Source organism: Cupriavidus yeoncheonensis (genome assembly GCF_905397275.1).
In the GTDB taxonomy this organism is placed as follows: Bacteria; Pseudomonadota; Gammaproteobacteria; order Burkholderiales; family Burkholderiaceae; genus Cupriavidus; species Cupriavidus yeoncheonensis.
Map to the genome: position 1 here is coordinate 339973 of NZ_CAJPUY010000002.1, position 55352 is coordinate 395324.

Annotated in this window: 56 protein-coding genes (1 of these 56 running past the window's edge); 29 read left to right on the plus strand and 27 right to left on the minus strand. The window is 65.5% G+C overall.

What is annotated here, in order from left to right:
* The 6 genes from KHO22_RS03820 to mpl form a co-directional block, all read right to left on the minus strand.
* A protein-coding gene (locus KHO22_RS03820) for an energy transducer TonB family protein (RefSeq protein WP_420839575.1) crosses the window boundary here: on the minus strand, positions 1 to 121 show its beginning. The gene continues 749 nt to the left of window position 1, outside the view; only the first 121 of its 870 coding nucleotides appear in the window; the start codon lies at positions 119 to 121; its stop codon lies off the left edge, out of view.
* A gap of 192 nt (positions 122 to 313) precedes the next feature.
* Positions 314 to 2437, minus strand: coding sequence for a ribonuclease catalytic domain-containing protein (locus KHO22_RS03825; protein ID WP_211945769.1), 2124 nt, complete (start codon positions 2435 to 2437; stop codon positions 314 to 316).
* A 225-nt stretch (positions 2438 to 2662) separates the two neighbouring features.
* The gene (gene fabG / locus KHO22_RS03830) at positions 2663 to 3403 is read right to left on the minus strand and encodes a 3-oxoacyl-ACP reductase FabG (protein WP_211945770.1); all 741 of its coding nucleotides are present in this window, start codon (positions 3401 to 3403) and stop codon (positions 2663 to 2665) included.
* A gap of 37 nt (positions 3404 to 3440) precedes the next feature.
* Positions 3441 to 4046, minus strand: a complete 606-nt coding sequence (locus tag KHO22_RS03835; protein ID WP_211945771.1) for a chorismate--pyruvate lyase family protein — start codon at positions 4044 to 4046, stop codon at positions 3441 to 3443.
* Entirely contained in the window at positions 4043 to 4651 is a 609-nt protein-coding gene (locus tag KHO22_RS03840) for a YqiA/YcfP family alpha/beta fold hydrolase (protein WP_211945772.1), read from the minus strand. The genes KHO22_RS03835 and KHO22_RS03840 overlap by 4 nt, the downstream gene beginning before the upstream one ends.
* Before the next feature lie 10 nt (positions 4652 to 4661).
* Positions 4662 to 6053, minus strand: a complete 1392-nt coding sequence (gene mpl / locus KHO22_RS03845; protein ID WP_211945773.1) for a UDP-N-acetylmuramate:L-alanyl-gamma-D-glutamyl-meso-diaminopimelate ligase — start codon at positions 6051 to 6053, stop codon at positions 4662 to 4664.
* A 173-nt stretch (positions 6054 to 6226) separates the two neighbouring features.
* Between mpl and KHO22_RS03850 the strand changes: the two genes are divergently transcribed.
* From KHO22_RS03850 to KHO22_RS03895, 10 genes are all read left to right on the plus strand, one after another.
* Positions 6227 to 6910: a UDP-N-acetylmuramate--alanine ligase gene (locus tag KHO22_RS03850; protein WP_211945774.1), complete on the plus strand. Its 684-nt coding sequence runs from the start codon at positions 6227 to 6229 to the stop codon at positions 6908 to 6910.
* A 72-nt stretch (positions 6911 to 6982) separates the two neighbouring features.
* Positions 6983 to 7531 carry a TlpA family protein disulfide reductase gene (locus KHO22_RS03855; RefSeq protein WP_211945775.1) on the plus strand — a complete coding sequence of 183 codons (549 nt, stop codon included), beginning with the start codon at positions 6983 to 6985 and terminating at the stop codon, positions 7529 to 7531.
* A 215-nt stretch (positions 7532 to 7746) separates the two neighbouring features.
* Positions 7747 to 8235 carry a type II 3-dehydroquinate dehydratase gene (gene aroQ / locus KHO22_RS03860; RefSeq protein ID WP_211945776.1) on the plus strand — a complete coding sequence of 163 codons (489 nt, stop codon included), beginning with the start codon at positions 7747 to 7749 and terminating at the stop codon, positions 8233 to 8235.
* A gap of 181 nt (positions 8236 to 8416) precedes the next feature.
* Positions 8417 to 8881, plus strand: a complete 465-nt coding sequence (accB, locus tag KHO22_RS03865; protein WP_211945777.1) for an acetyl-CoA carboxylase biotin carboxyl carrier protein — start codon at positions 8417 to 8419, stop codon at positions 8879 to 8881.
* Positions 8882 to 9054: 173 nt separating this feature from the next.
* Positions 9055 to 10407 (plus strand): acetyl-CoA carboxylase biotin carboxylase subunit, encoded by a 1353-nt coding sequence (gene accC, locus KHO22_RS03870; protein WP_211945778.1) that lies wholly within the window; start codon positions 9055 to 9057, stop codon positions 10405 to 10407.
* 37 nt (positions 10408 to 10444) lie between these two features.
* Complete coding sequence (gene prmA, locus KHO22_RS03875) at positions 10445 to 11338, plus strand: 50S ribosomal protein L11 methyltransferase (RefSeq protein WP_211945779.1); 894 nt, start codon at positions 10445 to 10447, stop codon at positions 11336 to 11338.
* Between the two features lie 9 nt (positions 11339 to 11347).
* Positions 11348 to 13021: a DUF3426 domain-containing protein gene (locus KHO22_RS03880; RefSeq protein WP_211945780.1), complete on the plus strand. Its 1674-nt coding sequence runs from the start codon at positions 11348 to 11350 to the stop codon at positions 13019 to 13021.
* A gap of 136 nt (positions 13022 to 13157) precedes the next feature.
* Positions 13158 to 13658, plus strand: coding sequence for a thiol peroxidase (gene tpx / locus KHO22_RS03885; protein ID WP_211945781.1), 501 nt, complete (start codon positions 13158 to 13160; stop codon positions 13656 to 13658).
* Positions 13659 to 13769: 111 nt separating this feature from the next.
* Positions 13770 to 14717: a carbohydrate kinase family protein gene (locus tag KHO22_RS03890; RefSeq protein WP_211945782.1), complete on the plus strand. Its 948-nt coding sequence runs from the start codon at positions 13770 to 13772 to the stop codon at positions 14715 to 14717.
* A gap of 37 nt (positions 14718 to 14754) precedes the next feature.
* Entirely contained in the window at positions 14755 to 15222 is a 468-nt protein-coding gene (locus tag KHO22_RS03895; protein WP_211945783.1) for an outer membrane lipoprotein, read from the plus strand.
* 273 nt (positions 15223 to 15495) lie between these two features.
* Here KHO22_RS03895 and KHO22_RS03900 read toward each other — a convergent pair whose 3' ends face one another.
* The gene (locus KHO22_RS03900; RefSeq protein WP_211945784.1) at positions 15496 to 16095 is read right to left on the minus strand and encodes a histone H1-like DNA-binding protein; all 600 of its coding nucleotides are present in this window, start codon (positions 16093 to 16095) and stop codon (positions 15496 to 15498) included.
* A 517-nt stretch (positions 16096 to 16612) separates the two neighbouring features.
* On the opposite strand from KHO22_RS03900, the gene KHO22_RS03905 reads away from it, so the two are divergent.
* The 5 genes from KHO22_RS03905 to KHO22_RS03925 all read left to right on the plus strand — a co-directional run bounded on the left by KHO22_RS03905 (position 16613) and on the right by KHO22_RS03925 (position 22612).
* Positions 16613 to 17113 carry a hypothetical protein gene (locus tag KHO22_RS03905; protein ID WP_211945785.1) on the plus strand — a complete coding sequence of 167 codons (501 nt, stop codon included), beginning with the start codon at positions 16613 to 16615 and terminating at the stop codon, positions 17111 to 17113.
* 480 nt (positions 17114 to 17593) lie between these two features.
* A complete protein-coding gene (locus KHO22_RS03910; protein ID WP_211945786.1) occupies positions 17594 to 18067 on the plus strand; it encodes a DUF2147 domain-containing protein in 474 nt (157 codons plus the stop codon).
* 232 nt (positions 18068 to 18299) lie between these two features.
* Positions 18300 to 19298, plus strand: a complete 999-nt coding sequence (locus KHO22_RS03915; RefSeq protein ID WP_211945787.1) for a Bug family tripartite tricarboxylate transporter substrate binding protein — start codon at positions 18300 to 18302, stop codon at positions 19296 to 19298.
* Positions 19299 to 19650: 352 nt separating this feature from the next.
* On the plus strand, positions 19651 to 21906 hold the full coding sequence (locus KHO22_RS03920) for a TonB-dependent receptor (RefSeq protein ID WP_211945788.1): 2256 nt from the start codon (positions 19651 to 19653) through the stop codon (positions 21904 to 21906).
* 19 nt (positions 21907 to 21925) lie between these two features.
* Positions 21926 to 22612, plus strand: coding sequence for a Fe2+-dependent dioxygenase (locus KHO22_RS03925; RefSeq protein WP_211945789.1), 687 nt, complete (start codon positions 21926 to 21928; stop codon positions 22610 to 22612).
* A gap of 88 nt (positions 22613 to 22700) precedes the next feature.
* Here KHO22_RS03925 and KHO22_RS03930 read toward each other — a convergent pair whose 3' ends face one another.
* The gene (locus KHO22_RS03930) at positions 22701 to 24842 is read right to left on the minus strand and encodes a TonB-dependent receptor (RefSeq protein WP_211945790.1); all 2142 of its coding nucleotides are present in this window, start codon (positions 24840 to 24842) and stop codon (positions 22701 to 22703) included.
* 150 nt (positions 24843 to 24992) lie between these two features.
* Positions 24993 to 25871 (minus strand): LysR family transcriptional regulator, encoded by an 879-nt coding sequence (locus KHO22_RS03935; protein WP_211945791.1) that lies wholly within the window; start codon positions 25869 to 25871, stop codon positions 24993 to 24995.
* 128 nt (positions 25872 to 25999) lie between these two features.
* Here KHO22_RS03935 and KHO22_RS03940 point away from each other — a divergent pair, with 128 nt between their 5' ends.
* Together KHO22_RS03940 and KHO22_RS03945 are read left to right on the plus strand one after the other, a co-directional pair.
* Complete coding sequence (locus KHO22_RS03940; RefSeq protein WP_211945792.1) at positions 26000 to 26392, plus strand: tautomerase family protein; 393 nt, start codon at positions 26000 to 26002, stop codon at positions 26390 to 26392.
* A gap of 205 nt (positions 26393 to 26597) precedes the next feature.
* The gene (locus KHO22_RS03945) at positions 26598 to 27431 is read left to right on the plus strand and encodes an aldo/keto reductase (RefSeq protein ID WP_211945793.1); all 834 of its coding nucleotides are present in this window, start codon (positions 26598 to 26600) and stop codon (positions 27429 to 27431) included.
* Positions 27432 to 27464: 33 nt separating this feature from the next.
* Here the strand turns inward: KHO22_RS03945 and KHO22_RS03950 are convergent, their stop codons facing one another.
* Complete coding sequence (locus tag KHO22_RS03950; RefSeq protein ID WP_211945794.1) at positions 27465 to 27911, minus strand: hypothetical protein; 447 nt, start codon at positions 27909 to 27911, stop codon at positions 27465 to 27467.
* Positions 27912 to 28080: 169 nt separating this feature from the next.
* Between KHO22_RS03950 and KHO22_RS03955 the strand changes: the two genes are divergently transcribed.
* Together KHO22_RS03955 and KHO22_RS03960 are read left to right on the plus strand one after the other, a co-directional pair.
* Entirely contained in the window at positions 28081 to 28659 is a 579-nt protein-coding gene (locus tag KHO22_RS03955) for a BPSL1445 family SYLF domain-containing lipoprotein (RefSeq protein ID WP_211945795.1), read from the plus strand.
* An 83-nt stretch (positions 28660 to 28742) separates the two neighbouring features.
* Positions 28743 to 29642 (plus strand): recombination-associated protein RdgC, encoded by a 900-nt coding sequence (locus tag KHO22_RS03960; RefSeq protein WP_211945796.1) that lies wholly within the window; start codon positions 28743 to 28745, stop codon positions 29640 to 29642.
* 76 nt (positions 29643 to 29718) lie between these two features.
* Here the strand turns inward: KHO22_RS03960 and KHO22_RS03965 are convergent, their stop codons facing one another.
* Entirely contained in the window at positions 29719 to 30162 is a 444-nt protein-coding gene (locus KHO22_RS03965) for a thioesterase family protein (RefSeq protein ID WP_211945897.1), read from the minus strand.
* A gap of 349 nt (positions 30163 to 30511) precedes the next feature.
* On the opposite strand from KHO22_RS03965, the gene KHO22_RS03970 reads away from it, so the two are divergent.
* On the plus strand, positions 30512 to 30901 hold the full coding sequence (locus tag KHO22_RS03970) for a nuclear transport factor 2 family protein (protein WP_211945797.1): 390 nt from the start codon (positions 30512 to 30514) through the stop codon (positions 30899 to 30901).
* Here KHO22_RS03970 and KHO22_RS03975 read toward each other — a convergent pair.
* Entirely contained in the window at positions 30879 to 31220 is a 342-nt protein-coding gene (locus KHO22_RS03975; protein WP_230426735.1) for a hypothetical protein, read from the minus strand. The two genes, KHO22_RS03970 and KHO22_RS03975, sit on opposite strands and share 23 nt — an antisense overlap.
* A gap of 217 nt (positions 31221 to 31437) precedes the next feature.
* On the opposite strand from KHO22_RS03975, the gene KHO22_RS03980 reads away from it, so the two are divergent.
* Positions 31438 to 31713, plus strand: a complete 276-nt coding sequence (locus KHO22_RS03980; protein ID WP_211945798.1) for a hypothetical protein — start codon at positions 31438 to 31440, stop codon at positions 31711 to 31713.
* A gap of 153 nt (positions 31714 to 31866) precedes the next feature.
* A complete protein-coding gene (locus tag KHO22_RS03985; RefSeq protein WP_211945799.1) occupies positions 31867 to 33006 on the plus strand; it encodes an AI-2E family transporter in 1140 nt (379 codons plus the stop codon).
* A gap of 25 nt (positions 33007 to 33031) precedes the next feature.
* Here KHO22_RS03985 and KHO22_RS03990 read toward each other — a convergent pair whose 3' ends face one another.
* The 3 genes from KHO22_RS03990 to KHO22_RS04000 form a co-directional block, all read right to left on the minus strand.
* On the minus strand, positions 33032 to 33577 hold the full coding sequence (locus KHO22_RS03990; RefSeq protein WP_211945800.1) for a ferritin-like domain-containing protein: 546 nt from the start codon (positions 33575 to 33577) through the stop codon (positions 33032 to 33034).
* Positions 33578 to 33839: 262 nt separating this feature from the next.
* Positions 33840 to 34376 carry a DUF1697 domain-containing protein gene (locus KHO22_RS03995; protein ID WP_211945801.1) on the minus strand — a complete coding sequence of 179 codons (537 nt, stop codon included), beginning with the start codon at positions 34374 to 34376 and terminating at the stop codon, positions 33840 to 33842.
* A gap of 24 nt (positions 34377 to 34400) precedes the next feature.
* Entirely contained in the window at positions 34401 to 34832 is a 432-nt protein-coding gene (locus tag KHO22_RS04000; protein ID WP_211945802.1) for a helix-turn-helix domain-containing protein, read from the minus strand.
* A gap of 80 nt (positions 34833 to 34912) precedes the next feature.
* On the opposite strand from KHO22_RS04000, the gene KHO22_RS04005 reads away from it, so the two are divergent.
* From KHO22_RS04005 to KHO22_RS04015, 3 genes are read left to right on the plus strand one after another with little or no spacing between them, the layout of a single operon-like run.
* Entirely contained in the window at positions 34913 to 35407 is a 495-nt protein-coding gene (locus KHO22_RS04005; RefSeq protein ID WP_211945803.1) for a DUF2938 domain-containing protein, read from the plus strand.
* A gap of 46 nt (positions 35408 to 35453) precedes the next feature.
* Positions 35454 to 36014: a flavodoxin family protein gene (locus KHO22_RS04010; protein ID WP_211945804.1), complete on the plus strand. Its 561-nt coding sequence runs from the start codon at positions 35454 to 35456 to the stop codon at positions 36012 to 36014.
* Positions 36015 to 36050: 36 nt separating this feature from the next.
* Positions 36051 to 36278, plus strand: a complete 228-nt coding sequence (locus KHO22_RS04015) for a DUF2798 domain-containing protein (protein ID WP_211945805.1) — start codon at positions 36051 to 36053, stop codon at positions 36276 to 36278.
* Positions 36279 to 36309: 31 nt separating this feature from the next.
* Here KHO22_RS04015 and KHO22_RS04020 read toward each other — a convergent pair whose 3' ends face one another.
* From KHO22_RS04020 to KHO22_RS04050, 7 genes are all read right to left on the minus strand, one after another.
* Positions 36310 to 37113: an enoyl-CoA hydratase/isomerase family protein gene (locus KHO22_RS04020; protein ID WP_211945806.1), complete on the minus strand. Its 804-nt coding sequence runs from the start codon at positions 37111 to 37113 to the stop codon at positions 36310 to 36312.
* Positions 37110 to 38345, minus strand: coding sequence for a CaiB/BaiF CoA transferase family protein (locus tag KHO22_RS04025; RefSeq protein ID WP_211945807.1), 1236 nt, complete (start codon positions 38343 to 38345; stop codon positions 37110 to 37112). The genes KHO22_RS04020 and KHO22_RS04025 overlap by 4 nt, the downstream gene beginning before the upstream one ends.
* A 59-nt stretch (positions 38346 to 38404) precedes the next feature.
* Positions 38405 to 39373, minus strand: coding sequence for a Bug family tripartite tricarboxylate transporter substrate binding protein (locus KHO22_RS04030; RefSeq protein ID WP_211945808.1), 969 nt, complete (start codon positions 39371 to 39373; stop codon positions 38405 to 38407).
* A gap of 70 nt (positions 39374 to 39443) precedes the next feature.
* Positions 39444 to 40382 carry a LysR family transcriptional regulator gene (locus KHO22_RS04035; RefSeq protein WP_211945809.1) on the minus strand — a complete coding sequence of 313 codons (939 nt, stop codon included), beginning with the start codon at positions 40380 to 40382 and terminating at the stop codon, positions 39444 to 39446.
* 177 nt (positions 40383 to 40559) lie between these two features.
* Entirely contained in the window at positions 40560 to 41339 is a 780-nt protein-coding gene (locus tag KHO22_RS04040) for an N-acetylmuramoyl-L-alanine amidase (RefSeq protein ID WP_211945810.1), read from the minus strand.
* Positions 41340 to 41343: 4 nt separating this feature from the next.
* Positions 41344 to 41727 (minus strand): lysozyme inhibitor LprI family protein, encoded by a 384-nt coding sequence (locus tag KHO22_RS04045; protein ID WP_230426736.1) that lies wholly within the window; start codon positions 41725 to 41727, stop codon positions 41344 to 41346.
* A gap of 303 nt (positions 41728 to 42030) precedes the next feature.
* Entirely contained in the window at positions 42031 to 43578 is a 1548-nt protein-coding gene (locus KHO22_RS04050) for a methyl-accepting chemotaxis protein (RefSeq protein ID WP_211945898.1), read from the minus strand.
* A 440-nt stretch (positions 43579 to 44018) separates the two neighbouring features.
* Between KHO22_RS04050 and KHO22_RS04055 the strand changes: the two genes are divergently transcribed.
* Both KHO22_RS04055 and KHO22_RS04060 read left to right on the plus strand, forming a co-directional pair.
* Positions 44019 to 44339 (plus strand): hydroxyquinol 1,2-dioxygenase, encoded by a 321-nt coding sequence (locus KHO22_RS04055; protein WP_211945811.1) that lies wholly within the window; start codon positions 44019 to 44021, stop codon positions 44337 to 44339.
* Positions 44340 to 44872: 533 nt separating this feature from the next.
* Entirely contained in the window at positions 44873 to 45835 is a 963-nt protein-coding gene (locus KHO22_RS04060; protein ID WP_230426739.1) for a tripartite tricarboxylate transporter substrate-binding protein, read from the plus strand.
* Positions 45836 to 45956: 121 nt separating this feature from the next.
* Here the strand turns inward: KHO22_RS04060 and KHO22_RS04065 are convergent, their stop codons facing one another.
* Positions 45957 to 46922 (minus strand): LysR substrate-binding domain-containing protein, encoded by a 966-nt coding sequence (locus KHO22_RS04065; RefSeq protein ID WP_211945899.1) that lies wholly within the window; start codon positions 46920 to 46922, stop codon positions 45957 to 45959.
* 99 nt (positions 46923 to 47021) lie between these two features.
* Here KHO22_RS04065 and KHO22_RS04070 point away from each other — a divergent pair, with 99 nt between their 5' ends.
* Entirely contained in the window at positions 47022 to 48362 is a 1341-nt protein-coding gene (locus tag KHO22_RS04070) for a D-serine ammonia-lyase (protein WP_211945813.1), read from the plus strand.
* A gap of 8 nt (positions 48363 to 48370) precedes the next feature.
* On the opposite strand, the gene KHO22_RS04075 is transcribed toward KHO22_RS04070, so the two are convergent.
* Positions 48371 to 48892: a helix-turn-helix transcriptional regulator gene (locus KHO22_RS04075; RefSeq protein WP_211945814.1), complete on the minus strand. Its 522-nt coding sequence runs from the start codon at positions 48890 to 48892 to the stop codon at positions 48371 to 48373.
* A gap of 34 nt (positions 48893 to 48926) precedes the next feature.
* Positions 48927 to 49178, minus strand: coding sequence for a hypothetical protein (locus KHO22_RS04080; RefSeq protein WP_211945815.1), 252 nt, complete (start codon positions 49176 to 49178; stop codon positions 48927 to 48929).
* 237 nt (positions 49179 to 49415) lie between these two features.
* Here KHO22_RS04080 and KHO22_RS04085 point away from each other — a divergent pair, with 237 nt between their 5' ends.
* Positions 49416 to 50213: an NYN domain-containing protein gene (locus KHO22_RS04085; RefSeq protein WP_211945816.1), complete on the plus strand. Its 798-nt coding sequence runs from the start codon at positions 49416 to 49418 to the stop codon at positions 50211 to 50213.
* A 502-nt stretch (positions 50214 to 50715) separates the two neighbouring features.
* Here KHO22_RS04085 and KHO22_RS04090 read toward each other — a convergent pair.
* Positions 50716 to 51903 carry a ribonucleotide-diphosphate reductase subunit beta gene (locus KHO22_RS04090; protein WP_211945817.1) on the minus strand — a complete coding sequence of 396 codons (1188 nt, stop codon included), beginning with the start codon at positions 51901 to 51903 and terminating at the stop codon, positions 50716 to 50718.
* 140 nt (positions 51904 to 52043) lie between these two features.
* Positions 52044 to 54983: a ribonucleoside-diphosphate reductase subunit alpha gene (locus KHO22_RS04095; RefSeq protein ID WP_211945818.1), complete on the minus strand. Its 2940-nt coding sequence runs from the start codon at positions 54981 to 54983 to the stop codon at positions 52044 to 52046.
* Positions 54984 to 55352: the final 369 nt, after the last annotated feature.

Consider the following 55352-nt stretch of genomic DNA (forward strand, 5'->3'; position numbering starts at 1 on the left):
TGACCAGCACCACGTCCAGCGCCGCGTCCTTGCGCTTGATCTCGAACACCTCGGGTGCCGCGATCCGCACCATCAGCAGCACCAGGTGCACGGCTACCGAGATGGCCAGCGCCTTGACCAGCGTGTTGCTGGCATGCCACCAGTGGCGGGGATCGACGAGAGCGGCGTTCACGATGGAGAGCTGGCTGGACAATGGCTTGGGGGAATCGCTTGGGAGATCCGCCAGGGCAGCATGGCGTCATGCGCCCTCCGCCCGGTAGCGGCACCGGGTCAGATGGGCATTGTATGTGAGCCGCCGGCTTTTCCGAAGGAATCAGCCCTGGCCGGGAACAATGGTGTCGCGCGCGGCAGACGCCCCGTCGCCACCGCCGCCTTCGGCCGGCTCGCCAGCTCCGCCTGCGGCGGGTTCAGCGGCTTCGGCGCCTTCCGCGGACTGCTCGGCAGCGTGCTCGGCCGCGATCTCCGCCGCGGCTTCCGCCGAGACTTCAGCGGCTTCCTCGTCGCTTTCGAGTTCTTCTTCGGGCAACGCGCCCTCACCGGCAAACACTTCAAGCACCCGGCACGACACATCGAGCGCGATCTCGTCGATGGCGCCGATCTCCAGCAGCACCTGGGTGCCACGCTGGGCTTGCGCCAGTTCCGGCACGCGCGTGACCAGCGGGATCTCCATGAAGCGCACCGCGCCCTCCTTGAGCGTGGTAACCATCATGCGCTCGCGGCTTTCCTGCTGCAGCCAGCGCAGGCACCAGTAGCGCTCCATGGTGGACTGGTGGTCGGCATAGGCCGCGTAGGTGCCTTCGAAATCCGCCACCGCTGCCAGCAGGTCGGCGTCCTTCGGCTTGAACGGCGCCACCAGCTTGGCCGTGATGCCATGCTGCGCCACCGCCAGGATCTGCCACTGGTTGACCAGGTCGACATAGCGGCGCAGCGGCGAGGTACTCCACGCGTACTGCGCCACGCCCAGGCCTTCGTGCGGGGCCGGGTAGGTCTGCATGCGGGTGCGGTGCATGCCCCAGGCCTTCTGCGTACGGTAGATGCCCGGCACGCCATTGTCGGCCAGCAGCTTGCCCCACGTGCTGTTGGCCAGGATCATCAGCTCGGCCACGATCTTGTCCAGCGGCGAGCCGCGCTTGCGCTGTTCGATCCGCACGCGCTGGCTGCCATCATCCTGGTCGTCCAGATAGAAGTTGAAGTCCGCGCGATTGTGCGATTCGGGCCGCAGGCCGCTGGCCAGGCGGGCCTTCTGGCGTTCGTCATGCAGTGCGCCGGCGAAGTGCCACAGGCGCGTGAGTTCGGCGCGGAACGGATAGTCGCCGGTGCCGTCGGCGAGCGACGCCTCGGTGATGACATCGTCGAGCAGGTTGTGGCGCAGGTTGGCCGCGATCATCACCATCTCGGCGCGCGTCTCGCTGCCCAGCACCTGCCAGAACCGTGGCTCGACCGTCACGTAGAGCGACAGCGCGGGGCACTGGCGGCCTTCCTGCAGCGTGTAGCGCTCGACCACGGCGTCGGGCAGCATGGTGATCTTGTCGCCCGGGAAGTAGACCGTGGACAGGCGATGGCGCGCGATCGCGTCGAGCGGCTCGCCACGGCGGATGCCAAGCGCGGGCGCGGCAATATGGATGCCGACGCGCAGGTTGCCGTCCGGCAGCTCGGTGACGGACAGCGCGTCGTCGATCTCGGTGGTGGTGACGTCGTCGATCGAGAACGCCTGCACGTCGGCCACGGGCAGGTCGGCAAGCGGCTCGGGTACGTCGATCTCCGGGAAGCCCGTGCCCTTCGGGAAGCACTCGGCGAGGAACTTGGCCTCGTGCAGCGCGCGCGCGCTGGCCACACCGCCGACGGCCACCATCAGGCGCATCGGCGTCATGCCGAGCGCCGTGCAGGCGGCGTCCATCGCCTTGTATTCCAGGCTGTTCTTGTCCGGCTTGAACAGCAGTTGCAGCACCTTGTTGCGGAACGGTTCCGGCAGGGTCAGCGCCTTGAGCTGGTCTTCGTATTCGGTCTGCAGGAGCGCCTGCTGCTTCTTGCGCTCGAGCGCGGCCAATGCGGCCTTGAGCTGGTCTTCCGGCGCGCGCTGGTAGCGCCCGCGGCCCTTGCGGCGGAAGTACACCGGGTTGCCATGCAGGGCCATGGCCAGCGCCGCCTGCTGCACGGGACCGGCATCCGCGCCGTAGTATTCGGCGGCCAGCTCGGCAAAGCCGAACTCGGCCTCCGGCGCGCATTCCCACAGGAAGTCGAGGTCGATCTCGGCGGTCATTTCGCCGGTCTGGCGCACCAGTTCGATCGCCGACGGCTGCGCAAACTGCAGCAGCACGTCGCGAGACTTGACCTTGGTGCGCTTGCCGGCCGGCAATTCGACCTGGTAGGCCTCGCCCTGCTGGGTCAGCACGGTGCCGGCGCGAATCTCGCCGCCTTCTTCGAACAGCAACTGCATCGATCGGTACTTTCAGAAATGCCGGGAACCCTGCCGCTCAGGCGGCAAAGACGCGGGTTCCGGGGAGATAGAGTGAGGGCCCCTGACGGGCGGGCTGGCCGCAAGTGCCAAAGTCAGAATGATACCGCACTGGTTCCGGCCTCCCGCCGGCCGGCCGGCGAACGGTACGGCGGGTACGGCGGGTACGGCGGGTTCGGCGGGTTCGGCGGCCGGATGGGGGTGGCGTCAGAGCGACATGCCGCCGCTGGTCTCGATGGCTACGCCGTTGATGTAGCTGGCGTCGTCGCTGGCCAGGAAGGCGTACACGCTGGCGATTTCCGACGGCTCGGCCAGGCGGCGCATCCAGCATGATTCCTTCATGCCGTCGAGCACCTTCTCCGGCACGGTCCGCAGGATCTCGGTGTTGACAAAGCCCGGGCACACGGCGTTCACGCGCACGCCTTTGGGGCCGAGTTCGCGCGCCCAGGTTTTGGTGAAGCCGATCACGCCGAACTTGCTGGCCGAGTAGTTGGTCTGGCCGAAGTTGCCGTACAGGCCGACCACGCTCGACGCGTTGAGGATCACGCCCTTGCCCTGCTCGGTCATCACGGCGGCCACGGACTGCGCGCAGTTGAACACGCCCTTCAGGTTGACGTCGATGACCGCGTCGAACTGCGCCTCGGTCATCTTGGCCAGGCGCGCATCCTTGGTGATGCCGGCATTGTTGACGAGCACGTCGATGCGGCCATGCGCGGCCAGCACTGCGGCGACCATGGCGTCGACCTCGTCACGGCGCGTCACGTCGACGCGGAAGGCCTTGACGGTGGCACCATTGGCGGCCAGCTTCGCGGCGGCCTCGCGCACACGCGCTTCCTGGACGTCGCACAGGATGACAATGGCGCCTTCCGCGGCAAAGCGCTCGGCCGTGGCAAACCCGATACCGGCAGCTGCACCGGTGATGATGGCAACGCGACCCTGCAATTTCATGATGTCTTCTCTTATATAACTCTGGGTAGTGTGTCAGTCAGTCGGGGCTCCGGTCTGATGGACTGCGTTGCCGGGGTCCCCGAGAAGGCCGTGCCAGCAGGTCAGGCAAGAAGACCTCTGTCACGAGCATGATGCCGGCGCCGCGCCGGAATACGGAACGGCGCGCCGGCAGCATCGGTACCGGCGCCATGGCCGGCAGGATCCGCTGCAGCGCACGGCGCAGCGGGTGGTGCGGCAGCAGCCGCGCGAACTCGAACGGATCACGCCGCACGGCCGGGTCCACGAACAGGCGGCCGCCCAACGGGCGTTCGCCGAGCCCGCGCAGGAAAGGCCAGTCACGGCGCGCGTGGCGCTCGCGCACGACGGTGTGCGCGTAGATGGCCGGCTGCTCGTCGCAGATCAGCAGCACTTCACGGGTCAGCGCCGGTTCACGGCAACACTGACCGAGCGCCTGCCATTCGTCCGGATAGGGCCGCGCCGAATCCTGCAGCAGGCGGCGCACGCGAAAGCGTTCGGAGGCGGCCACCAGCCGCGCGGTCAGCGAACCTTCGCCCGTGACCCAATGCCGCAGGTTCGGCGGGATCGCCGGATCGAAGGGCAGGTGGCAGGTCCAGCCGCAGCGGCGCGCGAACTGCGCGCTCATGCCGCGCGGCCCGGCACTACGCCGCCGGGCCCATAGCCGCAGAAGGCCAGCACGTCGTCGACGTAGTCCGCGAACTCGCTGATGCCGTGGTCGCTGCCCGAGATGATGCGGATATGTGCGCCCGTGCAGGCGGCAACCATCTCGCGGTAGTCGAGGACTTCGTCGCCCGTGGCGGCGAGCAGGTAATAGCGTTCCGGCCGGGTGATGGTGTCCACGCGCAGGTCGATCAGTTCCTGCATGTGGCGTGGCTCGACCGTGACCGAGCCGCCGCCATGCCACAGCGGCTGTTCGCCGATGTATTGCTGCAGGTCGGTCCACGGGTGGATGGCCGGGTTCAGCAGCACCGTGCGGCAACCATGACGCTCCCCGAGCCACCGTGCATAGAAGCCGCCCAGCGAGGAACCCATGATCGCGATGTCCTGGTCGCCCCCCGCGCGCGCCGCGCTGATGGCGGCTTCGGCCTGGGCGATCGCCTGGGCGGGCGAGACATTGAGCAAGGGGCAGGCGTAGTAGCGCCCCACGCCCCACTCGCGCATGCGCTCCTGCACCAGCCGCGCCTTGAACGACTGCGGCGAGGAGCGGAATCCGTGCAGGTACAGCAGCATGTCCTTGTCCTCAGCCGGCGGCGCCCTGGCCGAGCGCATCCAGCAACTTCTGGTGCACGCCGCCGAAACCGCCGTTGCTCATGACCAGCACCTGGTCGCCCGGGCGCGCCGCGGCGCGCACGGCCTCGACCAGTGCGCCGAGATCGTGGAAAGCCGCGGCCTTCTTGCCAAGCGGGGCCAGCGCGCCGGCGAGGTCCCAGCCGAGCGCGTCCTTGCCGCTCGGGGCGCCATAACCGAACACCAGGTCGGCCTGCTCGAGGCTGGCCGGCAGCTGCGCCTTCATCACGCCGAGCTTCATGGTGTTGGAGCGCGGCTCCAGCACGGCCAGGATGCGCGCGCCATCGACCCGGCGGCGCAGGCCTTCCAGCGTGGTCTGGATCGCGGTGGGATGATGGGCGAAGTCGTCATAGACGGTCACGCCGCCCGCCACGCCGCGCACCTCCATGCGGCGTTTCACATTGGCGAAGCGGCCGAGCGATTCGATGGCCTGCGCCGGGGGCACGCCGACATGGCGCGCGGCGGCAATGGCGGCCAGCGCGTTCATGCGGTTGTGAGTGCCCTGCAGGTCCCAGGTCACGCGGCCCTGCACGGTCTCGCCGAACCATACGTCGAAGGCATCCTTGCCGCCGCCTGCGTTGCCTGCGTTGCCCGCGTCGCTTTCGCGCCAGTCACCGACGCCGAACTGCTCCGCCTCGCTCCAGCAGCCGCGCTCGAGCACGCGGGCCAGGCTCGCTTCAAGGCCGTTGACGATCAGCCGGCCCTGCCCCGGCACCGTGCGCACCAGGTGGTGGAACTGCGTTTCGATCGCGTCGAGATCCGGGAAGATGTCGGCGTGATCGTATTCGAGGTTGTTCAGGATGGCCGTGCGCGGACGGTAGTGGACGAACTTGCTGCGCTTGTCGAAGAAGGCGGTGTCGTACTCATCGGCCTCGATCACGAAGAAATCCGATTCCGTCACGCGTGCCGAGATGCCGAAGTTCTGCGGCACGCCGCCCACGAGGAAACCGGGGTTGTAGCCGGCATCTTCCAGGATCCACGCGAGCATCGACGTGGTGGTGGTCTTGCCGTGGGTACCGGCGACCGCCAGCACCCACTTGCCGGCCAGCACGTGCTCGCCCAGCCATTGCGGGCCCGACACGTAAGGCAGGTTGCGGTTGAGGATGGCTTCCATCAGCGGATTGCCGCGCGACACCACGTTGCCGATCACGAACAAGTCAGGCTCCAGCGCGAGCTGGGCGGGATCGAAGCCTTCGATCAGCTCGATACCCTGGGCCTCGAGCTGGGTGCTCATCGGCGGATAGACATTGGCATCGCAGCCGGTGACACGATGACCCGCCTGCTTGGCGAGGACCGCCAGGCCGCCCATGAAAGTGCCGCAGATGCCAAGGATATGAATATGCATGGGGTTCCCGGAAAGACTTGAGACCGGCCGGGCCGGTCGGCATGCCGGCTTGTGGTCCAGCGGGACCATGCCGGGCAGGAAGCCACTGATTGTACCCGAGCGCCTGCGCGCTTCGCTGCACTGCGGCAGCGCTGCGCCACCGGATGCGCGCCCCGCTCCGGTATCATCGGGACATGTCCCGCCACGCCCTTTCCGACCCCGTCCGCCTGCGCGAGGAGATCGCACAGGCCGCGGCACGCATGATTGCCGAAGACGGCGCCGACTACGCCACCGCGAAGCGCAAGGCCGCGCGCCAGTTGCTCGGCGACCAGCGCGTGGCCGGCGAATGGCTGCCCGATAACGAGATGATCGAGGCTGAAGTTCGCGCTTATCAGGCACTTTTCCACAGCGACACGCAGCCGCGCATCCTGGCGCTGCTGCGCCGGTTGGCCATCCTGGCCATGGAGGACCTGGCCGGCTTCCGGCCGTACCTGGTGGGTGCCGTGCTCAATGGCACCGCAACCGAGCATTCGGATATCTATCTGCAGTGCTTCTGCGACAGCGCCAAGGACGCCACGTTGCACCTGCTCAACGCGGGCGTCGGCTTCGAGACCAGTGAATCCCGCCATTTCGCCGGCCGCGGCGAGGTGGAGACCCTGAGCTTCCTGTGGAAAGGCCAGTGGCCCGACCGGCGCGAAGCGCGCCTGCTGGCCGGCGAGGTACGCGCCGCGCTGGGCACGCCGGTCGGTATTCATATTGCTCTGTATGATGCCGACGACGAACGCGGCGCCGCGCGCACCGATGCGAGCGGCCGTGCGGCCCGGGCCGACCTGCAAGCCGTGCGGGCGCTGCTTGGCGACGCCGACGCTGCGAACTGAAGCACACCTGACCTGTCAGATTCACCATTTGCCGGCATCTGCGCCGAACCGCCGCCCGCTTACCGAGACACCATGAGCACTCCCACCCAGAATCCTGTCCGCCGTTCCCGCCTGTGGCTGTGGATTGCCGTGGCCGTGGTGGCCTGCGCCGCCGGCGCGCTGGCCGGTCACTTCGTGTTCTCGCCGAAGCCTGCATCGGACCACGCGGTGGAAACCTTCTTCCAGACCCGCCTGCCCGACCCGGGCGGCACCGATATCGATCTCGGCAAGCTGCGGGGCAAGACCGTAGTGGTCAACTTCTGGGCGCCGTGGTGCGGACCCTGCGTGGAAGAAATGCCCGAGCTGACCGCCCTGCATGCCGAGTATGCGGCCCGCAAGGTCGAGTTCGTCGGCATCGGCATCGATTCCGCCGCCAATATCCAGCAGTTCATCAAGAAGGTGCCGGTGGCTTACCCGCTCGCGGTAGCTAGCTTCGCAGGCACCGAGCTGTCGCGCAATTTCGGAAACGATGCCGGGGGCCTTCCCTATACGGTCGTGATCAACCCGGATGGCTCGGTCAAGTACCGCAAGATGGGCCGCATCACGTCGGATGAATTGCGCTCCGTTCTGCCCCGTTCGTAGGTGCAGTCGGCGGCATAAGGGCCTTCTTCAGCCAAGTTCGCCGAACCGTGTCGAAACTGCACTGAAACCGGGCGCATATTGGTGGAACGGGTCCAATGTGGCCTAATCAACGCACCATGACCGTGCCGGCATGTGAAGGCTTGTATCGCCCGCTAGACAAATCCCTCTAAGCTACGGTAATCTCCGCGCAATTTCGTTGAACTGGTCGAGCCGCCGTGACTGCAACCCGCTCTATCCGTCGCTCTGCCCGCTACCGCAAGGTGCTGGTCCTGCATGGGCCGAACCTCAACCTGCTGGGCACGCGCGAACCGGAGACGTATGGGCACACCACGCTGGCCGATATCGACGCCGCACTGGCCCGGCATGCCGCCGATGCCGGTATCGCGTTGTCATCGTTCCAGTCCAACCATGAAGGGGCGCTCGTCGACCGCATCCATGCCGCACGCACGGAAGGGGTGGAATTCATCATCATCAACCCCGCCGCCTACACGCATACCAGCGTGGCGATACGCGATGCGCTGGCCGGCGTGGCCATTCCGTTTGTCGAAGTACACCTGTCGAACGTGCATCGCCGCGAGAGCTTCCGCCACCATTCCTACTTCTCCGACCTCGCGGTCGGCGTGATCTGCGGGCTGGGCTGGCAAGGCTACCTGATGGCGCTGGACTATGCCCTCGGGCTGGAACAGCCGCCGCCAGGGGGCTGAGGCCCGCCGGCATACAAGGCTTTACCCGAATACATGAATGATGCGCGCCGCCTGTCGGCCGCGCCCGCAGCGTGTGCGGCAAGGCACCGCGGGCGTGGACAGCCGGTGGCCGTACCGACGATTTCTTCCGCCGCTGCCCCGCCAGGGCACGCCCGGACAACCTGATTCAGGAGGATAGAAGATGGACCTGCGCAAGCTGAAGACGCTGATCGACCTGGTGGCCGAATCCGGCATCTCGGAGCTGGAAGTCACTGAAGGCGACGGCAAGGTACGCATCGTCAAGCAACCGCCCCAAGTCATCGCCGCGCCGATGGCCATGCCGCAGATGCAGGCGCTGCCGCCCATGCCCGGCGTCGCCCCCGCAGCCAGCGCACCGGTTGCTGCCGAGCCTGCCGCTGCGCAGCTCCCGGCTGGCCACGTGGTGACCTCGCCCATGGTCGGTACCTTCTACCGTGCCCCGTCGCCGGGCGCCGCGCCGTTCGTCAACGTTGGCGACACCGTCAAGGAAGGCCAGACCGTCTGCATCATCGAAGCCATGAAGCTGCTCAATGAGATCGAGTGCGACAAGGCCGGCGTGATCAAGGAAATCCTGGTCGAGAACGGCCAGGCAGTGGAATACGGCCAGCCGCTGTTCGTCATCGGCTGATGCTGTCCGGAGTGCCGCGCAGGACTGCGCGGCACTCCGGATCTCGTGGATGTTCGCACGTTGCGGCCCGCATCCCATGAAGCGGCCCCTGGCATCGCCAGTGTCCTGGCCGCACGCCCGGTGTGCCGCTGCGGCACCTGACGGGACCGCTCCCGTTCTCGCAGAGAGAGACCATGTTTGAAAAAATTCTGATCGCGAACCGCGGTGAAATTGCCCTTCGCATCCAGCGCGCCTGTCGCGAGCTGGGCATCAAGACTGTGGTGGTGTACTCGGAAGCCGACAAGGAAGCCAAGTACGTCAAGCTGGCCGACGAAGCCGTCTGTATTGGACCGCCCCCGTCGCCGCTGTCCTACCTGAACATGCCTGCCATCATCTCGGCCGCTGAAGTGACCGATGCGCAGGCCATCCACCCGGGCTACGGCTTCCTGTCGGAAAACGCCGACTTTGCCGAGCGCGTAGAGCAGTCCGGCTTCGTCTTCATCGGCCCGACCGCCGAGAGCATCCGCCTGATGGGCGACAAAGTCTCGGCCAAGCAGGCCATGATCAAGGCCGGCGTGCCGTGCGTGCCGGGCTCGGAAGGCGCGCTGCCCGAAGACCCGAAGGAAATCCTGGCCACCGCGCGCCAGGTCGGCTACCCGGTCATCATTAAGGCCGCCGGCGGCGGTGGCGGCCGCGGCATGCGCGTGGTGCACACCGAGGCCGCGCTGATCAATGCCGTCATCACCACGCGCGAAGAAGCCGGCCGCGCCTTCGGCAACCCCGAGGTCTACATGGAGAAGTTCCTGGAGAATCCGCGCCACGTGGAGATCCAGATCCTGGCCGACCAGCACAGGCAGGCCATCTGGCTGGGCGAGCGCGACTGCTCCATGCAGCGACGCCACCAGAAGGTGATCGAGGAAGCGCCCGCGCCGCACATCCCGCGGCGCCTGATCGAGCGCATCGGCGACCGCTGCGCCGAGGCCTGCCGCAAGATGGGCTACCGTGGTGCCGGCACGTTCGAGTTCCTGTACGAGAACAACGAGTTCTACTTCATCGAGATGAACACGCGCGTGCAGGTGGAGCACCCGGTCACCGAGATGATCACCGGCATCGACATCGTGCAGGAGCAGATCCGCATCGCGTTTGGCGAAAAGCTGCGCTTCCGCCAGAAGGATGTGCAGTTCCGTGGCCATGCGATCGAGTGCCGCGTGAACGCCGAAGACCCCTTCAAGTTCACCCCGTCGCCGGGCCGCATCACCGCCTGGCACATGCCCGGCGGCCCCGGTGTACGCGTCGACTCGCACGCGTATGATGGCTACTTCGTCCCGCCGAATTATGATTCGATGATCGGCAAGATCATCACCTACGGCGCCACCCGCGAGCAGGCCATTGCCCGCATGCGGATCGCGCTGTCGGAAATGGTGGTGGACGGTATCCAGACCAACGTCCCGCTGCACCGCGAGCTGATGATGGACGCCAACTTCATCGAAGGCGGCACCAGCATCCACTATCTCGAGCATCGGCTGGCGCAGCGCGAGAAAGCCTGACGCGGCAACTGCCGCACTGCTGTACAAAGGGAAGCCCGTGGCCTTTCAGGAATGTGTGATCGAAGTGGCGCAGGACCAGGCCGAAGCCTGGTCTGACGCCCTGTTCGACCTTGGCGCGCTGTCGGTGTCGGTGGAAGATGCCGACGCCGACACGCCGGACGAGCAGCCGCTGTTCGGCGAGCCGGGGATGGAGCCTACACGGCTCGCCTGGAACCGCTCGCGCGTGGTGGCGCTGTTCGGTGACGATACCGACCCGGCGCTCGTCGTCGCGGCCGCGTCGAATACGCTTCGCATCGATCCGGTACCGGCCTATATCCTGCGCGATGTCGAGGACCAGGACTGGGTGCGCCTCACGCAATCCCAGTTCGAGCCGATCCGCGTCGGCGAACGCCTCTGGGTCGTGCCGTCGTGGCATGACGCACCGGAGCCCGATGCCGTGGTGCTGGAACTCGACCCGGGCCTGGCTTTCGGCACCGGCAGCCACCCGACCACGCGGCTGTGCATGCAGTGGCTGGAGCTGAACCTGAAGGCGGGCGAAACCGTGCTCGACTATGGCTGCGGCTCCGGCATCCTCGCCATCGTGGCAAAGAAGCTCGGCGCCGGCGACACGCTCGGCATCGACATCGACCCGAATGCCGTGGAGGCATCGCGCTACAACGCCGAGCGCAACCGCGTCCAGGCGGAGTTCGCGCTGCCGGAATCGGTTTCGGAAGCGACCTACGACCTCGTCGTCGCCAATATCCTCTCCAACCCGCTCAAGCTGATGGCCGCGATGCTGAGCGCCCGCGTGCGCTCCGGCGGACGCCTGGTGCTGTCCGGCGTGCTCGAGCGCCAGGCCGAGGAAGTGGCCGCCGCCTATGCCACCTGGCTGCCGCTGACGGTCTGGCGCAGCGAGGAAGGCTGGGTCTGCCTGCACGGCACGCGCCCCTGAGGTGAGCCGATGGCCGCCGCCAAGCTTGTCACGCGCTGCCCGGCCTGCCGCACCGCCTTTCGGCTGGTGGCCGACCAGTTGCGCCTGCGCCAGGGACTGGTGCGTTGCGGACACTGTGAAACGGTCTTCGATGCACGCGAGCATCTGATCCAGGTGCCAGCGCCGGCAGCCTCGGCTGCCGCGCGCTCGCCGCAGCCCTCGCCCGAACCCGCGGCGGCTGCGCCCGCCGCGCCCCCCGAAGCGGAAACCGAAGCCAGGCCGGCTTCGTCCGCCACGCACTTCGACCCCGGCTACGACCCCGGGTACGACGTGCCCGCGCTCGATTCGCCCACCATGATGATGGCGCCCACCGAGGAGGAAGAGGCTTCCGCGGAGGAGGAGGCGCCGCTCGGACAGGACGCGCACGCCGCATCCGTCGAACCGGCCCCCGCTGCCGAAGACCTCGCGCAACCGGCACTGCAGGAAGCCATGACGGCCGTGCCCGGCGAGACCGATCGCGATGGCGCGCACACGGCAGAAACGCCGGCCGGGTCGACCGAACACGAAGACGCGCGATACGAAGACGCGCGCCCCACGCAAGCCGAACCCTCCGAAGCCGAGCTCGCAGACGCGCAGCCAGCGGCGGCAGGACACCCGGACGACAGTCCGGTCTCGACCGCCAACGGCAAGCATCATGCCGACGAGGCACACGAGGCATCAGCCGCCATCGTCACCGCTCATGAGCCGTGGCCGACGCTCGATCGCTCCGCGCTCGGAGACGAAGAGGCATCCGCGCACACGCCGGCCTCCCAGGCAGCCGAGGCGCCAGACGAACTGGCCGATGCGCCGGCGGGCGAATCTGCCGCCGAACCCGTCCTGCGCAGCGCCAGCGAATTCCTGCGCGCGCAGACCAGCGACAGCACCGAAGCACCAGCGGCCGAGGCTGACACGCCGGCAGAAGCCCCCGCCTCCGAAACGCCGCACGAGTCTGGCCACGAGCCTGGCCACGATTACGGCCTTAACTACGGGCCCACCTACGGACCGAGCGGAGCGGGCACCAGCGATGCCTTCAGCGCCACCGCCGGCGCGATTGCACGCGAGAACGTCGCGCGGCGCTGGGCACGCCAGGAACCGCAGATGGGTCCGGTATTCGCGCCCGATTTCCTGCGCCAGGCCCGCGAACGCGAACGCTCGCGCGAGGCCGCTGCGACGCCGGCACCGCCGCGCCTGCGCTTCGGCTGGCATATCGCCGCCGGCGTGCTGGCCGTTGGTGTCGTCCTGCAAGGGCTGTACCTGATGCGCGGACAGCTCGCCGGGCAGTTCCCGGTGCTGCGCCCCGTGCTGGAAGCCGCATGCGGGCCGCTGGGCTGCACGGTGCCGCCGTGGCGCGACATCGACGCGCTGCGCATCGATACCTCGCAGCTGCAGAAGCAGGACGAAGGCAGCGATGCCTACGTGCTGGCGGTCACGCTGCGCAACCAGGGGCGCGCCACCACCGCGCTCCCGGCGATCGAACTTGTCATGACCGACTTGCAGGACCAGCTGCTGCTGCGGCGCGTCCTGGAGCCATCCGAGTACCTGGAACCGGCGCAGAAGGCCTTTGCCACGCATGGCCTTCGTGCGGGCACGGAGCTGCCGGTTCGGGTACGATTCCGGACTCAGCAGGCGGCGGCCAACTACCGCGTGCTGATTTTCTATCCATAGGGCCTGTTCCCGTACAAGGCGCGCGCGCCTTACCCGGTGAACGGTCCCTGGATTCCGCAGGCTTGCTGCCAAGGGCCGAATCGAGTCCGGCCGCAAGCTGCGCCCCCCCGAAGATCCTGAACAGGAAGGAGCAGTGATGAGCAACGTGACTCTCGGCGGCAACGCCATTGAAGTGGCAGGCAAGTTCCCGCAACCCGGCGACAAGGCCGCCGACTTCAAGCTGGTCGGCAAGGACCTGAAGGACGTGACGCTGGCCGACTTCGCCGGCAAGCGCAAAGTGCTGAATATCGTACCGAGCCTGGACACCCCGGTGTGCCAGGCCTCCACGCGCAAGTTCAACGAAGCCGCCAGCGGCCTGGCCAATACCGTGGTGCTGACCGTCTCGGCCGACCTGCCGTTCGCCATGGGCCGTTTCTGCACCGCTGAAGGCCTGGCCAACGTGGTGCCGCTGTCGACCATGCGCGGCGCGGAATTCAAGGGCAACTACGGCGTGGACATCAAGACCGGCCCGCTGGCCGGCGTGACCGCGCGCGCCGTGGTGGTGCTGGACGAGAACAATGTCGTCAAGTACAGCCAGCTGGTGCCCGAGATCAAGAACGAGCCCGACTACGACGCCGCGCTCGCCGCACTGAAGTAAGCTGCACCCGTATCTCGCACCGGCCGCCCGCATTCCCGGGGCGGCCGCTTCTGTTTTACGAAACCCCACGGGCTGCAAGCGGCCCGAACATCCCAAGTACCTGGAGAGAGCATGGCCAGCCTGATCTGCGGCTCCGTCGCCTACGACACCATCATGACGTTCGACGGACGCTTCCGCGAACACATCCTGCCGGACCAGATCCACATGCTGAACGTCTCGTTCCTGGTGCCCGGCATGCGGCGCGAGTACGGCGGCTGCGCCGGCAATATCGCCTATACGCTCAAGATGCTCGGCGGCGAGCCCGTGGTAATGGCCACGGTGGGCACGGACGCCGAACCCTACCTGCAGTACCTGCGCGGCCTGAACATCGACACCACGCATATCCGCGTGCTGCCCGATACCTTCACGGCGCAGGCCATGATCACCACCGACCTGGACAACAACCAGATCACCGCCTTCCACCCCGGCGCGATGAGCCAGTCTCAGCTCTCCAACGTCAAGGATGCGCTGGGTGGCAACCCCGCGCCGGCACTCGGCATCGTCGCCCCGGACAGCCGCGAGGGCATGCTGCACCACGCGCGCCAGTTCGCCGAGTCCGGTATTCCTTTCATTTTTGACCTCGGTCAGGCTATGCCGCTGTTCAACGGCGAAGACCTGCGGGAGTTCGTTGAACTCGCCAGCTACGTGACAGTCAATGACTACGAAGCGCAGGTCCTGCTGTCCCGCACCGCCTGGACCAGCGCCGAGGTTGCCGCCAAGGTTCGTGCCTTCATCGTCACGCACGGCGAGCGCGGCGCCAGCATCTATGCCGATGGTCAGCAGTACGCGATCCCGGCCGTTCCGGCCGAGCGCATCGTGGACCCGACCGGCTGTGGCGACGCCTTCCGCGGTGGCCTGCTGTTCGGCATTGAAAACGGGTTAGACTGGGAAACCACTGGCCGCCTGGCATCGCTGATGGGATCGATCAAGATCGCACAGCAGGGTCCGCAGAACCACGGGCTGCCGCTCGACGAAATCGGCAACCGCTTCCAGTCTGCATTCGGCTACCGCTACGCCTGATCTGCGGCACGGGCGTGGCACCTTTACGGGAATGGAAATGAACAGCAAGATCCGAACCGGTGTCGTCGCCGTTTTTGCCGTGGCGGCGCTGGTCAGCGGCTGTGCCACGGACTCCAGCTCCAACAGCGTCTACTCGACCGGACAGGCACAGCGCGAACAGACCGTGCGCTACGGCGTGGTCGAAGGCGTGCGCGACGTGATGATCCAGGGCGGCCAGACCGGCGCCGGCACCCTTGCCGGTGGCGCGATTGGCGGCGTGGCCGCGGGCAGCCTAATCGGCAGCGGCAACGGCTCCGTGGCGGCCGGCATCCTGGGCGCGGTGCTCGGCGGCATTGCCGGCAGCGCGGCCGAAAACAAGGTCAACCAGCGGCGCGCGCTCGAGATCACGGTCCGGCTGGAAAACGGCGAGATGCGCGCGATCACGCAGGAAGCCGACGAACTGTTCCGGCCCGGCGATCAGGTGCGGTTGCTGACCGCCGGCGGCGTGACGCGCGTCACGCACTGATCCGCCAGCGTCCCGGTTGCTGAAGGCGCCGCGTCCGAGAGGATGCGGCGTTTTTCTTTTGCGAGGCCGGGTCAGGCTGCCCGGGACAGCGAAGCCATGGCCTCTCCGCGGCGGGAAGCCCAAAAGAAAAACCCGCCGGGCATGCGCCGTCGGCGGGTTGGGCAAGACTGGTGTCTTGCAGGCCGGATACGGTGTATCCGGCCACTATGGCACGCTGTACGTGCCCGGGCGACTCCTTGCGGTAGTCGTGGCCCCCACTCGACCGAGTGAGGCTTACGGACGGTTGCCCGTCGGGAACGGCCAGGCCGCAGCCGGGTTCAGCGCGGTCTTGGCAGCGGCAGCAGGAGCAACGGCGGGCGCAGCGGCAGGGGCAGCCGCTGGGGCAGCCTTGGCCTTCTTCGCAGCCGGCTTCTTGGCAGCGGCCTTCTTGGCAGCCGGCTTCTTGGCGGCGGTCTTCTTGGCAGCAGCCTTCTTGGCCGGTGCAGCCTTCTTGGCAGCGGCCTTCTTGGCCGGTGCTGCCTTCTTGGCGGCGACCTTCTTGACTGCAGCCTTCTTGGCCGGTGCTGCCTTCTTGGCGGCGACCTTCTTCACTGCAGCCTTCTTGGCCGGCGCTGTCTTCTTGGCGGCGACCTTCTTCACTGCAGCCTTCTTGGCCGGCGCTGCCTTCTTGGCGGCGACCTTCTTCACTGCAGCCTTCTTGGCCGGCGCTGCCTTCTTGGCGGCGACCTTCTTCACGGCGGCCTTCTTGGCGGCCGGCGCTGCCTTCTTGGCGGCTACCTTCTTCACAGCGGCTTTCTTGGCCGGTGCAGCCTTCTTGGCTGCCGGCTTGGCGGCCTTCTTGGCCGCCGGCTTCTTCTTCGCAGTCGTTGCCATGGATAACTCCTTCACTAGTGAGTGAATATCGAATGACCTAGGTTGGCGACCCGACCGACCCGAGGCGCAGCACTCTGCCACTGCCTCAGTCGAGCGAGCGATTCATCGGCGCACGGCACTTCCTCCACCGCACGCTAATGAATTCGGTAGCAGGGCCGTCGCCCACGGCGACGCCCCCGAATATTCGATCAGCCCGCGCCGCCCGTCGAGTCGGCGCGCAGCCAGCAATGAGGAGATATCGGACGGCTTGCCTGCGGTGCGGGCCTGGCCTCGCGCACGGCAGACGGCATTCATCTTGAGGTAGCCGGCCCATCCCGTCAGTGGGCCAAAGGAGACTGCACGCGTTTTAAGAAGCCGGTTCGGCCTGGTCTGCGTCAAAGTTCTCGTGCTCCTCAGCTACCCGCATCACTGTGTCACTGCATCGAAGCGCGCATCGCGCTCGTCGTTCAATCTTGCTTCTTGCTTTCGGCTTCGCTGCAATGAAGTGAGACTCTTGTCAAGGCGAATCATAATTCGTTTGCACGATGATGTTAAGAAAAAAGTGCAAAAAAACTTGCGTGCGCGCGCGAGTCGATCTAGCCGGCGCGCACCGCTTCGCGAAGACATCGCCAACACCATCGCGCAACGACGCCTGCATGCCTCGACGCATGTCCTCATCGGCGACGCGAACACGCGCCTCGACCCACGCGAATGCACGCACTCCAACACGAGCGTCACGCCGCTCGCGTCATGCGTGGTCGCACGCATGGAGGCGGTGTATCACGGCATTAAAAGGCACGCGCAACGCTCATCGCACAGACTGGAAACCCGCATGAACAAAGGCTTTACGGCAGACGAAGCAAAACCGGAAGAGGCGCGCTCCAATGCACGCGCAGCGAGTGTGTCGCCGAGCGCGCTGCCATCTGCGGTCACGGCGGAGGCACCGGATGCGACGCGCCTCGCGTGCGATGTTTCACTCGCGACGACGACGCGCACGCTGGTCTCTCGCATCGATGCCTCCGACTGCGCGCGACAGTGATGCGCCAACGCAACGGTTTGTATCGGAGCAACAGCTCGACGTCCTCAGAAGCGTTGCGATCCGGCAAAGCTTTCGCAACGAACTCGCATCGCGATGCCCGAAGGCAACGATCGACACGCGCATCGACACCCGTCACGCGATGCCGCTGTCCTCAGGACAGTCTTCGCGAGACACGTTCGTGCCGCGTGCGTGGACGCCAGTGAAACCGCGCGAGGCGCAAGGCTTAGAGGATTGCTTCGGGCACACGCGCGGCGCCTTTTGCTGCGACACAAAATTCCCGCAAACGGCTTGTGCATGCGGCTTTCGGAAAAGCGTGCAAGAGCGGCGCGGACCTTGGCCGCACCAGTCCGCCGATTGCGGAGCGCCAGCCGCGCCAGTAGATTGGCGGACACGCTTGACGCTGCCAGGCTGTGCGACTGGCTGCGCGGCATGGCTGCCGGCATCGGTGCCGGCAGCCGCCACCACCCGAGAGGAGACTTCATGCGCATTCACCCCCAAGCCATCGCCGCGCGCACGCTGCTGCGCGCCGGCATGTTCGCCGCCGTCATGCTCACCAGCGCCGCGGCGCTCGCCCAGGCCACGCCGAGCGGAAACTGGAAGACCATTGACGACGCCACCGGCAAGCCGCGCGGCCTGGTGGAGATCACCGAGAAGAACGGCGTCTTCAGCGGCCGCCTGGTGAAGACCTTCGTCGACGGCGACGGCAAGCCGAAGGTGTGCGACAAATGCACCGACGCGCGCAAGGACCAGCCCATCATCGGCATGACCATCCTCTCCGGCTTGCGCAAGACCGGCGACAACGAATGGAGCGGCGGCGAGATCCTCGACCCCGAGAACGGCAAGGTCTACAAGAGCAAGATGTCGCTGTCCGACGATGGCAACAAGCTCAACGTGCGCGGCTTCATCGGCATCAGCCTGCTGGGCCGCACGCAGACCTGGGAGCGCGAGCACTGATGCTTAGTGGTCGGCGCGATGGCAGTGTGTGGACAGGACATTGCAGCGCGTCAGGGTTTCTCCGCATCATCGATGCGGGCACGACGCCCGCTATCGCGCCTTGCGAGAAAGCACCGCAAGGCGCACGTCAAGCGAACTGACGGCCAGTCCCGGTAACATGGTCCGGCATCCGCGGCAGAGGCGAGCGCTGTTGCGCCGCGGATCGATCCAACAGATCCAGCCGGAGACGACCATGCGACAGATCCCCGCCAGCCGCGCGCTGGCCCTTGCCTTGCCATCTCTTGCCGCGGCTGCGGCCCTCACCGTTGCCACCGTTCCTCTGCAAGCGCACGCGGCCGATGCATGGCCCGGCCACGTCATCAAGTTCGTGGTGCCGTTCACCGCAGGCGGTGCCAACGACCTGGTGGCGCGTGCCGCGGCCGACGCCGTCAGCAAGCGCCTGGGCCAGCCTGTCGTGATCGAGAACCATCCCGGCGCGGGCGGCGTGGTCGGCGCCGACTTTGTGGCCAAGAGCAAACCCGATGGCTACACCTTTCTCGTCGGCGCGGTCGGCACCGTGACCAACAGCCTGATCCGCACGAAGATGCCTTACGCAGCGGACGACCTGGTGCCCGTGTCGCTGATCGCGGTGAGCCCGTCGGTGATCGTGGCTTCGCCGTCTCTGCCGGCGAACAATCTCAAGGAGCTGATCGACTACTCGAAGAAGCAAAGCGGCGGCGTCAACTTCGCCACGGCGGGCAGCGGCAGCACGCCACACTTCGTCGAGGAGATGCTCAAGGAGAAAGGTGCGTCGCTGACGCCGGTGCCATACAAGAGCGGTTCGGAGAGCATCACCGCGGTGATGGGCGGCCAGGTCGCCGCGACGTCCGAAGCGAGCGTGGTAGTGCTGCCGCATATCAAGGCGGGCAAGCTCAAGGCGCTCGGCGCAACATGGGACAAGCGCATGAGCGCCGCGCCGAACATTCCCACCACGGCTGAACAGGGCATGCCTGAAGTCCGCATCGGACACTGGGCCGGCATCTTTGCACCCAAGGGCACCGACCCCGCCATCCTGAAGAAGCTCAATGCGGAAATGACGGCGGCCATGCAGACGCAGGAGACACGCGAACGCCTGCTGCCAAATGGCATCGAGCCGGCCGGTGGTTCGCGGGAGAGCTTTGTCGCCTTCATCAAGTCCGAACGCGAGCGGCTGGGCCGGATTGCAAAGAAAGCCAATATGAGCGCCGACTGAGAAATATTTTCAAACTGACCAGCCGGTTATTTTCGCCAATGTATTGAGGCGGCCCTTCTTGCGAAGGGCCGTTTTCTTTTCCGCACCCAGTCCTTGGGGCCAGAGCAGTCTTGCGCAGCGCTAGTTATGGCGTTTTACGCACTTACTTCGCTCTTATTGTTTTCTATTAGAGACATGCGTATGTGGCAAACAATGTCTGTGTCTTGTTCGCAACGTCAATTGCAACGCAAATCATTCGCATTTATATTCGCCGAGCCAAAATCATCGCCCCCATGACCGCATCGTCGATTCCCGTGCATTCGCGCTGGCGGCGGCGCCGGCCGGGTCCGGGGCGAACAAGAGACACACGCTAATGAACCGCCGCTCCCAACGTACCCCCATCGCAACCGCGCTGATCGCGCTGTTTGCCGCGCCCGCTGCATCGCTTGCCCAGCAGGCACCCGCCACACCCGTGCAGCAGTCCGCGGCACCCGCCACGACGCTGCAGGAGGTGGTCGTCAATGGCGCGGCCTCGCGCGACGATTTCAACGCGGGCAAGAGCTCCATCAGCAAGCTGCCTGAAGACCTGCACGACGTGCCGCAATCGGTCACGATCGTGAACAAGGCCCTGATGGAATCGCAGGGGGTAAGTTCGCTGGCCGATGCGCTGCGCAATGTGCCGGGCATCACCATCGGCGGCGCCGAAGGCGGGCAGATCGGCAACAACATCAACCTGAACGGCTTCTCGGCCCGCACCGATATCTACCTGGACGGCTTCCGCGATCGCGGCCAGTACTACCGCGATACCTTTGCGCTCGATTCCGTCGAAGTGCTGATGGGCCCGTCGTCGATGCTGTTCGGCCGCGGCTCCACCGGCGGCGTGATCAACCAGGCCACCAAGAAGCCGCAGATGAAGGCGGCCACCGAAGTGACGGGCTCGGTCACCACCAATGGTCTGGTGCGCGCCACGGCCGACTACAACACGCCCACGGGCGATACCTCGGCCTTCCGCATCTCGGCCATGGCGCAGGACGGGCGGCCCAGCACGCGTGACGAGATGACGGTGCAGGATTTCGGCATTGCGCCGTCGTGGCGGTTCGGCATCGGCACGCCCACGGAAATCACCCTGTCGGCGCTGCTGCAGCACAACCACGACATGCCGGACTATGGCTTCTCGAACCTGAACGGCCATCCGACCAATGTCGACCGCAACACCTTCTACGGCTTCACCGACGACCGCACCAACCAGGACGTCGCCTCGCTGAGCGCCGGCATCACGCACAAGTTCTCGCCCAACCTGCGCCTGCGCAACCAGACGCAGTTCAACTACGTGGAAACCGACGCGCGGGAAACGGCGCCGAACTCGGTCGGCTCGGTCAGTGCACGCGGCTTCACGCCGCTGACCACCAGTACCCTGCCGCTGGACCAGCTGTTCGTGCGCCTGCAGAGCCACGACCGCAAGATCCGCGACTATTCGATCTTCAACCAGACCGAGCTGACGGCCAACTTCGACACCGGCTCCGTCAAGCACACGCTGCTCATGGGCGCGGAGATTGGCCATGACGGCTACAACAACCAGAACTACTACCGCAACGGCAGCTGCAACGGCGTCGCGCTGAACCCGGCCGCGACCTCGACCGCGGCCGCCGGCACGTCGGGCTTCGTCGCCTGCGAGCCGCTGGTCAACCCGACCTACACGGCATCGCCGGCCAACGTGCCGACCAGCACCGGCAACCTGCAAGGCGGCTCGGCCAACACCCTCGCCGCCTACCTGAACGATTCGATCGAGTTCACCAAGCAATGGAAGGCCGTCGCAGGCTTGCGCTACGACCGCTACATCGCCAGCATCAGCAATTCGATCAACTCGACGAACACGCTGGGCAATACCGCGCTGGCCAGCGCCGACCAGACCGTCAACTACACCAGCGTGCGCCTGGGTGGCATCTGGCAGCCGACCGAAGCCCAGTCCTACTATGTGTCGTATGGCACGTCGTTCAACCCGTCGCTGGAGCAGCTGGTCGGCACCGTCGGCCAGCAGAGCCTGGACCCGGAGAAGAACAAGTCGTATGAAGTGGGCGGCAAGTGGGACCTGATGGGCGGCGACCTGTCGCTGACCTCGGCGGTGTTCCAGATCACCAAGGACAATGCCCGCAGCCAGATCGACGCCACCACCTACGCGCTGTCCGGCAAGATCCGCGTGAAGGGTTTCCGCGCCGGCGCCACGGGACATATCACCAACAAGTGGCAGGTGTTCGCAGGCTATACCTACCTGGACGGCGAGATCATCAACGGCATCGCCACCGGCACGACCGGCAAGGTGCCCACCAACACCCCCAAGCACACCGCCACGGCCTGGACCAGCTACACCTTCCTGCCCAACTGGGAGGTCGGCGGCGGCGCCTTCTATATGTCGGAGCGCTTTGCCAACAACACCAATACGGTCCAGGTGGGCAGCTTCGTGCGCTGGGATGGCATGCTGGCCTACCACCAGCCGAAGTACGATGTGCGCCTGAACCTGTTCAACATCTTCGACAAGAAGTATTACGATGCGCTGATCCAGTCCGACGGCGGACGCTCGGTGCCGGGCACCGGCCGCACCGCCATGCTGTCGTTCACCTATCGCATGTAAGCCCGCAAGGAAAGCCGCCATGCTGGTCGTCATCCCCCAGGTCCTCAACGCCGAACAGGTCGGCGCCGTGCGCGAACGGCTGGAACAGGCGGGCGATGCCTGGGTCGACGGCCGCGTCACGGCCGGCTACTCGGGCGCGCCGGTCAAGTTCAACCAGCAGATCGACGAACGCTCGGACGTGGCGCTGGAGTGCCAGCGCCTGATCCTTGGCATGCTCGAGCGCAACCCGCGCTTCATCAGCGCCGCGCTGCCCAATATCGTCTATCCGCCGATGTTCAACCGCTACAGCGAGGGCATGACGTTCGGCGCCCATGTGGACGGCAGCGTACGCATCCATCCGCACGACGGGCGCAAGCTGCGCACCGACATCTCGGCCACGCTGTTCCTGTCGCCGCGCGACAGCTATGACGGCGGCGAGCTGCAGGTGCAGGACACCTACGGCATGCACGCGGTCAAGCTCGAGGCTGGCGACATGGTGGTCTACCCGGCCACCAGCCTGCACCAGGTCACGCCGATCACGCGCGGCACGCGCGTAGCCAGCTTCTTCTGGATCCAGAGCCTGGTGCGCGACGACACCCAGCGCGCGCTGCTGTTCGACATGGATAACGCCATCCAGCGCCTGAACCAGACCGGCGCCGATGAAGACGCGCGTCGGACCCTGGTGGGCTGCTACCACAACCTGCTGAGGCAGTGGAGCGAGACCTGAGCCGGTTCAATGCCGTGACAGAAGGAAAAAAGGCCGGGCGGTTACACACCGCCCGGCCTTTTTGCTGGCTGCCGGTTTCCGTACTGCCTTACATCCGGTAGCGGATCGTCGCCATGACGCTGCGCGGTGCGCCCGGCATATTCAGGTTGGGATTGGTACCGTGCGCCGAGACGATGTAGCTCTTGTCGAACAGGTTGTACAGGTTCAACTGGGCCTCGAAGGCGCCGCGGCGATACCAGGCCATCATGTCGGCCGTGACATAGCCGGGCAGCGTCACGGTATTGGCCGGATCGGCGTAGCGCGCGCCCACCATGTTCAGGCCGGCGCCCACGCCAAAGCCATAGCCCAGGCTCTTGGTCAGCCAGACGTTGCCCGAATGCTTGGGCGTGATCGTGGCGCGCTTGCCCTGGAACGCCGCCGACGACTTGGTCACTTCGGTGTCCAGGTAGGCGTAGCCGGCGAGGAAGCGCCAGCCGCCACCGAGCTCGGCCGCGCCCGAGAGCTCCACGCCGTCGGTGCGCTGCTCGCCGATCGGGATCAGCGCCGTGGCGGTGGCGTTGGCCACTTTCATATTGGTGCGCTCCAGGCGGAAGACCGAGACCGTGGCGCTGGCCTTGCCGTCCAGGAAATCGTACTTGGCCCCGACTTCGGTGTTGTTGGTGGTCTCGGGCGCCAGTTGCGTGTTGTTGGCCGCGAGCGCGAACGCCTCGCCTGACGGCTGGAACGACTTGCTCCACGACACGTAGTAGGACTGTGCCTTCGTCGGCTGCCAGACCAGGCCGGCGCGCGGACTCCACGCGTTGTCGGTGCGCGACAGGTTCGGCTGGCCGGCGATGTTCTGGCGGGTCTCCTGCTCGAAGCGGTCGTAGCGCAGGCCCACCAGTGCCTTCCATTGCTCGCTGAGGGTCAGCATGTCCTGCGTGTAGAACGCCAGGGTATTGAAGACGCCCAGGTTGTTGGTAGCCGGCGTGCCCGGCGCCAGGCGCGCCAGCGTGGGCAGCACCGGATTGAACAGGTCGAAGTTCGCTACCTGCCCGTTGGCACCTAGCACGGGCCTGGTGTTGTTGACCTGGTTCTTGTTCTGCTGGCCGATCTCCACGCCGTACAGCAGCTCGTGCTGCATGCTGAGGATGCTGGCCTTCTGCGTCAGGTCGGTCTGGTTGAACCAGCCATGCTCCTCGCGGCCGACATTGCCGTGGTTCATGGTGAAGGTCTGGGCCGCCTCGTTGACCGTACTGGTCAGCGTGTTGTTGCGGTCCAGCGAATAGTGGTAATAGCGCGTGGCATTGCGGATCGACCAGTTGTCGTTGAAGCGGTGGTTGATCGTCGCCGTGCCCGAGTACACGCGCGACTGCGAGTAGTCGGCATCGCGCGCGTTGGCCGCGCCGTAGTAGCGCGAGGCCGGCACGTCGACCGGACGGCCCTTGTAGGCCGGGATGCCGAAGTCCGTCACGCGGCGGTCCTCGAGATAGTCGGCCTGCAGCAGCACGGTGGTCTCGGGCGCGATTCGCAGTTCGAGCGACGGCGCAATGGCCTTGCGATCGAGGAACTGCTGCGAGCGGTAGCTGTTGGCCTTCTCCACGGCCCCGGTCACGCGGAATGCGGCGGCACCATCGGCGAACACGCGGCCGACGTCAGCCTCGGCGCGGCGGTCGGCCCACATGCCGTAGCTGAGCGCGAAGTCGGTTACGTCGATGCCCGGCTTCTTGGTCACGCGGTTGATCAGGCCGCCCGAGGAGCCGCGGCCGTAGAGCACCGCCGCCGGCCCCTTGATGACTTCGACCCGGTCTACGTTGGACAGGTCGCGGAAATACAGCGCATCGTCGCGGATGCCGTCGACGAACTGGTCGGCAATCGCGGTAAAGCCGCGGATCGACACCTGGTCACGCTGGCCGTCGCCGGTGGAGAACGACACCCCCGGCACGTTCTTCAGGGCATCCTGCATCGAGGTGGCGTGCTGGTCGCGCATGACATCGGCCGTGACCACGTTGACCGTTTGCGGGACGTCGCGCAGCGGCGCCTCGGTCTTGGTGGCGCTGACCGTCTTGGACGGGTTATAGCCGCTCCCCAGGTCCTGGCTGGCGTCGGCCCTGACCGTGACCTCGGGAAGGCTCTGCTGAGGCGCCGCAGCAGCACCGGCCTCCTGGGCATGGACGATGCCGGCCAGCATGGGCTGGCAGGCGAATACCGTCAGAACGGCGCGGTGTACCGGATGCAGTTTAAGGCTCATTTCCCTGTAATTTTTTGTAATGCTATCGACAAAATGCGACGCATTATCATTTACAGGGAGGAATAGGTCAAATTTGCGGACAAATATCCGCATTTGCCTTGCGGACAAGGAACGTGTTACGTCACATTCGGATCAGGCGCCCGCGACTTCTCACCCGAACTGTTCTGCCAGCGCGTGGCGCGCCGCGGCGATGAAATCCGGTTCGCCGCGCCTGGCCGGCAACAGGAAAAATTCCGCTTCCGGCAGGGCTGGCAGGCCGAGCCTGCGCTGGCCGGCGGCATCCAGCGGCGCCACTCCCGGGCCAATCGCCGACGCATTGAGGCAGGAAAGGCCAAGCCCCGCGGCCAGTGCCAGGTGCAATCCGGCCACGCCCGACGCCGAGTGCGCGATCTCGAAGTGACGATGCTTGCGCACCAGCAGCTTCACCACGAACTGGTGCAGCGAGCAGGAGTCGGGCAACAGCACGAGCGGCAGCACCGGCGGCAGGTTGCCGGCCTCCCCTTGCGCAGTCACCCATGACAGCGACTCGCGCCGCAGCAGTGTCCCGCGCCGTGCCGCCGCCTGGCCGCGCGTGCCGACGATACGCATGCTCAGGCCGATATCGAAGGCGTCCATGTCCGCCGTGGCGTCGATCACGGCGCTCTTCATCACCGTGACGTGCAGGCGCAGCAGCGGGTGGCGCTCGCGCAGGCGGCGCAGCATGCCGGCGATCTCCGCCGGCCGGAAGTAATCGGTCACCGCGAGCCGCAACTCCCCTTCCAGCACGCGGCCGCGCAGCTCCTGCAGCGCCATGTCGTTAAGGGCCAGGATGCGCCGCGCATGCTCCAGCAGCCGCGTCCCCGCCGGCGTCGGCGCCGCGCCTTTCCGGCCGCGCGTGAGCAGCGGCACGCCGGCGCGCTCCTCCAGTTTGCGCAACTGCTCGCTGACGGAAGACTGCGACAGGAACAGCCGGGGCGCGGCCGCGGACAGGCTGCCGCTGTCGGCTACCGTGACGAAGGTGCGCAACTGGTCGGTGTCGAATCCGCGCATGGCAATCCCCCGATTCCTGATGATCCTGTTGATTCGGAGAATCCGATGGTTCATATCGGAACTTCCCGCTTTTCCGATATTACACCGTCACCTACCATGACATCACCGACGCAAACAGGAGCCCAGCCATGCCCCACATCAACCTGCAGATCTCCGGCCAGCCCGACGCCGCCCTCACCCGCCGCAGCGCCGCCGCGGTGGCCGAACTCACGCAGCTCGTGCTCGGCAAGAAACCCGACGTCATCGCCATCGCGGTCCAGTACGTGCCGCGCGAGCAGTGGATCATCGGCGGCGAGCCGCTGTCCGAAACCGGGCGCAATGCCTTCCATCTCGATATCAGCGTGACCGATGAAACCAATACCAAGGCGGAGAAGGCCGCGTACCTGAAAGCCGTGTTCGAAGCCCTGTCCGAGCTGATCGGCAATGTGCATCCGGTCTCGTATATCCACGTGATCGATGCGCGTGCCGCGGCCTATGGGTATGGCGGGCTGACGCAGGAGTACCGGCATCAGCATGGCTGAGTGAACACAGCGGCGAGCCGGGCCCGCTCTCCCATGCATGGGAGAGCGGAGAAACCAATGCGGAAGCATGCCCCACGAGCCACGTACAGGCTGACGGGACAATTCCCCCCTTAATCCCGCTCCCTGCTTCTTGTAGATTGATGGCTTGTCAACCAGTGTGAGCGTGTGCCGTCAGCCGCACCACCCGCCACAAGGAATAGCCACCATGAAACATGTCACCCTGCCCGATGGCGAGCGCGTGCCCGCGCTTGGCATGGGAACGTGGAATATGGGCGAACACCCCGCCGCGCGTGCCGAGGAGATCGCCACGCTGCGGCTGGGCCTGGACCTGGGGCTGAGCCTGATCGATACCGCCGAAATGTATGGCGAGGGCCAGTCCGAAGAGATGATCGGCGAGGCCATCGCCGGCCGGCGCGACGAGGTCTTCCTGGTCAGCAAGGTCTACCCGCACAACGCCAGCCGGCGCGGCACCGTGGCCGCGTGCGAACGCAGCCTGCGCCGCCTTGGCACCGACCGCATCGACCTCTACCTGCTGCACTGGCGCGGCGGCATCGCGCTGGAGGAAACCGTGCAGGCGCTGCAAGGCCTGCAGCGCGACGGCAAGATCCGCCACTATGGCGTGAGCAACCTTGACCTGTCCGATATGGAGGAGTTGTGGGCCGTTCCCGGCGGCGACCAGGTTGCGGTCAACCAGCTGCTCTACAACCTGACCCGCCGTGGCATCGAATGGGACCTGCTGCCCTGGATGCACGCGCGTGGCGTGCCGGCGATGGCCTACTCGCCGATCGAGCAGGCGCGGCTGGTGCGGCATCCGAAGCTGGTGCGCTTCGCGCAGGCCAACGGCATGACGCCGGTTCACGTCGCGCTGGCCTGGCTGCTTGCGCGCGACGACATCATCGCAATCCCGAAGACCGGACACCGCGAACGCCTGCGCGAGAACTTCGGCGCGCTGCAGCACCCGCTCACGCCGCAACAACTGCAGGAACTCGACCGCCTGTTCCCGCCGCCGGGCGGACCCGGGCCGCTGGAAATGCTGTAGCGGGCCGCCGGCCTTAGTGAGTGTTAATGCGTGTTATTGCGTGCGCGCGATATAGCGCTCGCGATCGACGTAGCGCGTCAGGTAGGCGCGCGCCTTCTCGCGCGTGTCGGTGGTGACGCGGTCGGCCGCCTGGCGAGCGCCGGACTTGCCGTGCGAGGACACCATCTGGCCACCGAGATAGGTGCCGAAGGCATCGTGCATGGCCTTCAGTTCGCCGTTGCACGCAGCCAGCGCCGAGGACACCACGTCTTTGGTCTGCGCCTTGCCGGACACACCTGCGTCGGCCTGGTGCTGCACGCAATCCATGTAGCGGGCACGCAGCGCCTGCCAGCCGTTGTCGGCGTTCGTGCCCGCGCTGGCGGCATTGGTGGCGTTGGCGGCCTCGCCCGCATCGGGCGCGGGCGGTTGCGACCCGCAGGCACCGAGCAGCGCGGCGAGCAGCAGGATGGAAAGCTTGGGGGCATGGAGGATCGTCTTCATGCGTCGGGACTGTACCGCAGCGTGCGCATCCTCGCCGCGCCAAAGTCGACCATACGCCACAACATTAACAAATGGAAACGACTTCAACGTGTTGCATACGGTCCGCGATTGGTCCGCAAGCGGCCGGGCACTATGCTTCAAAGAACACAAACAAGCAGAAGGAGATCCCATGAAGCGCCGCTCATTCCTCCAAACTGGTGCGGGTCTTGTCCTGGGCAGCCTGTCGCTGGTTGCCTGCACCACCACGGGCCCCGAGGCGAAAAGTGACAAGGCCGCGCAGCGCCGCGAACTGGATTCCGGCGTGGATGGCACGCTCAGCCGTCTCTACAGCACCGTCAATGGCTCGCGTGACCTGGCGAACAAGGCGCGCGGCATCCTGGTCTTCCCCAAGACACTGACGGCGGGCTTCGTCGTCGGCGGCGAGTATGGCGATGGCGCGCTGCGCTCGGGCGGTGCCACGCGCGGCTACTACCGCCTGATCGCGGGCTCCGTCGGCTGGCAGATCGGCGCGCAGTCCAAGTCCATCATCCTGATGTTCCTGACGCAGGACGCCTACGAGAAGTTCGTGCGCAGCAACGGCTGGACCGCCGGCGTTGACGCCACCGTGGCACTGGCAACCGTTGGCGCCAACGGCGTGCTGGACACCAACACGGCGCAGCATCCGATCGTCGGTTTTGTCATGACCAATGCCGGCCTGATGGCCGGACTGAGCCTCGAAGGCAGCAAGATCACCAAGCTCGATCTGTAGCGCGCCACCACGTGGTGCCGCCGTTTTTTCCGGCGGCACCGCGGCGACCGGATAGAATTCGTCCCTTTGGCCGAATTCCTCCCATGTGGTTCAAGAACCTGCAGCTCCACCGTTTTTCCGCTCCATGGTCACCCGGCGCCGACGAAGTCGAAGCCAGCCTGGCCAAACACGCCTTCTTCCCCGGCACCAGCCTTGAAATGCAGACGCAGGGCTGGGCCTCGCCGCGCGACAACGGCCAGCTGGTCCACACCGTGGGCCGCCAGATGCTCCTGACGCTGCGCACCGAGAAGAAGCTGCTGCCCGCCACCGTGGTCAACCAGGTGACCAAGGCGCGCGCCGCCGAGATCGAGGAGCAGCAGGGCTACAAGCCCGGCCGCAAGCAAATGAAGGAACTGAAGGAGCAGGTCACCGAAGAACTGCTGCCGCGGGCCTTCAGCATCCGCCGCGACACGCGCGTGTGGATCGACCCCGACAACGGCTGGCTGGCCATCGACGCCGCCGGCGCGGCCAAGGCCGATGAAGTGCGCGGCATGCTGTTCAAGGCACTCGACCCGCTGCCGCTCGCGAACCTGCACGTGAACCAGTCGCCGGTGGCCGCCATGACCGACTGGCTGGCCACCGACACCGCGCCCGCCTGCTTCACGGTGGACCAGGAGATCGAGCTCCAGTCCGGCGCCGAAAGCAAGGCCACCGTGCGCTACGTGCGCCATCCGCTCGATGCCGAAGACCTGCGCCGCCATATCTCCGGCGGCAAGCGCTGCACGCGCCTGGCCATGACCTGGAACGACCGCGTGTCGTTCGTGCTGACCGATTCGCTGGCGATCAAGCGCGTGGCGCCGCTGGATGTGATCAAGGAACAGGCCGACAACACCGGCAGCGACGAAGACGAGCGTTTCGACGCCGATTTCGCGCTGATGGCCGGAGAACTGGCCGGCATGCTGGGCGACCTGACCGAGGCGCTCGGCGGCGAGCGCAAGGTCTGAGGCCAGCGCCACACGCTCTTGAAATCGTTCGACGGCCGCCTTGCGCGGCCGTTTTTTCTGCCCGGCCCCGCTAGCCTCAGTCGAGCCAGTTGACCGCCGGGAAGCGGCCGGCAAAACCGGCCGGCATCGGCATCACCTTCTTTTCGTGGTAGTCGAAGAACACGAAGCCCGACTTGGCCATGGCGATCAGCGCGCCGTCCTGCGGGCGCGTGATGCGGAAGATGATGTCGCCGCCGTACTTGTTGAAATCCATCACGCCGACCTCGAACAGCAGCTGGTCGCGCGCGTGCGCTTCATTGCGGTACATGGTGGCCAGGTCCGTGACGATGATGCCGAGACCCTCCACCCTGTCGCCCTCGCTGCCAAACTCGAAGAGGAAGCGGGCGCGCGCCTCGGAAATCATCGAGATCATCGAATCGTTGGCCAGGTGGTTGGCCGAGTTGATGTCGGTGACGCGCACGGTCAGGTGGGTCGAATAGCAGAACTGGTCGTCGGGAAAGTCGAGTTGAAGACGGGCCATGGCGGCATCGGGCAGAGTGGACAGGAAGCCACCGTCCGGCGTGCGCAAGGATCATTCAATCCCGGCAGGCTGGCGGCGAGGCGCCCATCATAGTCGATCCGGCCGGTTCGGCCAGCAGGTCTCAGGGGTCCGGCGTGCTCGAACACATAGGTGATGCGGTCCGTGCGAATACGCGCACGCCGGACGGCACCACCTCGACCTTCGGCAGCCGGATTCATCATGGCTTGGGTCTGCGGCGCGAACGGCACCAAGGTGATCGGGGAGCGTCCGCCATATTGCATACAATTTTGGAATACAATAACCATCCTTGAACCGTAGTGAGCCGGCATACCCCGGACAGGAGGAGACCATGACATCCCGCGAAACCAGCCCGATCACGCAGCACGTTGCCGCCCTGGAGCCCATTGAGAATTACCTGAAAGGTCATGCGACCGGCAAGGGCGAGTACATCCGCAAGGCGTTCCACCCGGACGCGCGCATCATCTCCTTCCGCGACGGCGTCCATTACAGCCTGACCGTCGAGGAATTCATCTCCGCACGGTTCCAGGGCGAGCCCGCCGCGGACGAGGCCCAGCGCAAGCGCTTCATCACGCAGTTCGATGTCACCGGCAACGCCGGCGCGGCCAAGGTAGTGCTGCAGTATCCGGGCGTGACGTTCACCGACTACTTCACGCTGCTGGAAATCAACGGCGTGTGGGGCATCGCCAACAAGACCTTCAGCGCAGCGACGCCGGCGTAAGCCAGGTAACAGTTGCCGGGCGCGTGCCGGCGGCGCGGGGCCCGGGCCGGGCAAGACGGGCCTTGAGTTCGGCGCGCTCGCTGAAGTGCGGCGCGGCCAGCCAGGCTCCGAGTTCGTCGCGCCAGTTCTCCCACGCGTTTTCGTCGAACTCGAATTCCTCGTCGAGCCGCCCGCCGTCGCGCAGGTAGAAGCCCGCCACGCAGGTGCCGTCCCAGTAGGCCACCGCCACTTCGGAGAAGTCGGCAGTGGTGCCGGCGGGCATGTCGCGCAGCAGCATCGCCAGGGTTGCCTTGAACGGTTTGAATTCGTCGGTGGGCATGGCGAACTCCGCTGAGAGGTGGAACGATGCCTCCAGCGTGCGCCTGTTCGCGTGGCCCGTCAATTTGCTGCGTGGCCTGCCCCACGGGCTGTCAATGCCTGGTGCGCAGCACGGTGTATTCACGGCGATCGCGCCACAACCGGCGATGCGGGCTTGCAGCTGACACATTCGTCGTCAAGAATGGGCAATGCCTCTCTTCCAACAGGAGTTGACGACCATGCCAGAAGCAAGCATCACCGCACATCTTCCGACGATGGACATCGAACTCGCGCGGCACAGCGTGCCCGAGGAGAATGCCGATGTCATTTCCGTACTGTTCCGCGCCACGCCTGCCTTCGCCGCCATGGAGCACTGGCTCGCGCAGTCCCCGCCGCTGCCGTTTGAAGACGTGGTCCAGTGGTGGGCGGACATGGTCCGCGCGACCTGGCAGCCATGGCTGGCGCTCAATCCCGCTCTGGCGCTGCTGCTTCCGCCTCAGGACTCGCGCGAATAGGCACGCGGCACCCGGGCTTTTGAGCTTGTTCCGGCACTCCGGCTGACCTAGACTGAATTCCGGCGTTCTGCGCCGTGCACCTGCGCGGCCGCCGCGCTGCCGGCGTTCCGTCGCAGGGCTGGCGTCATGCCGCGCCCTGCAAGGAGACAAGCGATGCTGCAAACCTCCATTTCCGAGCGGGCGCTGTCCCGCGGGCTGCTGGACGTCCTGATCCGCGCGGGGCTGGTCGCCACGCTGGTCATCTTCTGCTTCGAGATCTTCCACCCGTTCTTCGACCTGGTGGTGTGGGCGCTGATCCTGGCCGTCACGATCTATCCGCTGCAGGTGCGGATGCGCGGGCGCCTGGGCCTCAGCGAGGGGCACACCGCCACGCTGATCATCCTGTTTTCGATCGCGATCATCCTGGTGCCGGCGTACCTGCTGGGCCTCGCGGTGTTCGATTCGGTGGAGCACGCGATCGACGTCGTCAAGAGCGGAGACGTGCGCATCCCGCAGCCGCCCGACTCCGTGTCCGCGTGGCCGCTGGTGGGCCAGCAGCTTTACGGGTTCTGGCAGCAAGCCGCCACCGACCTGAGCGGCCTGCTGATGAAAGTCGCGCCGCAGCTGAAGGACTTCAGCGTCGTTCTGCTGGGCAAGCTCGCCGGGGTCGGCACCGGCCTGCTCATATTCGTGTTTGCGCTGATCATCGCCGGCATCATCATGGCCTATGGCGAACTGGGCACGCTCAGCGCGCAGCGCATTGCCTCGCGCATCGTCGGGCCGGACCGGGGCGTGCGCATCGTGGAACTGTGCACCGCGACCATCCGCGCCGTGGCGCAGGGCGTGGTGGGCATCGCCTTCATCCAGATGCTGCTGATCGGTGTCGCGTTCATCATGAAGGACATCCCCGGCGCCGGACTGCTGGCGCTGGCCGTGCTGCTGCTGGGCATCATGCAGTTGCCGGCCACGCTGATCACGATACCGGTCATCGTCTATGTCTTCGCCACGGAGGGCACCAGCGTCGCGACGATCGTGTTCTCGGTCTATGTGTTCGTGGCCGGCCTAGCCGACAACGTACTCAAGCCGCTGCTGCTCGGTCGCGGCGTGGACGTGCCGATGCCGGTGGTGCTCATCGGCGCGCTCGGCGGGATGGTCAGCGGCGGCATCATCGGGCTGTTCATCGGGCCGGTGATGCTGTCGGTCGGCTACCGCCTGTTCTGGCTGTGGGTCGACGACCCTGCCGCCGTCCCTGTCGAAACCGCGGAGCCCAAGCCGGCCGAGACGCTGTCGCCAGCGCCTCCGCGCGTGAGCTGAAAGACACCGCCGGAAAGCTGCCCGATCAGCGTTCCGTCCCCTGGCGGGCCAGCAGATCCGCCATGTCGTCGGCGTGCTCTTCCTCCACGGCCAGGATCTCTTCCATCATGCGGCGCGACGTGGGATCGCGGTCGCCGAGGAACTTGATGATCTCGCGGTAGCTGTCGATCGCAATGCGCTCGGCAACCAGGTCTTCGCGGATCATCTCGGTCAGCGTCTTGCCTTCGACATACTCGGCGTGGGAGCGGCTCGTAAGGCCATCCGGCGCAAAGTCGGGTTCGCCGCCGAGCTGCACGATGCGCTCGGCAATCTGGTCGGCATGGCCCTGCTCCTCGTTCGAATGCGCGAGGAATTCCTCCGCCACGCTTTTCGAGTTCGGACCCTTGGCCATGAAATAGTGGCGGCGATAGCGCAGCACGCAGACCAGTTCGGTGGCCAGCGCATCATTGAGCAGCCGGATCACGGTATCGCGCTCCGCCGCATAGCCGGCCGTCACCGCGCCATCGTCGATATGCTTGCGCGCACGTTCGCGCAGCGTCTTTACATCTGTGAGGAAGGGTGTTGTCGTCATCACGGGCTCCTGTACGGACGGCGCGCAAGGGGACGCGCACGCCGGGGTGGGATGGCACTGTGACGCGAAAAACATGCCAGCCGGCGAAGCTCCCGCCATCGAGGCCTCGGCGGGGATGCGACGGCACCGCCGCTGCGCAGCATGCAAAAAATGCACGGTGTGCGACGGACCGGGTGACAAGGAATTGCAAATTGCTGCGAGTGGTCGCGGACGATTCCCGTGTAACAGCGATTTCGTCGCTATCCAGGCACGCCGCCCGTCCTCAAGCCCCCGCCATTTCCATCAGCCGGCAGACCGTTCTCCAGTTCCGGGCCGTCATCGCGACGCCGAGCAGTCGTTCACTGTTCGCGGCAAGCTTCGATGTTCCGACACCTTTCGGAGCATGCAGATAGAACACCTTGCCATCCAGGTGAAAGCGTTCGGACTCCAGCTTGAGAGCAGCGAGGCGCTCCATGTCGGGACGCGCGGGCGCCTCGGCGAGGAACCCGACCTGCAGGCGGCTCGCGTCGCTTTCGGCATCGGGAAATGGATTCCGCTCGATCGCCCGGCGCAGGTCATTCTGCGACAGCAGCAGCGACGCGGGCAGAAAGCCACGACTGCGCTTGACGCGACGGCCCAGATCGGATGCGATGCGGTCCGCTGCCTCCTTGCCGGCCTGGAACACCACGTTGCCGCTCTGGATGTAGGTTCCGACCTCCACCGCCCCCAGGTCCTCCAGGATCGAAACCAGCTCTTTCATCGGCAAGGCGTTCTTGCCGCCGACGTTGATGCCTCTCAGCAGGAGGATGTAGTGCTTCATTGACGGCGTCCCGGCGATAAGGCGCTACCTGGCGCCGCGTTTCGACTCGGCCTTGCCCAGGCCCCTTGCCATCGCGCCAGAGCCGGCGGCCTTGACCAGCTTGCGGAAGGTCGGACACTCGGCATGACTCGGCGCCGGGCATTCCGCCGCATGCCGCAAGCCGTGGCTCATCGCCCGAAGCCGCTGGATCAGCGCGTCGATCTCATCAGCCTTGTCCCGCAGCAACTGCCGGTCGATCTGTGGCTGGCCATCGGGCGAGAACATGGAACGGATCTCGTCCAGCGAGAGCCCCGCCGCTTGCCCGAGCGCGATCAATGCCAGCTGATCCACCACGCCATCGGCAAACCTGCGCCGGGCGCCTTGCGGGCCCAGTGACACGATGAGCCCCTTCTTCTCGTAGTAGCGCAGTGTCGACGCCGGCACGCCCGTGCGCCTGGCGACTTCGGAGATGTCCATGAGATGGCCCTTGACTTGAAGTTGACTTCAACTTCTATAGTGGCCACACCGTTTCCGCAAGTCAACCGCAAGAGGCTCTCATGACACGCCTGCCTGAAATCGCCACGATCATCGCCATCGGGATCGGCGCCACCGTCCTGATGGACGTCTGGCTGACGTTCCTCAAGCGCATGGGCGTGCCGACGCTCAATTTCGCATACATTGGCCGGTGGGTCGGACACCTCTTTCATGGCACGTTCGCGCATGCGTCGATCGGGCAGGCATCCCCGATTCCCGGCGAACGTGCGCTGGGCTGGCTCACGCACTATGCGACCGGCATCGCCTTCGCAGGGTTGCTCATAGCGATCCACGGGATGGAGTGGGCACAGAGCCCAACCGTGTTGCCGGCCGTCCTTGTCGGCATGGCCACCGTCGCGGCGCCGCTGTTCGTCATGCAGCCGGCGATGGGTTCCGGCTTCGCCGCCTCGCGCACGCCGACGCCGCTCAGGAACTGCATGCGCAGCTTCGCCAACCACACCGTCTTTGGCTTTGGCCTGTACCTGTCCGCGCTCGTCATCGCATGTCTAGCGCAATGAACGCCACATTTCCCAAAGCCAGGCCAAACACCACCGGAGGGATCCCATGAAAAGGCTAGCCGTCATTTATCACAGCGCCCACGGCCACACCGCGCACATTGCCGCGCGTGTGCGGGAAGGCGCAGCGAGCGTCGCCGATACCGAAGCCCGGCTGCTCAAGGCCACGGACCTGGCAGAGGCCCCGGAGGAACTGCTCGGGTACGACGCCTACATCCTCGGCTCGCCGACCTACCTCGGCGGAGTCTCCGGCACCTTCAAGACCTTCATGGATGCCACGGGGCGCCTGTGGCGAACGCAGCAACTCAAGGGGAAGCTCGCTGCCGGCTTCACCGTGTCGTCGCTGCCTGCAGGCGACAAGCAGTCGACGCTGATGTCGATCTTCGTGTTCTCCATGCAGCACGGGATGCTGTGGGTCGGCAACCCGATCCTGCCCGAGCAGCACGCCGGCGTTCCCTATGACGAGGCCGCCAACCGGCTGGGATCTTGGTCGGGCCTGATGGCCCAGTCCGGGCACTCGGCGGCGGCGGACGCGTTCGCGCCCGGCGATGTGAAGACCGCCAGGATGTTCGGCAGGAACTTCGCCGAGACGCTGCATCGCGTCCGCTGAAATGCTCGTCCTGCGCAACGAATACGAGGAACTCCCATGATCCCGAAGAAATACGGGCCGCAACTGTTCAGCCTGGTGCTGTCGGGGCTGATGTCCCTGATCGTTGCCGGCATCTCGACGTATCGCGCTGTCGGCCTGGTACCGGACTTTGCCGGCATGTGGGTCAGCGCATGGCTGACGGCGTGGCTGGTTGCGTTCCCGGCCGTCCTGCTGGTGACGCCGGTGGCGCGGAGGGCCGTGCAGGCACTCGTCGTGGAGGAGTAACAGCGCAATGGCTGTCACCCATGTCCACCATTCACCTGCCCTTCCACTCCGGTGGCCGCCGGCCTACGAACGCCTCCACGCCTTCGCGGAAGTCTTCGCTGCCATAGCACTGCCGCACCAGGTCATCGGTATCGGCCACCGCCTCCACGGTCTGGCGTCGCAATGACTCCTTCACGACCCGCTGCGTAACCGGCGCCAGCGCGGCGAGCCTGTCGCACAGCGCATTGACCTCGCCGTCCAGCGCCTCCGGCGCATGGACGCCTTCCAGAAAGCCGCACGCCAGCGCCGCATCGGCATCGAGTATCTGCGCGAGCAACAGCATGCGGCGCACGGGCTGCAACCCCCACGCCGCACGCAGCTTGGCGAGGTTCTGTGCCGACAGCGTATTGCCGAGCGTCTTCGCAATCGGCACGCCGAATCTCGCCTTGGGCGTAGCGACACGGAAATCGCATGCGGTGGCGATGGCAAGCCCGCCGCCCACCGCCCACCCTTCGACGACTGCCACGGTGGGCATCGGCAGCCGCTCTACCAGCCCGATGCCCTCGTCGATGCGCGCTTCGTAGTCCACCCCGTCGTCGCCGCCGGAGAACTGCCGGAACTGGGCGATGTCGGTGCCCGCGACAAAGGCCTCGCCGCCCGCGCCGCGCATGACCACCACGCGCGCGCCTGCGTTGCCTTCGGCGCAGAGCGTGCGGCAGTGCGAGGCGAGCTGCTCGTACATGGCCCACGTCATCGCATTGCGCGCCGCCGGGCGGTCGAAGGTCAGCGTGGCAACCTGCCCGTGCATCGTGAGCGTGACCTGCCCTTCGCCGGGCTGGGAGGCTGGGGCACTCATGCGCCGAAGGCGCCGGCCGCCGCCAGCGACTGCTGTTGGTCCCGCGAAATGCCCAGCTCGGCCAGGATTTCCTCCGTATGCTGGCCCAGCAGCGGCGGCGGGCGCCGTACCTGTTGCGGCGTGCCGCCCATCTTCACCGCGAAGCCGATATTCGGCACCTTGCCTTCGATCGGGTGATCGATCTCGATGCGCATCTGGCGGTGCCGGCCGTGCTCGCTGTCGAAGGCCTGCGGATAGGTCAGGATCGGCCCGGCCGGGATTCCGACTTCAAGCAGATGTTCGATCCAGTGGTCGCAGCCCTGGCTGGCGAAGCTTTCCTCCAGCGCGGCGATCAGTTCCTTGCGGTGGTTCAGCCGCAGCGCCACCGTGGCAAAGCGTTCATCGGCCAGCAGGTCCGGACGGTCGATGGTCTTGCACAGCAGCTGCCACAGCTTCTGGTTGGTCGCGCCCATGACGAAGTAGCCGTCGGCGGCCTTCATCGCCTGGTATGGCGCGCTCATGCGGTTGGCCGTGCCCAGCGGTTCGGGCTCGCGGCCGGTGCCCCAATATTCGCAGGTGTCCCACACCGAGAACGCCAGCGCGGAGTCGAACAGCGATGCATCGACATACTGCCCCTTGCCCGTCGCCTTGGCGCCGATATACGCGGACAGCATGCCGTAGGTCGCGAACAGCGCGCAGCCGATGTCGGCCACCGGCACGCCCGCCTTGACCGGCGCACCGCCCGGGTAGCCGGTCACGCTCATCACGCCCGACATGGCCTGCGCCATCAGGTCGAAGCCGGGCCGGCTGGCCCACGGGCCGCTCTGGCCGAAGCCGGAGATGCTGCAGTAGACCAGCTTCGGATTGATCTTGCTGAGCGTCTCGTAGTCAATGCCGAGGCGCTTCATCACGCCCGGGCGATAGTTCTCGACCAGGATGTCGGCCGTCTCCGCCAGCCGATACAGCACCTCGTGGCCCGACTCGGTCTTGAGATCGAGCGTGACGCTGCGCTTGTTGCGGTTCATGTTCAGGAAGCCCATGCTGTCCGGGCCCTTCATCTTGAACCCCATCGCGCCGCGCGTCTGGTCGCCGCCGTCGGGCGGTTCGATCTTGATCACGTCGGCGCCAAGGTCGGCCAGCAGCATGCAGGCATAGGGGCCGGCCATGACCTGGCTGACGTCGAGCACGCGCACGCCGGCCAGCGGCAAGGGGCGAGCGCAAGCCTGGTCGCGGGTATCGGTGAATTCTGTCATCGGGTACTTCCTGGATAAAGAGATCGGGTGACGTGCGAGTGTGCGGCGGCGCTCCGCCATCAGGCCTCTGCCTTCACGCCGGCGTCTTTCACGACCCTGGCCCACTTGCCGGATTCGGACACGATGAAGGCGGCGAACTGCTGGCTCGTTCCGCCGGAGTCCTCGGCGCCGAAGCTCTTGAGCCGCTCGACCACATCGGGCATGGCGAGCACGCGGTTGACGTCCTCGTTCATGCGCTGCACCAGTGCGGGCGCCATGCCCCTGGGGCCCACCAGGCCATACCACGAGGCAGCGTCGAGGCCGGGGAAGCCGGACTCCGCCAGCGTCGGCACATTCGGATGGCTGGCCGCGCGCTTCAGGCGGGTCTGCGCGATGGCGATCACCTTGCCTTGCTGGATGAACGGCGTGGCCGCGGTCATGGTGTCGAAGGCATAGTCGATCTGGCCGCCGAGCAGGTCCGCCACCAGCGGGCCCGAGCCCTTGTACGGCACGTGCACCACGTCGATCTTCGCCTGCATCCGGAACATCTCCAGCGCCAGGTGCTGGGCCGAGCCGATGCCCGATGAACCGAAGGAGATCTTGCCCGGGTTCTTGCGGCACAGCGCCACGATCTCCGACACCGTGCGCACCTTCTGCTCGGGGCGGCAGGTCAGCATATTGGGCGTGACGCCGACCATCGAGATTGGCGAGAAGTCGGTGCGCGGGTCGTACTTGACGTCGAGCAGCGCCGGGGCGATCGCATGGCTGTTCACGTGGGCCATCAGCAGCGTGGTGCCATCGGGCGGCTGCTTGGCGACATAGGCGGCGGCGATTGCGCCGGTCGCGCCCGGCTTGTTCTCCACCAGCACGCTGGTGTTCCACATGACCCCGAGCTTCTGCCCGATGACACGCGCCAGCACATCGGTGCCGCCGCCCGGCGCAAAGCCGACCACGATCCGCACCGGCCCATGCACGTCGGCGGCGGCACGCACGAGGCCCGGCACCGCCAGTCCGGCCGCAGCCGCGAGGATGAATTGTCTGCGCTGCATTGCGTGTCTCCGTCCTGTGTCTGGTAGTTATGGAGCCCATGATGCGCAATGCGCCCGCCGCGGGCTATCGCTATTTGGGGGATTCAGGTTTCGCGTTTTGCGCAAGCACCGCCAGCACGCCCTGCGCAGCCGACGACAGCGCGCCGTGGGGCCGGTGGCACAGCACGAACTGCCGCTGCGCCCGCGGCCCGGCGATGGGCAGCCGGACGAAGCGGCTGCCGGCGGCCACCTCGGCCGCAATCGCCTCCGGCATCACCCCGCCACCCAGGTTCTGCGCCACCAGCGCGGCGATGCTGTCGAAGCCGCCCACCCGCATGCGCATCCGCAGCACGCGGCCGGCCTCCTCCGCCAGCCGCTCCAGCCCGATCGAGATCGCCGAACTCTCGCCGAGCACGATCAGGTCGCAGTCCAGCACGTCGTCCGTCGTGACCTGCCTGCGCCGCGCCAGCGCATGGCCGCGCGCCACCACCAGCACCAGCCGGTCGGTCCGGTACGGCTCGGTCGGCATGTCGATCACGCCGAGGCTGCCTTCGTAGATGCCGATGTCCACGGTGCCGCGGCGCAACGACTGCTGGACTTCCTGGCTGTTCATCTCCTGCAGGTCGATGCGCACGCCCGGGCAGGCGGTGGCGCAGCGCTGGATGTCGAACGGCAGGAACTGGATCACGGCGGACTTGGGCGCCGCCACCCGCACCACGCCCAGGTCGCCGCCGACGAACGACGACGCATCGTCCTGCATGCGCTGGACCGTATGCGTGATGCCACGGGCGTGGGCCAGCAGCGCGCGCCCGGCTTCGGTCAGGGCCATGCCGTGGGGCAGGCGTTCGAACAAGGAGATGCCGAGCTGGGATTCCAGTTCGAGGATGCGGCGGGACGCGGCGGCTGCGGCCAGATGCAGGCGCTCCGCGCCGCGGGTGATGCTGCCCTGGTCGGCAACGGCGATGAAGAGCTGGATGGTGGTGAGGTCGAAATGGAGGCGGGGGCTACGTGAGGAAGCGGAGGACGTCACAGTGGTCTGCGCGCTGTTGGGGCGCGGTTGGGCGCCGTTACGGGGGCGGGCTACAGGTGGATGTCGGCAAATCCATGAGCACCTTGGGAAAAGGCTATCTGTGCCCGCCGATTGTCCGCTCTACGGCCGGCATCAGCAATTGCGGGTTTCCCGCGTCATGCCGATATCAGCGAGGCTTTACATCCGGCCAGCCGTTTTCCCGGCTGTCATCACATAGCGCCGCACCGCGACAACCACCGCATGAACCATGCGAGCCTGGTTCCCCGGGTCACTGACATAGCCCTCGTCAGCCGGATCCACGATGACGCCCGCCTCCAGCAGCACTGCCGGCATCACGGTTTGCCGCAGGACAACAAGGTCGTCGAAGCGGTAGATGCCGATATCGGGCGCCAGCAATTCCCGCGATTCACCCGCGATTGGCTCCGCATGATGCAAGGTCGGCGCCCGGCCCAGCTTGCGCATCTCCTCGCCGAGAACTTGCGCAAAGGCATAGCTTTGCGCGAAGCGCGGATTGCGTTGGGACACGAAGATCGAATAGCCGGCGATGGGCCGCGTAGTCCGATACGCATCGAGATCGCCCGCTGTGACTTTCTCGAGATACTGCAACTGTGCCGAATCGTGATGGATCGACAGGAACAGGTCCGCCTGCCGCGCATTCGCGTACTGGGCGCGCGCTTCCAGTGACACGTTCTCGGTCGGGCCACGGGTCAGGGCCACATCGAACCCGGCCAGCGTGAGCGCCTGGACCAGCTGCGCTGCCAGCCGGTCGTTGTAGAGCACCTCACGGATGCCACGTACACCCAGCGCGCCGCCTTGCGCCGGCGTATGGCCGGGGTCCACCACGATGCGGACCGCGCGCGGGCTGGCAGGCGACTGCGACGCGCAGGCGACGGCCGAAACGCCGGCCGCCAGCCCTGCCAGCACCGCGCGGCGGCCGCGAGAGATCGCCCGCGTCATGGGATCAGTTCCAGGACTTCTTGCTGATCATGTCGTTGCGGCAGGTGCCTGCCTTGCATTCGCGCACGCGGTCGCGCAGGTATTCGGCGCGGTCGCGGTTCACGCGGTAGTTGCAGTCGACATCGATGGCACCGCTGGACTCGCACGACGCGTTGCGGTACTTGATCCATTCCAGCTGGGTGTCCTTCAGCTGCTGCTTCGTGCTGTCTCCGACTAAACCTCGCAGCTCGTTGTAGCTCGCGTTCAGCTCCTTGTCGGATTCGAGGAACAGCCTGGCGAAGCAGTACGTCTTGTCGTAGCTGGTGCGGTACTTGTCGCATTCGTTGGCGGCGTGGGCGGCGACGGGGGCCAGCAGGGCAAGAGTCAGGGCGCAGAGGATGGCTTTCATCGGAATCGGATTGGGAAATGGAAGGACTGTTTGCCGGCGTGCATGCGGTGCCGCGCGGGTCGGACTGAACGGCAGCGCACAGTGTATCTGGTGCAAGGAGCGGCCGCATCCGATGGGGCGGTGGCGCGCCGCGGCACAGATCGATCAGTCAAGCAACAGTGCGATCAATTTGAATCGGAGCATTGTCTTTTTTCTGGGCCTGGCGAGCTTTGAGAGAATTTTGGAATTGGTGGCGTCTATTGCTGCCAAGCACGTCTCCGGGCCGCTTGCGGATAGCTTGCGGCCTGAAAGGCTCGGATGGATTCAGACAGCCAGGATCTCCTTCCCGCCAATCCGGAACACCGCCACCGCCTCTCGCAGCGCCCTCGCCTGTTCCGCCATCGACTGCGTGGCCGCGGATGCCTCCTCGACGAGCGCGGCATTCTGCTGGGTGACCTGATCGAGCTGGCCGACGGCCATATTGACCTGCTCGATACCGTTGCTCTGCTCGCCGGACGCCGCAGCGATCTCGTTCACGAAGCGGGAAACCTGCGCCATCGCGGCAGTCATCTCCTCGATGGTGCCGCCGGCGTTGCCGACCAGCGCATGGCCGGCCGCGACCCGCTCGACCGCCACGTCGATCAGCGCCTTGATCTCGCGCGAGGCCACCGCGCTACGCTGCGCGAGCGTGCGGACTTCATTGGCGACCACGGCGAAGCCGCGCCCCTGCTCGCCGGCGCGCGCCGCCTCGACGGCAGCGTTCAACGCCAGAAGATTGGTCTGGAAGGCAATGCCCTCGATCACGCCGACGATATCGGCCACCTTCGCCGAGCGGTCCGCGATCTCCTGCATGGTGGCAACGACGTCGCCCATCACATCGGCGCTGCGCCGGGCGATGTCGCGGGCGACGGTGGTCTGATGGGATGCCTGTTCGACATTCTCCGCGTTGGTGCGCACGGTGGCGGTCAGCTCGTCCATGCTGGCAGCGGTCTGCTCGAGCGAGGCAGCCTGCTGCTCGGTGCGGGCGGATAGGTCGAAGTTGCCGTTCGCGATCTGGGCGCTGGCCGCAGCCACCCCTTCCGCATTAGTGCGGACCAGGCCAACGACTTCGGACAGGCTGTGCTGCATGTCGCGCAGGGCGTGCATCAGCGCCGCGATTTCGTCCTTGCCGCGCGTGTCGATCTGTGTCGACAGGTCGCCTCTTGCAACGGTCTGGGCGACATTGAGCGCCCGGGACAGCGGCCGGGTCAGCGCGCGGCTGAACAGCATCGCGCCGGCCAGCCCGCAAACAAACGCGGCGAACATCAGGACGTAGCTCAGCGTGGCAGCGCGGCTCGCCGCGGCTGCCGTCTGCGCGGACACAGCCGCAGTGTCCGCGGCGATCAGGCGCGCGGCTTCCTGCAGCAGCCGCGCGGGCTCCCGGTCGACGCCCGCGACCACCCGGTCGCCTGCGGTGGGTTCGAAATCGGCCGCCTTGAATGCCTCGAAGCCGCGACGATACCCCTGGCCCATCGCTTCGTGCGCGCGGTCGAACTGCGTGACCAGCTCCCTGGATTTTCCCTCCGCAAGCCGCTTGCCCAACAGCGCGCCACGTTCGCGGATCTCCGCCTCCCGGGCAACGAATGCGGACCAGTGCTTCTCCAGCCTGGCCGGATCGCGTCCGCGCAGGATCGTGTTCTTCCACTCCTGGATCTGCTCCTTGAAGTCGACGAGCATCGCGGTGACGAGCCGCTCTTCTTCTACACGCTTGAGCACTACGTTGTTGTATTCGTCGATGGAGCTGTTCAGGGTGCTGAGCCCGTATAGCGCGCCGGCGAACATGACGAGCAGCGCTGCGGCGAAGGCCAGCGGAAGTTTGAGTGCGATTTTCATTGCCGGGGGGCTTTTGATGTAGGAGGCGGGGCGCTTGATAGCGGCTGGTATGGCAGGCGTCTTAACGGCATGTGCCGGCGCAAGTTGAGGCGCTGAAGTCAGCGGCGCCATGGATGTGAAATGGGGGCCACATACCATCAAACTGCCTTCGATTCCATCCGGCCCGCCTCTGCGCTACAAGCGCCGCGCTGCGGTCGAAGCCGCACTCCTCGTCACTCTGACGGGATAGCCAGCGTGTTTGCCGCAGGGTCCGTAGCGGGGAGTTTGTACCGCTCTGTATCGCGCCGCGGCGATGACACTCGCGCCGACAAACCGGGCTGGCACGCTCTACGGGCGAGATACATCGGTTTCCTTTAATGCTTTCCAAGGCCAGGCGACGAACTGCAACGATGCGGTTTCCACCGGACCTCTACTCCGCCCATTGCTAAAGGAAATCGATCATGACTACCAACACCGCCAAGCGCTTTGTCCTCGCTATCGCCCTGCTTGCCGCTGCCGCAGGTGCGCAGGCCGCCGGCCTGTCGCACGTTGGCGCACGCGACCCGTTCACCGATGGTGCCCGTGCGGTCAGCGATGCGCGCGACCCGTACACCGAGGGGGCCCGTTCAGTGCAGGAGCCCCGCAGCCCGTATGTCGACGGTGCGCGCAATGTGGACCCGTACTACGACGGCGCTCGCTTCGTGGCCGGGCTGGACCAGAAGTGGCCTTCGGACGCTCCTGCTCGCAATGTCGATCCCTATCTTGACGGCGCCCTGGCGTAACGCCCTGCTCCGTTTGGGAGCGCGACGCAGCCGGGATCGGTGAGGCTTGACTGAACCCGGCGGGATGGTCCGCGTCGCAGTGATCGGTAGTTGAAGATGAACTTGCTGTAGCGGAGGAGGCGGCGGCTGCATACCTTGGGCCAGCCGCCTTCCAGGCAATATCGGTGCCCTCAGGAATAGGTGGGTGCAATGTTCCCGATGCGTCGCAACTGATTGAGGTGCGAGTGAGCCAGGGCCGGCACGGCACAAGCTGGATCAGGCCATCCTCGACGTCTCGCATCGACATCCCACACATCGCCTCAGTCTGCCGCCGATGATGGCTCCCTCCCGCGCTGCTTCCACGCCGGCACGTCATCGCCCTGGTTCAGCGCAGCGTTCATCCACCACAAAACGCCTCTTCGGGAATTAAGAATTGCCGCTTTAAGCGGCAGCTTCCATCGTACGTGCAACGCGCCTTTCGCTGGCGATCTCTCGCGTGCCGGCAAGTCAAGATGGAGACAACGATGCTTGGATACAGGATTGCCAGTGTGTTCATGTCTGGCCTGCTTGCAACAGCGATGGTGGCATCGACCGCCGCCCAGGCCGCGGACGCGTACCCGTCCAGGCCGATTACTCTGGTTGTCCCCTACTCCGCCGGCGGCCCCACCGATGTGGTCTCCCGCTCGCTCGCGGCTGCCATGACACGTGAGCTTGGCCAAAGTGTCATCGTGGAGAACCGCGTCGGCGCCGGCGGCACGGTGGCGGCAGCGTACGTGGCCCGTGCCCAGCCCGACGGATACACCATCCTGATTCACCACAACGGGATGGCGACAGCGCCCGCGCTTTACAAAAAGCTCTCCTACGATCCGCTCAAGGACTTCGAGTACATCGGGCAAGTCGCCGATGTACCCATGACGCTGATGGGCCGCAAAGACCTGCCCGCCTCGACGCTGCCGGAACTGATCCGCTATGTTCGCCAGAACCGCGACAAAGTCTCGCTGGCTAATGCAGGCCTGGGCGCGGTATCGCAATTGTGTGGCCTGCTGTTTGAAGAGTCGGTGCAGACCAGGATGACGGCGGTTCCCTATCCCGGTGCCGGGCCCGCACTTACCGCATTGCTGGGCGGGCAAGTCGACCTGCTGTGCGATCAGACGACTGCGACGCTACCGCAGATCAAGGCTGGTCGAGTGAAGCTCTTCGGCGTCACCACGGCTCAACGGATTGCCGCGCTACCCCAGGCCCCAACGCTTCAGGAAGGCGGCCTCAAAGGCTTCGAGGTCAAGGTCTGGCACGGCATCTATGCGCCGAAGGGCACATCGCCCGGCATCACGAAGCGCATCACGGAGGCTCTGCAGAAGGGACTGCGGGACCCGGCAGTCGTAGCCAAGCTCACCGAATTGGGTGCGCAGATCGTCCCGTTGGACAAACAGACTCCTCAGGGGCTGCAGCAATGGCTGAAGGCCGAGAGCGACAAATGGCAGCCGTTGTTGCGCAACCTGAAAGTTGACGCCGACTGATTCCGTGCATGTGCAAACCGGCGGCCAGTCCCGGTGCGATGACTGGTCTCGCGGGCGGCGCCGACAGCTGCATCAAAAAGGGCAAGAAATCTTAGGCCAGACGCGGGCATGAGGTCGGCCCCTACCCGGCTCCCCGCGGCACTCCGACCGGCGAAAACAACTCCATTCGCGCAGTATCGAATCGCGCGCACTCCGCCTTGAGCCATGTAGAGAAAATGGTCACGCGCCGATCGTCAGGGTTTCGCGAAAGCAATACGTAGCGGGCCGGCGCGCGTACGTGCTTGCCGAAGACATTGACCAGCCGTCCGCTCCTGATCTCGTCATAGACCAGGGCCGTCCGTCCCATGGCCACCCCCTGGTGGTTCAACGCCGCGCTGATGGCAAGGCTCGACAGATTGAACTGCGGCCCCTCCAGATGCGCTATCCATGCCGGGTGAAATGCCTCAAGCCATGTGCGCCATTCCACGAACTCGGCCGCGCCGATCCACGGCGATGCGTCATGCAGCAACACGACGCCGTCGAGCGAAGCGCCATAGGATAACCCGGGATGCCGGGCGAGGTACTCGGGCGTGGCCACTGGAATCAGGTATTCATCCAGTAAGACGTCAGCGTGCAACCGGCTGTAGCGGACCGGGTCGTAACGCACTGCCACGTCAATGTCTTCCGCGTCCATCGCTTGCTTGTCCAGCGACTGGAACTCGGCTTTCAGGCGCACGGACACATCGGGCTGCTCGCGGTGAAACTCGGTCAGGCGCGGCATCAGCCATTGCAGCGCGAACGACGGCAGGCAATTGACCTGCAAAGGCGCGTTTGGCAGGCCGAGTCGCTGAATCGTCTGCTGGATCTCGTGCAGCGCACGCGTGGTCGTCTCGAACAGCGCCTCGCCCTTTGGCGTCAGTTTCAGGTTGCGCGGCTGGCGCACGAAAAGCACGTAGCCGAGACGGTCTTCCAGATGGCGGATCTGCTGGCTCACCGCGCTTTGGGTGAGGCTCAGCGACTCGGCAGCCCTGGTGAAGCTCAGCAGGCGCCCCGCGGCTTCGAAACACCGCAGCGCCCCAAGAACAGAGGAATCGAGCTGCATTTGTATTAGCCTGACTAATGCATACGTTAGAAACGATCGCTATTTTTGCACGACTGCAGCGTCTACGATCACGGCTCATAAAGGAACCCCCTGGAGAAGGACGTAATGGCCACTCTGCCGCTCCCTCGCGATTTATTAGCAAGACTTCAATCGAGACAGCCACTGCTTTGGCTGAATCCGAGGCTGGGGCAATCCCTGCCGGCTTCCGCCCCATCGACGGAAGGGATCGCATCGGCCGAGGCGCGTCTGGCGCGCTGTGCACCGCTCATGGCGACGCTGTTTCCCGAACTGGGGGCGAGCCAAGGGCACGTGGAATCGCAGTTGATGCCGGCTACCGCACTCCAGCATGCGATCTTCGGCAACGATGGCGCCGAAGGTACGTGGTTCATCAAGCGAGACGACGAACTGCCGGTGGCCGGCTCGATCAAGGCACGCGGCGGCTTCCATGAAGTGCTGGCGATTGCCGAATCCATCGCGATCGAGCATGGCATCCTCGACCCGGACGGTGATCGCCGCTTGCTGGCGACGGCGGCAGCGCGCGCGCTGTTCTCGCAGTACTCGGTGACGGTCGGCAGCACCGGCAACCTCGGCCTGAGCATCGGCGTGATGGCGGCCGCTCTCGGATTCGATGCGGTTGTACATATGTCCGCGGACGCCAAGGCGTGGAAGAAGGACCGCCTGCGCAAACGCGGCGTGCGCGTCGTCGAACATGAAGGCGACTACGCTGAAGCCGTGGCGGCTGGCCGCGACCAGGCATTGGCGGCGCCGCGTTGTCATTTCGTTGATGACGAGCGCTCCGCCATGCTCTTCTTCGGATACGCCGCCGCGGCACGCCATCTGGCGCGCCAGCTGGCCGACGCCGGCCGAGTCGTGGATGCCGCGCATCCGCTCTTCGTCTATCTGCCCTGCGGGGTCGGCGGCGCACCCGGTGGTATCACCTACGGGCTCAAGGCACTGTTCGGTGAACATGTGCACTGCTTCTTCGCCGAGCCCGTGGCCTCGCCGTGCGTACTGGTGCAGTTGGCCTCGGGTGCGCAAGCTCCCGTATCCGTCTACGACATCGGCCTGGATAACCGGACCGACGCCGATGGCCTCGCCGTCGGCCAGGCCTCCCATCTGGTCAGCCCGTTGATGGCTTCCCAACTCGCCGGCGTGTTCACCGTCCCCGATGATCAGCTCTACATTCAGTTGCTCGCGCTCAAGGCGTCGATGGGCGTGGAAGTCGAGCCGTCAGCGGCCGCCGGCATCGGAGGCCCGGGCTGGCTGCGCCGCTCGCCCGAGGGCCAGGCGTATGCGCGCGATCACGGATTGCCCATGCACGACGCCACGCATGTGATCTGGGCCACCGGCGGCTCGCTCGTCCCGCCCGAGGAGCTTCGCCGGTTCCAGGATTACGCCGCTACGCTGGCCGGCCATGGGGCTGGCGCGATGCAACAGGCGGTCTGACAGTGCCGCTACGCCACCAGTGCCCGCAACTCGCGCGCCATGGCAGGAGCCACCTGACTGGCGCAACGGGCGAGATTGACTTGCATGGCCGTGGCGGCAACGTCGACAAGGACCGGGTCAATGCTGTAGTCGCGCTGATCCAGCCATACCAGCACATCCAGCAAGTGCCACAGTGTGGTGCTGCCTTCATGCACCGGCGCCGGGAACGACTCGGGATAGCCGATCATCAACTTGCGCATGTTCTGGCGGGACATGCCGACGGCATCGGCGATATCGGTGAGACCCACCAGATCGGGAGCCGCTTCGATCAGCGTGGCGGACGGCATGGCGCGCCGGGCATCGGCAAGGGCGCTCACCATGGCTGCCTTCGCTGAATCTGCCTCGCGGACAAACGACAACGCCACGCGTCCTGGCAGGCCGGTACCCACGAGTGCGTCATCACAGCCCGCCTCGCCCAGGCGTTCGACCAGTACATCGATATCGTGGTCGGCTTGCGACAGCAGGAATCTGAGAGTGAAGGCGTATTCCATGGCTATTTCCCGATCGGCAATGTGTACGGCACCGTCATTCATGTTGATGCAAGCAGTTGTCAACGATCCGCCGGATTGCGTTGGCATGGTTGCCCGGGCTTTTCGGCGTGCTCCAGACGCTGGAGACACAGAACTCGCCGCAGCGGCATTCCTTGTCATTACAGGGGCAGTAGATACGGCCCCAAGCGTGCCCGCTTCCCTTTGCCATCTCGACGCGCCAGCCTTGCGACTCTGCGTGCCTTAGCGCGGCTTCGACTTCCTTCTTCGGGTGCTTGGCGCGGGTCACTGGTACCTCCGATACTAGATGTTCGATGGCAGGTTGTCAAATGACAACCACAGACAAATGCGATCTTTGGGAATCGGAGAATTGTCATTGCGCCGGGCTCGGCGGGCTTTGGGAGGACTCTGGAATTGACAACGTCTATTGCTGCCGCGCAAGGCTCCCGCTAGTTGAAGAGCCGCGTATTAGGCGCCGATTTGCCATTATCATGACGTCACCCTTCGTCACACAATGAGCGAACAGATGAGCGCACCACCTCTTGTTGCCGAATCTCGTGTTGCCGTACTTGTCGACTGCGATAACACGACGCCGGACATACTGGACTACGCCCTTCGCGTTGTGGCTCAGTTTGGACGCGTGGTGCTCCGGCGCGGCTATGGCAATCAGAGCACGCTCGGAAAGACATGGCAGGAAGCGCTGGTTCGGCAGGCCTTTACGCCATGCCTTCAGTATCAATACGCGGCCGGAAAGAACACCGCCGACATTGCGCTGGCCCTGGATGCGCTGGAAGCCATGTTCGATCACCGGGCTGACAAGTTCTGCGTGGTGACCAGCGACTCTGATTTTGCCTATCTCTGCCGTAAGCTCCGAGAGCGTGGCGCGACGGTTTGCATCGTTGGAGAATCCAAGACGCCGGAGGCGTTGCGCAATGCCAGCGACCAGTTCTTCGAGTGGACACCGACCCCAACAACAGTTACCGAGACGGTCGGGGGTGCTCCCATCCAGACGAAGCCAGCTCCGCCAAAGCAGCCTCAAGTCAAACGACGGCCCAGGTTCGTAGTCGAAGCCATCAGTTTGCTTGCCGCCAACACCTCCGAGGGCCGCGTGCATCTCGCTGCGCTGGGGCAGTATCTCAAGCGTACAGATCCCAGCTTCACGCCCCCCAGCTATGGACATTCTGGCCTGGTGGACATGCTGAAGACCTACGACCGTCTCGCCCTGAAGAAGGAGGCCGGCGGTCATTACACCGTTGGACTGGCTGAAATGGGATTGAGCGAAACGAACGCCGCTGCCGCGCCTGCGTTGGCAACCGGCAACTAGCCAGACAGCCTCAACCCGAAGCTCGGCACATGGTCTCGGACTTGCAACGCAGGCGGCGGAAGCTGGCGGCCGCTTGCGACCTGGCGTTGCCGTGCAAGCTGTATCCGCATACCATAACCGGGGCGTCGAAGCCGTCGAGCTGCTGCTTGAGATGATTCGGGGCGGGCTCACACCGGTCACCGCGACGCGACGCGACGCCTGCCGGTGCTGCCGTACATCGTGACGACACATCGACCGGATCGCAATGATTTGGACGACATTGATCGGGGTGCTCACTGCGGAGCTTGATCCACTCTAGCTCGCCTTCCGGCTTGAGTTGAGATCGGTCGCCTCGGCGCCGATCGACACGTTTCAGCGCAGTTTCGAGACCCCTTAGCTGGCGCTCACCATAGTCCGCTCTAGGACGATCGCAGCCACCTGTTATCTCGAGTCAAAAAAAACGGGAGCGATCAGCTCCCATTTCTCATCATCAAAGCAAAACAACAACAACAACAACAACAACTCAATCCCAGCTCAACGCCCCACCCGTCTGATACTCAATGACGCGTGTCTCAAAGAAGTTCCGTTCCTTCTTCAGATCAATCATCTCAGACATCCACGGGAACGGATTCTCCTCGTTCGCAAACAACTGATCCAACCCAATCTGCTGGCAGCGTCGATTGCAGATGAAGCGCAGGTACCCCTTGAACATCGGCGCATTCAGCCCAAGCACGCCGCGCGGCATGGTGTCCTCAGCGTAGCGGTATTCAAGATCCACCGCCTTCTTGAACAGCTCAGTAATCTCAGCCTTGAACTCCGCCGTCCAAAGATGCGGGTTCTCCAGCTTGATCTGGTTGATCAGGTCGATCCCAAAATTGCAGTGCAGCGACTCATCGCGCAGGATGTACTGATACTGCTCGGCAGCCCCAGTCATCTTGTTCTGGCGGCCCATCGCCAGGATCTGCGTAAAGCCCACATAGAAGAACAGCCCTTCCATGATGCAGGCGAAGACGATCAGGCTCTTCAGCAGCTTCTGGTCGTTCTCCGGCGTGCCGGTCTTGAACGACGGGTCGGTCAGCGTGTCGATGAACGGGATCAGGAACTCGTCCTTGTCGCGGATCGACTGCACTTCGTGGTACGCGTTGAAGATCTCGGCTTCGTTCAGGCCCAGCGATTCAACGATGTACTGGTAGGCGTGCGTGTGGATGGCCTCTTCAAAGGCCTGGCGCAGCAGGTACTGGCGGCATTCCGGCGCGGTGATCTGGCGGTAGGTGCCCAGCACGATGTTGTTGGCGGCCAGCGAGTCGGCGGTGACGAAGAAGCCGAGGTTGCGCTTGATGATGCGGCGCTCGTCCTCGGTCAGGCCGTTGGGGTCTTTCCACAGGGCGATGTCGCGGGACATGTTGATTTCCTGCGGCATCCAGTGGTTGGCGCAGCCGGCCAGGTACTTTTCCCATGCCCACTTGTACTTGAACGGGACGAGCTGGTTGACGTCGGTCGAGCCATTGATGACGCGCTTGTCGGCGGCGTTGACGCGGCGGTTGCTCTGCGCGGCGGCGGCGTTGGGATTGTTGCCCAGGATGCCGGCTTGCGTGGCGTCCGGCGGCAGCACGCCTTGCTGGTCGACCGTGGCAGCGACGGCAGCGGGTTGCAGGGCAGGCTGCGGTGCGGCCTGCGGGGTGGCTTGAACGTCGTCGTCCCAGCTCAGCATGATGTGGTTCTCCGTGATTCGGTGTTGGGGGCGGCGGTTGGTCAGTGTTTTGACTTTTCACTTCGTGGTGGCGCCGGCCCTCTCCCCCGGCCCCTCTCCCGCATGCGGGAGAGGGGAGGAACCGAGGGGTCAGGTAAGACTTACTGGCAGGCTTCGCACTCTTCAAACCCAGGGTCACCCGGGCGCATCGTGCAGACCGCGCCTTCGGCTTCCGGCATGGCCGGGGCCGATGCGGCGGCGGCGTCCAGGCCGGAGCCGCTGTCGCTGCCCGACGACACCGCGTTCAGCGAACCGCGCGACACGGTGGACTTCTCCACGTGCGTGGCAGCCATGGTGCGCAGGTAGTACGTGGTCTTCAGGCCGCGCAGCCAGGCTTGCTTGTAGGTGTCGTCCAGCTTCTTGCCCGAGGCGCCGGCCATGTAGATGTTCAGGGACTGGGCCTGGTCGATCCACTTCTGGCGGCGGCTGGCGGCTTCCACCAGCCAGCTCGGCTCGACTTCGAACGCGGTGGCGTAGATGTCGCGCAGGTCTTGCGGAATGCGGTCGATGCGCGACAGCGAGCCGTCGAAGTACTTCAGGTCGGCGACCATCACTTCGTCCCACAGGCCGCGTTCCTTCAGGTCGCGCACCAGGTAGTCATTGACCACGGTGAACTCGCCCGACAGGTTGGACTTGACGTACAGGTTCTGGAACGTCGGCTCGATGCACGCGGACACGCCGATGATGTTCGAGATCGTCGCGGTCGGCGCGATCGCGATGCAGTTCGAGTTGCGCATGCCGTGCTGCTTGATGCGGGCGCGCAGGCCGGTCCAGTCCATGCTGCTGGACATGTCGACTTCCAGGTAGCCGCCGCGCTCTTCGGCCAGCAGCTTGAGCGAGTCCTGCGGCAGGATGCCGCGGTCCCACAGCGAGCCGGTGTAGGTCTCGTAGCGGCCACGCTCTTCGGCCAGTTCGGTGGAGGCCTGGTAGGCGTAGTAGCACACGGCTTCCATCGAGGTGTCGGCGAACTTCACCGCGGCGTCGCTGGAGTACGGCGTGCGCAGCACGTGCAGGCAGTCCTGGAAGCCCATGATGCCCATGCCGACCGGACGGTGGCGCAGGTTGGAGTTGCGGGCCTTCTCGACAGCGTAGTAGTTGATGTCGATGACGTTATCCAGCATCCGCATGGCGGTGCGGATGGTCTTCTGCAGCTTGGCGTGGTCGAGCGCGTACGAACCGTCGGCCTGCTTGGCCAGGTGGGCCACCAGGTTCACGGAACCCAGGTTGCACACGGCGATTTCGCTGTCGTTCGTATTCAGCGTGATTTCCGTGCACAGGTTGGAGCTGTGGACGACGCCGACGTGCTGCTGCGGGCTGCGGATATTGCAAGGATCCTTGAAGGTGATCCACGGGTGGCCGGTTTCGAACAGCATGCCCAGCATCTTGCGCCAGAGCTGCATGGCCGGAACCTTCTTGAACAGCTTCAGTTCGCCGTTGGCGGCCTTGGCTTCGTAGCCCAGGTAGGCCTGCTCGAACGCCTTTCCGACCTTGTCGTGCAGGTCCGGGCAGGTGGACGGCGAGAACAGCGTCCACTCGCCGTTTTCCATCACGCGCTTCATGAACAGGTCCGGAATCCAGTTGGCCGTGTTCATGTCGTGGGTGCGGCGGCGGTCGTCGCCGGTGTTCTTGCGCAGCTCCAGGAATTCTTCGATGTCCAGGTGCCACGTTTCCAGGTAGGCGCAGACGGCGCCCTTGCGCTTGCCACCCTGGTTCACTGCCACGGCGGTGTCGTTCACCACCTTCAGGAACGGCACCACGCCCTGCGACTTGCCGTTGGTGCCCTTGATGTGCGAGCCCAGTGCGCGCACGTTGGTCCAGTCATTGCCCAGGCCGCCGGCGAACTTGGACAGCAGCGCGTTTTCCTTGAGCGCTTCGTAGATGCCTTCCAGGTCGTCCGAGACGGTGGTCAGGTAGCACGACGACAGCTGCGAGCGCTGGGTGCCCGAGTTGAACAGGGTCGGCGTGGACGACATGAAGTCGAACGACGACAGCAGCTGGTAGAACTCGATGGCGCGCGCTTCGCGGTCGGCTTCGTTGAGGGCCAGGCCCATGGCGACGCGCATGAAGAATGCCTGCGGCATCTCGATGCGGGTCTCGTCGATGTGCAGGAAGTAGCGGTCATACAGCGTCTGCAGGCCGAGGTAGTTGAACTGGAAGTCGCGGCCGGCGTCCAGCGCGGCGCCCAGGCGGGCCAGGTCGAAGGTGGCCAGCTTTTCGTCCAGCAGCTCGGCGGCGATACCGCGGGCGATGAACTTGGGGAAGTACTCGGCGTAACGCGTGGTCATTTCGGCCTGCGTCACTTCGGCACCCAGGATTTCCTTGCGGATGGTGTGCAGCAGGATACGGGCGGTGACCTGGCTGTAGTCCGGGTCCTTTTCGATCAGGGTACGCGCGGCCAGGATGGCGGAGTCGTACACCTGCGTCATCGGCACGCCTTCGTACAGGTTCTTCAGCGTTTCCTTCAGGATCGGCTCGGCGCTGACGGCCTTGCCCAGGCCGGCGCAGGCGTTGTCGAGCAGGGCATGCAGGGCCGCCACGTCCAGCGGCTTGCTCACGCCGGCGTCGCTCACGTTGACCTGGATGCTGGCTTCCTGCGCGCGGGCCACGACCTGCGCGCTGGCGCTGGCGCGCTCCTGGGCGCGCTTTTCGCGGTACAGCACGTAGGAACGGGCCACTTCGTGCTCGCCCGAGCGCATCAGGGCCAGTTCGACGTGGTCCTGCACGTCTTCGATATGGATGGCACCACCGCTCGGGCGGCTGCGCACCAGCGCGCGCACCACGTTCTGCGTCAGTTGCTCGACGATCTCGCGCACGCGCGCGGAAGCGGCGCCCTGCCCGCCGTTCACGGCGAGGAAGGCCTTGGTCATGGCGACGTTGATCTTGGACGGCTCGAACGCCACCACGGCGCCGTTACGGCGGATGATCTTGTAATCCTGGTAGTTCGTCGTGCCGGCTTGGGCGGCGGGGGCCTGTTGCTCGGTACCTGCAATACCGGCGGCGCCCGCTGCGCCCGTGGTGATTTCGTTCTGGGCCGTCTGCATAAGAACTCCTGTCTTTTTTAGCCTGTTTTAAGAGACAAAAGAGTCCCTGGCGAAATGGGCTGCGAAAGCGTCCTGCCGTGCGTAGGCGGCGGCGGGACTGACTGCCTTTTGCGAAACATTTCGCCAGGGACTCTTGTGATGCGCCGGCCCCACATCAGGGTTTCAACCACTATCGCCACGTCTGCGACAGCGCCCCTCACTGCTAGGCCAGCTCCCCGGTTGAACTACTAGATATAGTGGTCACTGCGGAAAACTGGGCTAAGTATAGTGAAACAAATCCGAATGACCAGTCTTGACAAGCGTGCTTGCGACACGCTGATGACATGTGCGGCAGCGCCACATTCCCGGGAACCGCGCTACGACAAGGGA

What these genes read in the sequence shown, in the direction of transcription:
- tpx (WP_211945781.1), top strand. Translation starts at nt 13,158, where the DNA reads ATGAGCAACGTGACTCTCGGCGGCAACGCCATTGAAGTGGCAGGCAAG.
- KHO22_RS03990 (WP_211945800.1), bottom strand. Translation starts at nt 33,577, where the DNA reads ATGACGACAACACCCTTCCTCACAGATGTAAAGACGCTGCGCGAACGT.
- KHO22_RS03900 (WP_211945784.1), bottom strand. Translation starts at nt 16,095, where the DNA reads ATGGCAACGACTGCGAAGAAGAAGCCGGCGGCCAAGAAGGCCGCCAAG.
- KHO22_RS03915 (WP_211945787.1), top strand. Translation starts at nt 18,300, where the DNA reads ATGCGACAGATCCCCGCCAGCCGCGCGCTGGCCCTTGCCTTGCCATCT.
- KHO22_RS03895 (WP_211945783.1), top strand. Translation starts at nt 14,755, where the DNA reads ATGAACAGCAAGATCCGAACCGGTGTCGTCGCCGTTTTTGCCGTGGCG.
- KHO22_RS04010 (WP_211945804.1), top strand. Translation starts at nt 35,454, where the DNA reads ATGAAAAGGCTAGCCGTCATTTATCACAGCGCCCACGGCCACACCGCG.
- KHO22_RS03930 (WP_211945790.1), bottom strand. Translation starts at nt 24,842, where the DNA reads ATGAGCCTTAAACTGCATCCGGTACACCGCGCCGTTCTGACGGTATTC.
- KHO22_RS03960 (WP_211945796.1), top strand. Translation starts at nt 28,743, where the DNA reads ATGTGGTTCAAGAACCTGCAGCTCCACCGTTTTTCCGCTCCATGGTCA.
- KHO22_RS03835 (WP_211945771.1), bottom strand. Translation starts at nt 4,046, where the DNA reads ATGAGCGCGCAGTTCGCGCGCCGCTGCGGCTGGACCTGCCACCTGCCC.
- fabG (WP_211945770.1), bottom strand. Translation starts at nt 3,403, where the DNA reads ATGAAATTGCAGGGTCGCGTTGCCATCATCACCGGTGCAGCTGCCGGT.
- KHO22_RS03890 (WP_211945782.1), top strand. Translation starts at nt 13,770, where the DNA reads ATGGCCAGCCTGATCTGCGGCTCCGTCGCCTACGACACCATCATGACG.
- KHO22_RS03975 (WP_230426735.1), bottom strand. Translation starts at nt 31,220, where the DNA reads ATGCCCACCGACGAATTCAAACCGTTCAAGGCAACCCTGGCGATGCTG.
- KHO22_RS04085 (WP_211945816.1), top strand. Translation starts at nt 49,416, where the DNA reads ATGAGCGCACCACCTCTTGTTGCCGAATCTCGTGTTGCCGTACTTGTC.
- KHO22_RS03910 (WP_211945786.1), top strand. Translation starts at nt 17,594, where the DNA reads ATGCGCATTCACCCCCAAGCCATCGCCGCGCGCACGCTGCTGCGCGCC.
- KHO22_RS03840 (WP_211945772.1), bottom strand. Translation starts at nt 4,651, where the DNA reads ATGCTGCTGTACCTGCACGGATTCCGCTCCTCGCCGCAGTCGTTCAAG.
- KHO22_RS04020 (WP_211945806.1), bottom strand. Translation starts at nt 37,113, where the DNA reads ATGAGTGCCCCAGCCTCCCAGCCCGGCGAAGGGCAGGTCACGCTCACG.
- accB (WP_211945777.1), top strand. Translation starts at nt 8,417, where the DNA reads ATGGACCTGCGCAAGCTGAAGACGCTGATCGACCTGGTGGCCGAATCC.
- KHO22_RS03955 (WP_211945795.1), top strand. Translation starts at nt 28,081, where the DNA reads ATGAAGCGCCGCTCATTCCTCCAAACTGGTGCGGGTCTTGTCCTGGGC.
- accC (WP_211945778.1), top strand. Translation starts at nt 9,055, where the DNA reads ATGTTTGAAAAAATTCTGATCGCGAACCGCGGTGAAATTGCCCTTCGC.
- KHO22_RS03850 (WP_211945774.1), top strand. Translation starts at nt 6,227, where the DNA reads ATGTCCCGCCACGCCCTTTCCGACCCCGTCCGCCTGCGCGAGGAGATC.
- KHO22_RS04070 (WP_211945813.1), top strand. Translation starts at nt 47,022, where the DNA reads ATGGCCACTCTGCCGCTCCCTCGCGATTTATTAGCAAGACTTCAATCG.
- KHO22_RS03970 (WP_211945797.1), top strand. Translation starts at nt 30,512, where the DNA reads ATGACATCCCGCGAAACCAGCCCGATCACGCAGCACGTTGCCGCCCTG.
- KHO22_RS04040 (WP_211945810.1), bottom strand. Translation starts at nt 41,339, where the DNA reads ATGACGCGGGCGATCTCTCGCGGCCGCCGCGCGGTGCTGGCAGGGCTG.
- KHO22_RS03940 (WP_211945792.1), top strand. Translation starts at nt 26,000, where the DNA reads ATGCCCCACATCAACCTGCAGATCTCCGGCCAGCCCGACGCCGCCCTC.
- KHO22_RS04060 (WP_230426739.1), top strand. Translation starts at nt 44,873, where the DNA reads ATGTCTGGCCTGCTTGCAACAGCGATGGTGGCATCGACCGCCGCCCAG.
- KHO22_RS04090 (WP_211945817.1), bottom strand. Translation starts at nt 51,903, where the DNA reads ATGCTGAGCTGGGACGACGACGTTCAAGCCACCCCGCAGGCCGCACCG.
- KHO22_RS04015 (WP_211945805.1), top strand. Translation starts at nt 36,051, where the DNA reads ATGATCCCGAAGAAATACGGGCCGCAACTGTTCAGCCTGGTGCTGTCG.
- KHO22_RS03980 (WP_211945798.1), top strand. Translation starts at nt 31,438, where the DNA reads ATGCCAGAAGCAAGCATCACCGCACATCTTCCGACGATGGACATCGAA.
- KHO22_RS03950 (WP_211945794.1), bottom strand. Translation starts at nt 27,911, where the DNA reads ATGAAGACGATCCTCCATGCCCCCAAGCTTTCCATCCTGCTGCTCGCC.
- KHO22_RS03920 (WP_211945788.1), top strand. Translation starts at nt 19,651, where the DNA reads ATGAACCGCCGCTCCCAACGTACCCCCATCGCAACCGCGCTGATCGCG.
- KHO22_RS03925 (WP_211945789.1), top strand. Translation starts at nt 21,926, where the DNA reads ATGCTGGTCGTCATCCCCCAGGTCCTCAACGCCGAACAGGTCGGCGCC.
- KHO22_RS04000 (WP_211945802.1), bottom strand. Translation starts at nt 34,832, where the DNA reads ATGGACATCTCCGAAGTCGCCAGGCGCACGGGCGTGCCGGCGTCGACA.
- KHO22_RS04075 (WP_211945814.1), bottom strand. Translation starts at nt 48,892, where the DNA reads ATGGAATACGCCTTCACTCTCAGATTCCTGCTGTCGCAAGCCGACCAC.
- KHO22_RS03880 (WP_211945780.1), top strand. Translation starts at nt 11,348, where the DNA reads ATGGCCGCCGCCAAGCTTGTCACGCGCTGCCCGGCCTGCCGCACCGCC.
- KHO22_RS03985 (WP_211945799.1), top strand. Translation starts at nt 31,867, where the DNA reads ATGCTGCAAACCTCCATTTCCGAGCGGGCGCTGTCCCGCGGGCTGCTG.
- KHO22_RS04095 (WP_211945818.1), bottom strand. Translation starts at nt 54,983, where the DNA reads ATGCAGACGGCCCAGAACGAAATCACCACGGGCGCAGCGGGCGCCGCC.
- KHO22_RS03855 (WP_211945775.1), top strand. Translation starts at nt 6,983, where the DNA reads ATGAGCACTCCCACCCAGAATCCTGTCCGCCGTTCCCGCCTGTGGCTG.
- KHO22_RS03995 (WP_211945801.1), bottom strand. Translation starts at nt 34,376, where the DNA reads ATGAAGCACTACATCCTCCTGCTGAGAGGCATCAACGTCGGCGGCAAG.
- KHO22_RS03945 (WP_211945793.1), top strand. Translation starts at nt 26,598, where the DNA reads ATGAAACATGTCACCCTGCCCGATGGCGAGCGCGTGCCCGCGCTTGGC.
- KHO22_RS04045 (WP_230426736.1), bottom strand. Translation starts at nt 41,727, where the DNA reads ATGAAAGCCATCCTCTGCGCCCTGACTCTTGCCCTGCTGGCCCCCGTC.
- KHO22_RS04055 (WP_211945811.1), top strand. Translation starts at nt 44,019, where the DNA reads ATGACTACCAACACCGCCAAGCGCTTTGTCCTCGCTATCGCCCTGCTT.
- KHO22_RS04025 (WP_211945807.1), bottom strand. Translation starts at nt 38,345, where the DNA reads ATGACAGAATTCACCGATACCCGCGACCAGGCTTGCGCTCGCCCCTTG.
- KHO22_RS03965 (WP_211945897.1), bottom strand. Translation starts at nt 30,162, where the DNA reads ATGGCCCGTCTTCAACTCGACTTTCCCGACGACCAGTTCTGCTATTCG.
- KHO22_RS04050 (WP_211945898.1), bottom strand. Translation starts at nt 43,578, where the DNA reads ATGAAAATCGCACTCAAACTTCCGCTGGCCTTCGCCGCAGCGCTGCTC.
- KHO22_RS03935 (WP_211945791.1), bottom strand. Translation starts at nt 25,871, where the DNA reads ATGCGCGGATTCGACACCGACCAGTTGCGCACCTTCGTCACGGTAGCC.
- mpl (WP_211945773.1), bottom strand. Translation starts at nt 6,053, where the DNA reads ATGCATATTCATATCCTTGGCATCTGCGGCACTTTCATGGGCGGCCTG.
- KHO22_RS03825 (WP_211945769.1), bottom strand. Translation starts at nt 2,437, where the DNA reads ATGCAGTTGCTGTTCGAAGAAGGCGGCGAGATTCGCGCCGGCACCGTG.
- KHO22_RS04030 (WP_211945808.1), bottom strand. Translation starts at nt 39,373, where the DNA reads ATGCAGCGCAGACAATTCATCCTCGCGGCTGCGGCCGGACTGGCGGTG.
- KHO22_RS04005 (WP_211945803.1), top strand. Translation starts at nt 34,913, where the DNA reads ATGACACGCCTGCCTGAAATCGCCACGATCATCGCCATCGGGATCGGC.